47 protein-coding genes and 1 riboswitch (1 of these 48 cut by a window edge) are annotated in these 55442 nt (G+C 69.8%); of the genes, 12 read left to right on the plus strand and 35 right to left on the minus strand.

Translation table 11 applies throughout. The annotated features are described in order from the left end of the window. Window positions 1-233: 233 nt before the first annotated feature. From ABDJ40_RS21450 to ABDJ40_RS21475, 6 genes are all read right to left on the minus strand, one after another. Window positions 234-1286: an MvdC/MvdD family ATP grasp protein gene (locus ABDJ40_RS21450; RefSeq protein WP_347612731.1), complete on the minus strand. Its 1053-nt coding sequence runs from the start codon at window positions 1284-1286 to the stop codon at window positions 234-236. A gap of 39 nt (window positions 1287-1325) precedes the next feature. Next, window positions 1326-2324, minus strand: a complete 999-nt coding sequence (locus ABDJ40_RS21455; RefSeq protein ID WP_347612733.1) for an MvdC/MvdD family ATP grasp protein — start codon at window positions 2322-2324, stop codon at window positions 1326-1328. Window positions 2325-2437: 113 nt separating this feature from the next. After that, entirely contained in the window at window positions 2438-2695 is a 258-nt protein-coding gene (locus ABDJ40_RS21460; protein WP_347612734.1) for a microviridin/marinostatin family tricyclic proteinase inhibitor, read from the minus strand. A gap of 244 nt (window positions 2696-2939) precedes the next feature. Beyond that, on the minus strand, window positions 2940-4328 hold the full coding sequence (locus tag ABDJ40_RS21465) for an efflux transporter outer membrane subunit (RefSeq protein ID WP_347612735.1): 1389 nt from the start codon (window positions 4326-4328) through the stop codon (window positions 2940-2942). A 10-nt stretch (window positions 4329-4338) separates the two neighbouring features. Further along, a complete protein-coding gene (locus tag ABDJ40_RS21470; protein WP_347612737.1) occupies window positions 4339-7497 on the minus strand; it encodes an efflux RND transporter permease subunit in 3159 nt (1052 codons plus the stop codon). Between the two features lie 15 nt (window positions 7498-7512). Beyond that, the gene (locus tag ABDJ40_RS21475; RefSeq protein WP_488473454.1) at window positions 7513-8775 is read right to left on the minus strand and encodes an efflux RND transporter periplasmic adaptor subunit; all 1263 of its coding nucleotides are present in this window, start codon (window positions 8773-8775) and stop codon (window positions 7513-7515) included. Window positions 8776-9034: 259 nt separating this feature from the next. On the opposite strand from ABDJ40_RS21475, the gene ABDJ40_RS21480 reads away from it, so the two are divergent. Then, on the plus strand, window positions 9035-9775 hold the full coding sequence (locus ABDJ40_RS21480) for a TetR family transcriptional regulator (RefSeq protein ID WP_347612738.1): 741 nt from the start codon (window positions 9035-9037) through the stop codon (window positions 9773-9775). A gap of 136 nt (window positions 9776-9911) precedes the next feature. Continuing rightward, a complete protein-coding gene (locus ABDJ40_RS21485) occupies window positions 9912-12374 on the plus strand; it encodes a YgiQ family radical SAM protein (RefSeq protein ID WP_347612740.1) in 2463 nt (820 codons plus the stop codon). A 47-nt stretch (window positions 12375-12421) separates the two neighbouring features. Here ABDJ40_RS21485 and ABDJ40_RS21490 read toward each other — a convergent pair whose 3' ends face one another. Beyond that, window positions 12422-12913: a hypothetical protein gene (locus ABDJ40_RS21490; protein WP_347612742.1), complete on the minus strand. Its 492-nt coding sequence runs from the start codon at window positions 12911-12913 to the stop codon at window positions 12422-12424. After that, on the minus strand, window positions 12906-13310 hold the full coding sequence (locus tag ABDJ40_RS21495; RefSeq protein WP_269630398.1) for a phage holin family protein: 405 nt from the start codon (window positions 13308-13310) through the stop codon (window positions 12906-12908). Before ABDJ40_RS21495 ends, ABDJ40_RS21490 begins: the two co-directional genes overlap by 8 nt. Before the next feature lie 406 nt (window positions 13311-13716). Here ABDJ40_RS21495 and ABDJ40_RS21500 point away from each other — a divergent pair, with 406 nt between their 5' ends. Beyond that, window positions 13717-15966, plus strand: a complete 2250-nt coding sequence (locus ABDJ40_RS21500) for a putative bifunctional diguanylate cyclase/phosphodiesterase (protein WP_347612744.1) — start codon at window positions 13717-13719, stop codon at window positions 15964-15966. 63 nt (window positions 15967-16029) lie between these two features. Here the strand turns inward: ABDJ40_RS21500 and ABDJ40_RS21505 are convergent, their stop codons facing one another. The 3 genes from ABDJ40_RS21505 to ABDJ40_RS21515 form a co-directional block, all read right to left on the minus strand. Next, on the minus strand, window positions 16030-16329 hold the full coding sequence (locus ABDJ40_RS21505) for an ElaB/YgaM/YqjD family protein (RefSeq protein WP_269630402.1): 300 nt from the start codon (window positions 16327-16329) through the stop codon (window positions 16030-16032). Window positions 16330-16429: 100 nt separating this feature from the next. Beyond that, the gene (locus ABDJ40_RS21510) at window positions 16430-17143 is read right to left on the minus strand and encodes a response regulator (protein ID WP_347612745.1); all 714 of its coding nucleotides are present in this window, start codon (window positions 17141-17143) and stop codon (window positions 16430-16432) included. Further along, window positions 17140-18660, minus strand: a complete 1521-nt coding sequence (locus ABDJ40_RS21515) for an ATP-binding protein (RefSeq protein WP_347612747.1) — start codon at window positions 18658-18660, stop codon at window positions 17140-17142. Before ABDJ40_RS21515 ends, ABDJ40_RS21510 begins: the two co-directional genes overlap by 4 nt. A 118-nt stretch (window positions 18661-18778) precedes the next feature. Here ABDJ40_RS21515 and ABDJ40_RS21520 point away from each other — a divergent pair, with 118 nt between their 5' ends. Both ABDJ40_RS21520 and ABDJ40_RS21525 read left to right on the plus strand, forming a co-directional pair. Continuing rightward, window positions 18779-19249 carry a hypothetical protein gene (locus ABDJ40_RS21520; RefSeq protein WP_347612749.1) on the plus strand — a complete coding sequence of 157 codons (471 nt, stop codon included), beginning with the start codon at window positions 18779-18781 and terminating at the stop codon, window positions 19247-19249. 52 nt (window positions 19250-19301) lie between these two features. Further along, entirely contained in the window at window positions 19302-20555 is a 1254-nt protein-coding gene (locus ABDJ40_RS21525; protein WP_347612750.1) for a cytochrome-c peroxidase, read from the plus strand. 26 nt (window positions 20556-20581) lie between these two features. Here the strand turns inward: ABDJ40_RS21525 and ABDJ40_RS21530 are convergent, their stop codons facing one another. From ABDJ40_RS21530 to ABDJ40_RS21545, 4 genes are all read right to left on the minus strand, one after another. Continuing rightward, entirely contained in the window at window positions 20582-21880 is a 1299-nt protein-coding gene (locus tag ABDJ40_RS21530; RefSeq protein ID WP_347612751.1) for a GNAT family N-acetyltransferase, read from the minus strand. Window positions 21881-22250: 370 nt separating this feature from the next. Continuing rightward, window positions 22251-23366, minus strand: a complete 1116-nt coding sequence (ald, locus tag ABDJ40_RS21535; protein WP_347612752.1) for an alanine dehydrogenase — start codon at window positions 23364-23366, stop codon at window positions 22251-22253. Between the two features lie 157 nt (window positions 23367-23523). Next, entirely contained in the window at window positions 23524-23769 is a 246-nt protein-coding gene (locus tag ABDJ40_RS21540) for a hypothetical protein (protein ID WP_347612753.1), read from the minus strand. A 9-nt stretch (window positions 23770-23778) separates the two neighbouring features. Continuing rightward, complete coding sequence (locus ABDJ40_RS21545; protein WP_347612755.1) at window positions 23779-25290, minus strand: C25 family cysteine peptidase; 1512 nt, start codon at window positions 25288-25290, stop codon at window positions 23779-23781. Between the two features lie 238 nt (window positions 25291-25528). On the opposite strand from ABDJ40_RS21545, the gene ABDJ40_RS21550 reads away from it, so the two are divergent. Beyond that, on the plus strand, window positions 25529-26053 hold the full coding sequence (locus ABDJ40_RS21550) for a hypothetical protein (protein ID WP_347612757.1): 525 nt from the start codon (window positions 25529-25531) through the stop codon (window positions 26051-26053). Between the two features lie 27 nt (window positions 26054-26080). On the opposite strand, the gene ABDJ40_RS21555 is transcribed toward ABDJ40_RS21550, so the two are convergent. From ABDJ40_RS21555 to ABDJ40_RS21605, 11 genes are all read right to left on the minus strand, one after another. After that, window positions 26081-26860, minus strand: coding sequence for a substrate-binding periplasmic protein (locus ABDJ40_RS21555; RefSeq protein ID WP_347612759.1), 780 nt, complete (start codon window positions 26858-26860; stop codon window positions 26081-26083). 117 nt (window positions 26861-26977) lie between these two features. Beyond that, window positions 26978-27889 carry a hydroxymethylglutaryl-CoA lyase gene (locus ABDJ40_RS21560; RefSeq protein WP_347612761.1) on the minus strand — a complete coding sequence of 304 codons (912 nt, stop codon included), beginning with the start codon at window positions 27887-27889 and terminating at the stop codon, window positions 26978-26980. 19 nt (window positions 27890-27908) lie between these two features. Further along, the gene (locus tag ABDJ40_RS21565; RefSeq protein WP_347612764.1) at window positions 27909-29909 is read right to left on the minus strand and encodes an acetyl-CoA carboxylase biotin carboxylase subunit; all 2001 of its coding nucleotides are present in this window, start codon (window positions 29907-29909) and stop codon (window positions 27909-27911) included. A 297-nt stretch (window positions 29910-30206) separates the two neighbouring features. Continuing rightward, window positions 30207-31307, minus strand: a complete 1101-nt coding sequence (bioB, locus tag ABDJ40_RS21570) for a biotin synthase BioB (protein WP_269630416.1) — start codon at window positions 31305-31307, stop codon at window positions 30207-30209. A gap of 2 nt (window positions 31308-31309) precedes the next feature. Beyond that, complete coding sequence (gene bioD / locus ABDJ40_RS21575; RefSeq protein ID WP_347612765.1) at window positions 31310-32032, minus strand: dethiobiotin synthase; 723 nt, start codon at window positions 32030-32032, stop codon at window positions 31310-31312. Then, a complete protein-coding gene (locus tag ABDJ40_RS21580) occupies window positions 32029-33258 on the minus strand; it encodes an 8-amino-7-oxononanoate synthase (RefSeq protein ID WP_347612767.1) in 1230 nt (409 codons plus the stop codon). Before ABDJ40_RS21580 ends, bioD begins: the two co-directional genes overlap by 4 nt. Next, window positions 33248-34576: an adenosylmethionine--8-amino-7-oxononanoate transaminase gene (gene bioA, locus ABDJ40_RS21585; protein WP_347612769.1), complete on the minus strand. Its 1329-nt coding sequence runs from the start codon at window positions 34574-34576 to the stop codon at window positions 33248-33250. Before bioA ends, ABDJ40_RS21580 begins: the two co-directional genes overlap by 11 nt. Before the next feature lie 115 nt (window positions 34577-34691). Beyond that, window positions 34692-35474, minus strand: a complete 783-nt coding sequence (locus ABDJ40_RS21590) for an enoyl-CoA hydratase/isomerase family protein (protein WP_347612771.1) — start codon at window positions 35472-35474, stop codon at window positions 34692-34694. Between the two features lie 12 nt (window positions 35475-35486). After that, complete coding sequence (gene vapC / locus ABDJ40_RS21595) at window positions 35487-35888, minus strand: type II toxin-antitoxin system VapC family toxin (protein ID WP_347612773.1); 402 nt, start codon at window positions 35886-35888, stop codon at window positions 35487-35489. Next, on the minus strand, window positions 35875-36129 hold the full coding sequence (locus ABDJ40_RS21600) for a type II toxin-antitoxin system VapB family antitoxin (protein WP_347612774.1): 255 nt from the start codon (window positions 36127-36129) through the stop codon (window positions 35875-35877). Before ABDJ40_RS21600 ends, vapC begins: the two co-directional genes overlap by 14 nt. 39 nt (window positions 36130-36168) lie before the next feature. Next, window positions 36169-37776 carry a carboxyl transferase domain-containing protein gene (locus tag ABDJ40_RS21605; RefSeq protein ID WP_347612776.1) on the minus strand — a complete coding sequence of 536 codons (1608 nt, stop codon included), beginning with the start codon at window positions 37774-37776 and terminating at the stop codon, window positions 36169-36171. Between the two features lie 174 nt (window positions 37777-37950). On the opposite strand from ABDJ40_RS21605, the gene ABDJ40_RS21610 reads away from it, so the two are divergent. Next, a complete protein-coding gene (locus ABDJ40_RS21610; protein WP_347612777.1) occupies window positions 37951-38694 on the plus strand; it encodes a TetR/AcrR family transcriptional regulator in 744 nt (247 codons plus the stop codon). 66 nt (window positions 38695-38760) lie between these two features. Here ABDJ40_RS21610 and ABDJ40_RS21615 read toward each other — a convergent pair whose 3' ends face one another. Beyond that, window positions 38761-39354 (minus strand): chalcone isomerase family protein, encoded by a 594-nt coding sequence (locus tag ABDJ40_RS21615; RefSeq protein WP_347612779.1) that lies wholly within the window; start codon window positions 39352-39354, stop codon window positions 38761-38763. A 265-nt stretch (window positions 39355-39619) separates the two neighbouring features. Between ABDJ40_RS21615 and ABDJ40_RS21620 the strand changes: the two genes are divergently transcribed. Next, the gene (locus tag ABDJ40_RS21620) at window positions 39620-40624 is read left to right on the plus strand and encodes a SphA family protein (RefSeq protein ID WP_347612780.1); all 1005 of its coding nucleotides are present in this window, start codon (window positions 39620-39622) and stop codon (window positions 40622-40624) included. A 103-nt stretch (window positions 40625-40727) separates the two neighbouring features. Here the strand turns inward: ABDJ40_RS21620 and ABDJ40_RS21625 are convergent, their stop codons facing one another. Together ABDJ40_RS21625 and ABDJ40_RS21630 are read right to left on the minus strand one after the other, a co-directional pair. Beyond that, window positions 40728-43580, minus strand: a complete 2853-nt coding sequence (locus tag ABDJ40_RS21625) for a TonB-dependent receptor domain-containing protein (RefSeq protein WP_347612781.1) — start codon at window positions 43578-43580, stop codon at window positions 40728-40730. A gap of 243 nt (window positions 43581-43823) precedes the next feature. Beyond that, window positions 43824-44021 carry a heavy-metal-associated domain-containing protein gene (locus tag ABDJ40_RS21630; RefSeq protein ID WP_183105683.1) on the minus strand — a complete coding sequence of 66 codons (198 nt, stop codon included), beginning with the start codon at window positions 44019-44021 and terminating at the stop codon, window positions 43824-43826. A gap of 146 nt (window positions 44022-44167) precedes the next feature. On the opposite strand from ABDJ40_RS21630, the gene ABDJ40_RS21635 reads away from it, so the two are divergent. Both ABDJ40_RS21635 and cueR read left to right on the plus strand, forming a co-directional pair. Then, window positions 44168-46585 (plus strand): heavy metal translocating P-type ATPase, encoded by a 2418-nt coding sequence (locus ABDJ40_RS21635; protein ID WP_347612783.1) that lies wholly within the window; start codon window positions 44168-44170, stop codon window positions 46583-46585. Next, window positions 46582-46995 carry a Cu(I)-responsive transcriptional regulator gene (gene cueR / locus ABDJ40_RS21640; RefSeq protein ID WP_347612785.1) on the plus strand — a complete coding sequence of 138 codons (414 nt, stop codon included), beginning with the start codon at window positions 46582-46584 and terminating at the stop codon, window positions 46993-46995. Before ABDJ40_RS21635 ends, cueR begins: the two co-directional genes overlap by 4 nt. A 13-nt stretch (window positions 46996-47008) precedes the next feature. On the opposite strand, the gene ABDJ40_RS21645 is transcribed toward cueR, so the two are convergent. From ABDJ40_RS21645 to ABDJ40_RS21665, 5 genes are all read right to left on the minus strand, one after another. Next, the gene (locus tag ABDJ40_RS21645; protein ID WP_347612787.1) at window positions 47009-48022 is read right to left on the minus strand and encodes a hypothetical protein; all 1014 of its coding nucleotides are present in this window, start codon (window positions 48020-48022) and stop codon (window positions 47009-47011) included. A gap of 28 nt (window positions 48023-48050) precedes the next feature. Then, a complete protein-coding gene (locus ABDJ40_RS21650; RefSeq protein ID WP_347612788.1) occupies window positions 48051-50018 on the minus strand; it encodes a GspE/PulE family protein in 1968 nt (655 codons plus the stop codon). 156 nt (window positions 50019-50174) lie between these two features. Beyond that, complete coding sequence (locus ABDJ40_RS21655) at window positions 50175-51041, minus strand: pirin family protein (RefSeq protein ID WP_347612834.1); 867 nt, start codon at window positions 51039-51041, stop codon at window positions 50175-50177. Between the two features lie 42 nt (window positions 51042-51083). Then, window positions 51084-51503, minus strand: coding sequence for a DoxX family protein (locus tag ABDJ40_RS21660; RefSeq protein ID WP_347612790.1), 420 nt, complete (start codon window positions 51501-51503; stop codon window positions 51084-51086). Between the two features lie 99 nt (window positions 51504-51602). Next, window positions 51603-52235, minus strand: coding sequence for an FMN-dependent NADH-azoreductase (locus ABDJ40_RS21665; protein WP_347612791.1), 633 nt, complete (start codon window positions 52233-52235; stop codon window positions 51603-51605). Between the two features lie 121 nt (window positions 52236-52356). On the opposite strand from ABDJ40_RS21665, the gene ABDJ40_RS21670 reads away from it, so the two are divergent. Then, window positions 52357-53283, plus strand: coding sequence for a LysR family transcriptional regulator (locus ABDJ40_RS21670; RefSeq protein ID WP_347612792.1), 927 nt, complete (start codon window positions 52357-52359; stop codon window positions 53281-53283). An 18-nt stretch (window positions 53284-53301) separates the two neighbouring features. Here ABDJ40_RS21670 and ABDJ40_RS21675 read toward each other — a convergent pair whose 3' ends face one another. Next, window positions 53302-54042: an energy transducer TonB gene (locus ABDJ40_RS21675; RefSeq protein WP_347612794.1), complete on the minus strand. Its 741-nt coding sequence runs from the start codon at window positions 54040-54042 to the stop codon at window positions 53302-53304. Between the two features lie 211 nt (window positions 54043-54253). Further along, a riboswitch (TPP riboswitch) is annotated at window positions 54254-54383 on the plus strand. A 155-nt stretch (window positions 54384-54538) separates the two neighbouring features. On the opposite strand from ABDJ40_RS21675, the gene thiC reads away from it, so the two are divergent. Next, window positions 54539-55442: the start of a phosphomethylpyrimidine synthase ThiC gene (thiC, locus tag ABDJ40_RS21680; RefSeq protein WP_347612796.1), read on the plus strand. 986 nt of this gene lie beyond the right edge of the window; 904 of the gene's 1890 nt are visible here — the first part of the coding sequence; the start codon lies at window positions 54539-54541; its stop codon lies off the right edge, out of view.

The raw sequence follows: 55442 nt of genomic DNA on the forward strand, positions 1-55442 counted from the left end.
GCACTCTTTGACTATGCGGCAGCGTCGCTTGGCCCCATTTCCTGCGCATCGGCCTCGCAAGAACGAGGACGGCCCGGCGAAGCCGGATCCGCGGCTGTCGTGCGGGGCGAGTGCCGGCTTTGCTGAGCACTCTTTGTGATTGCGCTTCTGAAAAAGCCCACCGGCTTGCACCGGCGGGCTTTCTTGTTTGTGGGCCCTGTTAGGGCCCGTGGCCGGCCCTGCGGCCGGACGGCTCAGGCCGCCTGGGCCGCCAGCTCCTGCGGCTTGCCGCGGGCAAAGAAGTCAGGGGCCAGCAGGCCCGGTGCGCCGCGGCGGGGCGCATTGCCGATCAGCACGTCGGCCAGGGCATCGGCGATGGGCAGGCCGGGGTGCTGCTCCAGCCACATGAACTCGCCGGCCGGGTTGAGTTCAAGGAAGACATGGCGGCCGTCAGGGGTCAGGATGAGGTCGATCGCGCCGTAGTTGAGGCCGAAGGCGTCCATCAGGGCCAGCAGCTTGGCCTGGATGTCCGCCGGCAGGGTGTGGTGCTGCCAGTCCTGCAGCATGCGCCGACCCTCGCGACGCCAGTCGGTCCGTGCACGCTCGTTGGCCTGGGAGTCGATGGCCGCAGCAAAGACCTGCTCGCCCACGATGGTCACCCGCAGCTCCAGCGCCTTGGGCACCAGGGCCTGGAAGGTCATCGGTCCATGACGGAGGGCATCCAGGTGGTCCAGGTCCTCGGGCTGGATGCGGTTGGTGAACATCACCTTTTCCTGCCCCTGCTCATAGATGGCGAAGGAACTGAGCATCTTGCCCACGATGCCTTGCGGATGTACCGCGAAGAACTCGCGCACGGCCTGCGGATCGTTGGTGGAGAGGCTGTCCGGGATCTCCAGGCCCAGGTGGGCCGCCGTCTTGAGCTGCAGCTGCTTGTGATCGGCGCGGCGCACTTTCTCGTAGCCGTCCAGCTGGAAGCAGTCCAGGCTGTGCAGCAGGCCCAGAACCTGGGCCCGGCTCTCCTTCTGGGCGGCCTCGCGGTAGGCGCCAGGCACGGTGTCCGGGATGCCGCCGCCGATGCGCAGGCGACGGTAGTAGCAGGACTGGAGCTCGGCCATGTCCAGCTGTCCCAGGGGCGTCTTGAGCAGCAGGGTCTGCTGGCGGCTGTCGGCATGCAGGCTCAGCTGCACGGACGAGGGGAAGAGGTCAGTCTCGAAGCACCAGGCCGTGGCACCGCGGGCCATCAGGGCACGGGTGATCAGGGGGGTGCAGTGGTGGTCGCGGGAGTGGGTGACGATCAGGACATTCATGGGATCAGGGCATCAAGCTCAAAGTTTCCGGCTCAGGGATCAGGCAGCCGGCGCGGCAGCAACAGGGGGCGGGACATCAGCCAGCAGGGCTGCGGCCAGCGCATCGGCAATGGGCAGGCCCAGCTCGCGCTGGAGCATGCCCCACTCGCCGCAGGCATTGACTTCCAGGAAGACCCAGTCGTCATCCGGGGTGTGGATGAAGTCCGCTGCACCGTAGCGCAAGCCGAGACGGCGCATCAGGGCGAGGAACGGCCGGGCCACCGCTGCCGGGAGTTGGGCCAGCTGCCAGGACAGGCCCGCCTGCGGGCGCCAGTCGTCCACCCGCCCTGCCCCGGCCTGCGGACGGATGGCGCCGCAGAACAGCTGCTCGTCGACTGCGATGACCCGCAGCTCCTCGGCCTTGGGTATGCGCTCCTGGAACAGCGGCGGGCACAGGGCAAGGCCTTGATCGTCCTGCAGATCGGCGGCCTCAATGACCGTGGTGTAGAGATTGCCGCCACCGCCGCTCATGCCCGGCGCCAGCACCGTCTGCATCTTCATCACCACGCCCTGCGTCTGGCGGGCATGGAAAGCGCGGACGGCCTCGGGGTCGTTGCTGCAGAGCGTGTCCGGCACGCGCAGGCCGGCCTCGCGGGCCAGGCGCAGCTGCCGCAGCTTGGCCGCGGCGCGCTCCACCTGCGGGAGACCGTTGATCCAGCGGGCCTGCTCCAGCCGGTCCCACAAGGCACGCAGGACATGGCGGCATTCCTGGACGCAGGAGGCCCGGAAACGTTCATCGACGGCATCGGAAAGGGCCGGCGGCTGGAGCTGGCGCAGCCAGACGGCCTGCACGGCGTCCAGGGCGTGCGTGCGCCCCTGCAGGCGCAGGAAGCCGGCGTCCACGCCGCCCTCCAGGCTCAGGCCCAACTGCCAGTCCAGCGGGAAGCGGTCGCTGTCCACACGCAGAGGCTCGGCGCCACGGCGGCGCAGGGCCTCGGCCACCCAGTCCACGGTCGTGTGGTCGGCGGCGTGGGTCAGCAGGAGTACAAGGGGCGACACATCGAATCCAGGCGGGCAAGCAATGCCGCCCCGCTCACCCGGATTCAAACGAGGGCGAAGGGGGCGGACAGGAAAGGCAGGCGCCGGCCCCGGGGCACGGCGCCCGGGGAGGATCAGACCTCGTTGCCGAGGTGATCGTCGCCGTCGGAGGGGTACTTCAGGGTGACGACGATGTCATCCTTGAGCGGGCTGGTGCTGGTGGCAGCGGCCGAGACCGTCTCGGGCAAATGGTCATCCCCGTCGGAGGGGTACTTCAGGGTGTGCTCGGGCTGGTCCAGGGTCTTGGAGGTGGCAGAAGCGCCACCACCGCTGACGGCGTCCAGTTCCTGGGCTTCCAGGAAGCGGGCGAAGAAAGGCAGTTTTTCGGACATGGTTCATTCCTCCATCGGTTGCTGAAATCAGCGGCCGGCACCGGACCTCCCGATCCGTGCGTGACAGCCGCTGCGCATCATAGGAGCGATGCCTGCCATGGATAACCGTTATTCCTCAGTGCCAACCCCGAATTGACACGAATACCGCCCAGGGATTGTGTCGGCATGAAAAAGGGCAGGCCGATGGGCCTGCCCTTGTCATGGTCCTGACACGCCCGGCCAGCGCCGGGACGCACAGGCCGCCTCAGCGCTGTGCGCGCAGCTCGGCTGCAGCACCGCCGCCCAGCACCTTGTAGAGCTGAACGCCGGACTGCAGCGCCGCCAGGCGCACCTGCAGCGCGGCCTGCTGCGCGGCGAAGCTGCCGCGCTGGGCATCCAGCAACTCCAGGCTGCTGGAGGCGCCGTTGGCAAAGCGCAGCTCGACCAGGCGCAGGCGCTCGGCCTCTGCCGCGGCCTGCGCCTCCTGGGCACGCAACTGCTCGGTCAGCGTGCTGCGGGCGGCCAGCGTATCGGCCACCTCGCGGAAGGCCTGCTGGATGGACTTCTCGTACTGCGCCACCGCGATCTCGCGGGCGGCCTGTGTGGCCTTGAGGTTGGCGCTGTTGCGGCCAGCATCGAAGATCGGCATCAACGCCTGGCTGGCAAAGCTCCAGGCCGTGTTCTTGAACAGGCTTGAGAGCTCCGAGCTGGCGCTGCCGACGCTGGTGCTCAGCGTGATGCTGGGGAAGAAGGCCGCGCGGGCCGCGCCCACATTGGCCTCAGCGGCCACGAGCAGGGCCTCCGACTGCCGCACATCAGGACGCTCCAGCAGCACACTGGACTTCACGCCCGCGGCCAGTGGCGCCAGGGCCTGGGTGGCCAGCGGCGCAGCGGCCGGAAGATCCTGCGGCAGAGGCTGGCCCAGCAGCAGCACCAGGGCGTTCTCATCCTGGGCGCGCTGGCGCTGGGCCTGGGCCTGAGCGGCACGGGCCGCTTCCAGCGCCGAGATCGCACCCTGCAGTTCCAGGCTGGAGGCTGCGCCCTGGTCGAAGCGCAGGCGGGTCAGGCGGTGGCTGTCCTCGCGGCTGGCCAGGGTCTTGCGGGCGTAGTCCAGCAGCGCGTCGTCGACCTGCAGCGCATAGTGGGCCGAGGCCACGCCGGCGACGAGGCTCAGCTGGGCGGCACGGGCGCCGTCCTCGCTGGCCAGGTAGCGGGCCTGGGCGGCGTCGCTCTGGTTGCGCAGCTTGCCCCAGAGGTCCAGCTCATAGGCCGTCACCTGCAGGCCGGCCTGGTAGCTGGCGGTGATGGTGTCGTCCTTGGCATTGGGCTGGCGGTTGCTGATGAGGCCGGCGGCCACGGTGGGCCAGCGGTTGGCATCGCTGACGCGGGCCAGGGCCGCAGCCTGGTCCACGCTGCGCAGCGCGACGCGCAGGTCGCGGTTGTTGCGCAGGGCGATGTCCACCAGGGCCTGCAGGCGCGCATCGGCGTAGAAGTCGCGCCAGGCCGGCAGGGTCAGGTCTTGCCCGGCGGGCTGGCCCGCCTGCTCGGCCACCGGCAGCGCCGGCCGTTCATGCTTGGGGGCCAGGTTCATGCAGGCCGACAGCGCGGCCAGGGCCACGACGCTGAGGCCGAGGCGCAGTCGAGAAGCAATCATTCTTGTCATATCAGTGGCCCTCCGCAGCGTGGCCGATTCCATGGGCATGGTGCGCATCGAAAGCCTTCTGACGCTCGCTCGGCTTGAACAGCTTGCGCACCACCAGGAAGAACACCGGCACGAAAAGCACCGCGAGCACCGTGGCCGAGATCATCCCGGACATCACGCCCGTGCCGATGGCCCGCTGGCTGGCGGAACCGGCGCCGCTGGCGAACACCAGGGGCAGCACGCCCAGGATGAAGGCCATGGAGGTCATGATGATGGGACGGAAGCGCAGGTGGCAGGCCTCCAGGATCGCCTCCACCAGGGTGCGGCCTTCGGCCTGCAGGTCCTTGGCGAACTCGATGATCAGGATGGCGTTCTTCGCCGACAGGCCGATGATGGTGATCAGGCCCACCTTGAAGAACACGTCGTTGGGCATGCCCCGCATCGTGGCCCCCAGTAGCGCGCCGAACAGGCCCAGGGGCACCACCAGCAGCACGGCAAAGGGAATGGACCAGCTCTCGTACAGCGCGGCCAGGCACAGGAACACGGCCAGCAGCGAGAACAGCAGCAGCACGGTGGCTTGCGAGCCAGAGATCTTCTCCTCGCGCGACAGCCCGGTCCATTCGTAGCCGATGCCCGGCGGCAGCTGGGCCACCATCTTCTCCAGCTCGGCCATGGCGGCGCCGGTCGAGGCACCGGGCGCGGCATCACCGGCCAGGCGCATCGCGGGGTAGCCGTTGTAGCGCACGGCCTGCATCTGGCCCGTGATCCACTTGGTCGTCGCGAAGCTCGAGAGCGGCACGCTCTGGCCCTTGTTGTTCACCACGTTCAGGCGCAGCAGGTCCTCGGGCTGCATGCGGGCGCCGGCCTCGGCCTGCACCACGACACGCTGCAGGCGGCCGTTGCTGGGGAAGTCGTTCACATAGGCCGAGCCCAACTGGGTACCGATGACGGTGCCCAGGTTGTCGAAGCTCACGCCCAGGGCGTTGGCCTTGTCGCGGTCGATGTCCAGCTGCAGCTGGGGCGCGTCTTCCAGGCCGTCCGGACGCATGCCGGTGATGACCTTGCTCTGGCTGGCCATGCCCATCAGCTGGTTGCGGGCGTTCAGCAGGGCCTCGTGGCCCAGGCCGCCGCGGTCCTGCAGGCGCAGGGCGAAGCCGGTGGCCGTGCCCAGCTCGGGGATGGGCGGGGGCGAGAGCGGGAAGATGAAGGCGTCGCGCACGGCCATGAAGGCGCCGAAGGCGCGGCCGGCCAGGGCCTGCGCACTGTGCTGCGCGCCCTTGCGCTCCTCCCAGGGCTTGAGCGGCACGAACACCAGCGCGGCGTTCTGGCCCTGGCCCGAGAAGGAGAAGCCGATCACGCCCACGGTGTTCTGCACCTCGGGCTGCTTGAGCATGAAGTCCTCGACCTGCTTGACGGCGGCCTCGGTGCGGTTGGCCGTGGCGCCCGGCGGCAGCTGCACGTTGACGATCAGGTAGCCCTGGTCTTCATTGGGCAGGAAGGAGGTGGGCATGCGCACATAGAGCAGGCCCACCACGGCGATCACCGCCACGTAGACGAAGAGCATGCGGCCGCTGCGCTTGAGCAGCTTGCCCACCCAGCCTTCGTAGCCCTTGGCCGTGGCCGAGAAGCCGCGGTTGAACCAGCCGAAGAAGCCGCTCTTGGAATGCGCCTCGCCCTGCTTGACGGGGCGCAGCAGCGTCGCGCACAGCGCGGGGGTGAGGCTCAGCGCCATGAAGGCCGACAGCAGCATGGACGCCACCATCGCCAGCGAGAACTGACGGTAGATGTTGCCCACCGAGCCGGCGAAGAAGGCCATGGGCACGAAGACAGAGACCAGCACCACGGTGATGCCGATGATGGCGCCAGAGATCTGGCTCATCGCCTTCTTGGTGGCCTCCAGGGGCGAGCGCCCCTCCTCGTTCATGATGCGCTCGACGTTCTCGACCACCACGATGGCGTCGTCCACCAGAATGCCGATGGCCAGCACCATGCCGAACAGCGTCAGCACGTTGATCGAGAAGCCCATCCACAACATGATGGCAAAGGTGCCCAGCAGAGCGATCGGCACCACGATGGTGGGGATGAGGGTGTAGCGCCAGTTCTGCAGGAACAGGAACATCACCAGGAACACGAGGATGATGGCCTCGACCAGGGTCTCGACGACCTGCTCGATGGAGATCTTCACGAACTTCGAGGAGTCGTAGGGGATCTCGTAGACCACGCCTTCGGGGAAGAAGCGCTGCAGCTCGACCATGCGGTCCTTGACGGCCTGCGCGGACGCGAGCGCATTGCCGCTGGGCGAGAGCTGGATGCCGATGCCGGTGCTGGGCTTGCCGTTCAGGCGCGAGTAGGAGCCGTAGCCCTGCCCGCCCAGTTCCACGCGGGCGACGTCCTTCAGGCGCACGGTGGAGCCATCCGGATTGGCGCGCAGCACGATGGACTTGAACTGCTCCACCGACTCCAGCTGACCCTTGACCACCACGGTGGCCGACATGGTCTGCGTGCTCAGGTTGGGCAGCTCACCGATCGAGCCGGCGGGCACCAGCGCGTTCTGCGCGCGGATGGCCACATTCACTTCAGCCGGGCTGATGTTGAAGGACTGCAGCTTGGCCGGATCCAGCCAGATGCGCATCGCGCGCTCGGTGCCGAAGAGCTGGGCCTGGCCGATGCCGGGCAGGCGCTGCAGTTCGGGAATGATGGCGCGCGAGGCGTAGTCGCCCAGCGCGATGGGGTCCATGCTGCCGTTCTTGCTGGACAGGGTCACGAACAGCAGGAAGTTGTTGCGCGCCTTGTCCACGCGCACCCCCTGCTGCACCACCGAGGCCGGCAGGCGCGGCGCGGCACGCGAGATGCGGTTCTGCACCTCGACCTGGGCCAGGTCGATATTGGTGCCGGGCTCGAAGGTCACGGTGATGGCGCCCGTGCCGTTGGCCTGCGAGACGGACTCGATGTAGGCCAGGTTGGGCGAGCCGTTGAGCTCCTGCTCCAGCACGGAGATGACGCTCTCGTCCAGGGTCTGGGCGGAGGCGCCGGGATAGGCGGCGCTGACCACCAGGGAGGGCGGCGCCACCGTGGGGTACTGCGCCACCGGCAGCTTGGTGATGGACACGGCGCCGAACACCAGGATGAACAGTGCGATCACCCAGGCAAAGATCGGCCGGTCGATGAAGAAGCGTGACATGCCTTCTCCTTGGGATCAGTGGGCCGCGGCGGACGCCGAGGAAGCGGGCGCGGACGCCGGGGCGGGAGCAGCAGGCGCGGACGCCGCGCTGGCCGACCACGGCACCGGCGACACCGGCGCGCCCGGCACGAACATCTTCTGGAAGCCGTCGACGATGACCTGCTCACCCGGCTTCAGGCCGTCCAGCACCACCCAGTGGCTGCCCTGGGCGCCGCCCAGCTTGACCATGCGAGGCTCGGGCTTGTTGCCGGCGCCGACCACCAGGACGGTGTCGCCCTGCGTGCCGCGCTTGACGCCCTGCTGGGGCACCAGCATGCCGGCCGGCATCTCACCCTGGGCCAGGCGCACGCGCACGTACTGGCCGGGCAGGAGCTGGCCGTCGTCATTGGGCATCTCGGCGCGCAGCAGGACCTGGCCGGAGCCGGGGTCCACGCTCAGGTCAGTGAACAGCAGCTTGCCGGCCTTGGCCGATTCATGGCCGTCGTCCGTCACGGCGCGGACCTGGGCGGCCGCGCCGTCCTTGCCGGCGGCGCGCAGCTGGCCCGAGGCCAGGGCGCGGCGCAGGCCCTGCACTTCGTTGGCGCTCTGGGTGAAGTTGACGTAGACCTTGTCGGTCTGCTGGATCAGGGCCAGCTGGGTCGCCTCGACGGCGCTGACCAGGGCGCCCTCGGTCACCAGGGCGCGGCCGATGCGGCCGGAGATGGGCGCGCGCACGCTGGCGTACTCCAGGTTCAGGCGGGCGGTCTGCACGGCGGCCTTGGCGGCGGCCACGTCAGCCTCGGCGGCCTTGGCGGCGGCCACGGACGCCAGGTATTCCTGCTGGCTGATGGCCTTGGCCTCCACGAGTGGCTTGTTGCGCTCGGCCTGGGCCGCGGCCTGACTGACATTGGCCTGGGCCTTGGCCAGCTGGGCATTGGCGCTGTCCAGCGCGGCCTGGTAGGGCGCGGCATCGATCTGGAACAGGGGCTGCCCTTCCTTCACCAGGCTGCCTTCGGTGAACAGGCGCTTCTGCACCACGCCGTTGACGCGGGCACGGACCTGCGCCGTGCGCAGGGCTTCCACCCGGCCCGGCAGTTCCACCTGCAGGGTCACGGCCTGAGGCTCCACCTTGATCACGCCGACCTGGGGCGGCGGCATGCCGCCCGGGCCGCCCTGGGCGCCGGCCTGGCCGCCCCCGCAGCCCACCAGGGCCGCGGCCAGGGCCACTGCCAGCGGCATCAGGTACAGGGCACGCGCCCGGGGGGAAATCGAAAAATTCGAGGCCGTCACGGCGGCCATCTTGTTCTGGGACATCACGAGCAGTCCTTTCTGAGGCAATCACGGCCTCCAGTGTCGGAGGCTGCAAACACAAAACTGTCAGGAGTGCTGCCGGGAGCCTGGCACAGGCACGGCAGCAGGCCGGAGCGCAGCATCTTGCTGCAGATCAAGCCTTCCGATCACGACGAAAAAGCCATGGCCATTTCGACAGCAGTGTGGCGCAGTATACATACATTCGTGTGTGTATGTTTCATGACGTGTGATCTACAATCCGCACATCATGGTCCGCAAAACCAAGCAAGAAGCCCTCGAAACCCGCCACCGCCTACTGGACGCAGCGGAGCAGCTTTTCCATGAGCGCGGCGTTTCCCGCACCTCCTTGCAGGACATCGCCAGCGCAGCCGGCGTCACCCGCGGCGCCGTCTACTGGCATTTCCAGGACAAGGTGGAGCTCTTCACCGCCATGATGGACCGGGCCACCATGCCCCTGGAGGAAGGCCTGCTGCCTCAGGAAGCAGCCAGCCAGCCCATCACCCTCACCGACTTGCGCTGGGGCCTGCTCAACGTCTTCCACAGCTGCAGCCACAGCGAGCGCACCCGCCGCGTCTTCGAGATCGCCATGAAGAAGGTGGAGTTCAGCGGCGAGATGCAGGCCCTGCAAGCCCGCAAGCTGGCCAACCACCGCGCCTGGCGCAGCCAGAACGAGGATTGTTTCCGCGCCGCGCAGGCCACCGGCCAGCTGCCGCCGGGGCTGGACGTCTCGGCCGCCGCCATTGCCCTCGTCGCCCTGGTGGACGGCCTGATCCACCAGTGGATCATGGACCCCGCCGCCTTCGACCTCATGGCCATGGGCGAGGCCGCCATCGACCGCTTCATGGACAGCCTGGGCCAGAGCGGCACCCGGCTGCTGCCTCCCGTCACGGCCGAGGAACGCACCCGCCTGGGCACCCAGGCCATCTGCCGCCCCACGCAGGACGGCCTGCACATCGCGCCACCCGGCGCCGAAAAAGCCGTCCGCTGAGCCAGATTCACGCCAGCAATCTCCGGCAGCACATGGGGCCATGCCCCGGATCCCACCTTGACCCGCGACAATAGCGGGTTGCCCGCGAGGGCTGTTCCCTGCCCGCTCCTCGCCAGCCTCTCCAAGAACGCATCCGATGTCCGCCCACGCCACCCTCACCCCACCGAAGCCCGCCAAGCCGCTCAGCGGCTACAAGCCCTTCTGGGCCAAGCGCTTCGGACCGGCCCCCTTCCTGCCCATGAGCCGGCAGGAGATGGAGCAGCTCGGCTGGGATTCCTGCGACATCATCATCGTCACCGGCGACGCCTATGTGGACCACCCCAGCTTCGGCATGGCGGTGATCGGGCGCACCCTGGAGGCCCAGGGCTTTCGCGTGGGCATCATCGCCCAGCCCGAGTGGAACTCGGCCGAGCCCTTCAAGGCCCTGGGCAAGCCCAATCTGTTCTTCGGCGTGGCGGCCGGGAACATGGATTCCATGATCAACCACTACACCGCGGACCGGAAGATCCGCAGTGACGACGCCTACACCCCCGGCGGCGAAGCCGGCAAGCGGCCCGACCGCGCCAGCCTGGTCTACACCCAGCGCTGCCGCGAGGCCTACAAGGACGTGCCCGTGGTGATCGGCGGCATCGAGGCCTCACTGCGCCGCATCGCCCACTACGACTACTGGCAGGACAAGGTCCGCCGCTCGGTGCTGGTCGACTCCAAGGCCGACCTGCTGGTCTACGGCAATGCCGAGCGCGCCATCGTCGAGATCGCCCACCGCCTGGCGCGGCGTCAGCCCATCGAGTCCATCACCGATGTGCGCGGCACCGCCTTCATGCGCCACCCGGACGATCCGGCCCTCGCCGGCTGGTACGAGCTGGACTCCACGACGGTGGACGCCCCCGGCCGCATCGACGAGATTCTCAACCCTTACGCCACGACCGAGGAAACAGCCGAGGCCAAGGGCGCGAGCTGTGCCAAGAGCGAAGGCACAGCCGACGCGGCAGTCCCGGCCGTCCAGCCCATCCAGATCGTGCGCCGCACCGTCTCGCGCGATGACGGCCGTGCCGTCACCACGCCTCGCGAGCGCACCGTGATCCGCCTGCCCGCCTTCGAGCAGGTCAAGAGCGACCCGGTGCTCTACGCCCATGCCAACCGCGTGCTGCACCTGGAGACCAACCCGGGCAACGCCCGCGCACTCGTGCAGCGCCACGGCGAGCGCGATGTCTGGCTGAACCCGCCGCCCCTGCCCCTCTCGACGCCCGAGATGGACCTGGTCTTCGACCTGCCCTACGCCCGCAGCCCGCACCCGCGCTACGCCGACGAGAACGGCAGCCACGACCACGGCACCAAGATCCCGGCCTGGGAGATGATCCGCTTCAGCGTGAACATCATGCGCGGCTGCTTCGGCGGCTGCACCTTCTGCTCCATCACCGAGCACGAGGGCCGCATCATCCAGAGCCGCTCGGAGGACTCCGTGATCCGCGAGATCGAGGAGATGCGCGACAAGGTCAAGGGCTTCACCGGCATCGTCTCCGACCTCGGCGGCCCGACGGCCAATATGTACCGCATCGGCTGCAAGTCGCCCGAGATCGAGGCGGCCTGCCGCAAGCCCAGCTGCGTCTACCCCGGCATCTGCCAGAACCTCAACACCAACCACGACCCGCTGATCAAGATGTACCGCCGGGCCCGCGCACTGCCTGGCGTCAAGAAGATCCTGATCGGGTCCGGCCTGCGGTACGACCTGGCCATCCAGAGCCCCGAGTACATCCAGGAGCTGGTCACGCACCATGTGGGCGGCTACCTGAAGATCGCGCCGGAGCACACCGAGTCCGGCCCGCTGTCCAAGATGATGAAGCCGGGCATCGGCACCTACGACCGCTTCAAGCAGCTCTTCGAGGCCGCCAGCGAGGCCGCGGGCAAGAAGCAGTTCCTGATCCCCTACTTCATCGCCGCCCACCCGGGCACCTCCGACGAAGACATGATGAACCTGGCCGTCTGGCTCAAGCGCAACGGCTTCCGCGCCGACCAGGTCCAGACCTTCTATCCCAGCCCCATGGCCACCGCGACGGCCATGTACCACTCCAGCAAGAACCCGCTGAAGAAGGTGACCCGGGACAGCGAGGCCGTGGACATCGTGCGCGGCGAGCGCCGCCGCCGCCTGCACAAGGCCTTCCTGCGCTACCACGACCCCAACAACTGGCCCCTGCTGCGCGAGGCGCTCAAGGAGATGGGCCGGGCCGACCTCATCGGCAATGGCAAGCACCACCTGATCCCGACCTTCCAGCCGGCAACCGATGGCAGCTACCAGAGCGCGCGGCGCAAGAACTCCACGCCGACCTGCGGCAAGACCTCGGTGACCAAGCCCCTGGCCAAGGCAGCGAGCCCGCACGGGGCCTCGCCGCGCGGCGCCGCCACCTCGGCCCCTCGCAAAGGCCAGATCCTGACCCAGCACACGGGCCTGCCGCCGCGGGTGACCGGCGCCGCCAAGCCCGGCGTGAGTCGCACGACGGGCGTCAAGCCTGCAGCAGCGCCAGGCACCCGGCCCGGCGCCAAGCCGGCCGGCCGGCCCAGCATGCCATCAGCCCGCCCCGCAGGCAAGAAGCCGCGCTGAGACGCTGCATCCCCGAGCCCGGTGATCGCGTCGCGATGAGGGCCGGCTCAGGCCCCAGGCGCTTGGTTTGGCGCTTGGTTTGGCGCTTGGTTTGGCGATTGATTTGACGCTGCGTTCGCCGCCGCCGACGGTGACTCGGCAGGCGCCACATCGTGCCCGCCCGTGGGGTCCGCAGCAGGGTCCGCGGCGGGTCCGGCATCGCTTCCTCCACTACGGCCCGGCGTCCCCGCGCCCCAGGCCTGCCACAGCCCGTAGGCCGTGCGCCCCAGCCTCAGCCAGGGCAGCCAGCGGCGCCAGCGCCTCTGCGCGGACCGGGCCCCCAGACCTGCGAGCAGGCCCAGGCCCATCGCGCTCCAGCGGCCAGCAGGCGCCTGCGTCCAGGAGCGCCAGCGTTGCCACAGACCCAGGCCCAGATCACCGACCGCCAGGGCCGGACGCAGCCGTGCCGCATCGGCGGCCAGCTCGGCACGCAGCTCGGCCTGGCGCAGGCGCAGCTCGAGCTGGCGCTGCTTCAGGGCCAGCCGACGGGCCTCAAACATCGGGGCCTCCACGCAGCAGGGCGCGGTCACGCTGGAGCTCGGCCAGGCTCTGCTCGAACAGGCTGCTGGGTGCCGAGAGCCTGGCCAGGGCCCAGCGCCAGGCAGCCCAGGCGCCAAGCCCATAGAGCAGGGCCAGCCCCAGGGCCATCAGCCACTGCCAGGGCGCCGGCAGCACCCACACCAGGGCCAGGCTCAGCAGCCCCAGGGCCACCGCGCCCAGCACCAGGCACATCAGCAGGCCGGCGAGCCCGGAGAACAGGCGCAGCTTCTCCGCTTCCCACTCCGTGCCCAGCAGGGCCAGTCGCAGCTGCAGACTCTCCAGCACACGGTCCAGGCTGCGGCGCAGCTGGCTCTCGAGGCCGGTGGCAGGGTTCTCGGGTGGGGCGTCCTGGGACATGCGGGCGGCGGGCGCAGGGAGCCCGCAGGATTGGCAACGATGTCATTGTGCGCCGCCCTCGGGCGGGCCCGCCCACAGTGTGGCGCGCAGGACGCAGGAGACCCCGCCGGAGGCACCGGACAAACCCTGAAGCCAGGTGCGCACAGGGGGGCGTCCCTGGGGCGATCCCCGAGGTCGATTCGCTTTGCAGCCCCCGTGCTTTGCGAGATAGTCCGGGCTATGTGGTCTGTCGACTCCTCGCCGAATGCGGCACAACTCCACGCGCCACGGATGCCGGAAGCGCGGCCTTCGCGTGTAAGCTCAGGCCAGCCGTCGCTGCAAGCTGCCCGACCAGGCTGCTCCACCCATTGCGGGATTCGGGGCTGGCAGCGCAGCGACATCGTTTCCGCCGTACAGGATCCGCTTCATGCCTGAGAACCACAGCCTGGCACCAGCAACCGGCGTCCCCGAGGACGACGATGACCTGCTCGAGTTTCTGGACGGTCCCGAACATCACGACGAACATGAGGCCGGCAATGACCTGCCCCCCTGGCGCATCCTGATCGTCGACGACGACGCCGACGTCCACAAGGCCACCGAGCTGGCCATGCAGGGACTGCGCGTCGAGGGGGTGCCCCTGAGCTTCCTGCATGCCGACTCGGCCGCCGCTGCGCGTGACATGCTGGCCCGCGAGCCCGACCTGGCCGTGGTGCTGCTGGACGTGGTGATGGAATCCGAGGATGCCGGCCTGCAGCTGGTGCGTTTCATCCGCGACGATCTCAAGCTGCGCGCCGTGCGCATCGTGCTGCGCACCGGCCAGCCGGGCTATGCCCCCGAGATCGAGACCGTCCAGTCCTACGACATCAACGACTACAAGACCAAGTCCGAGCTGACCCGCACCCGCCTCTACACGGTGCTGACGGCCGCGATCCGCTCCTACCGCCAGATCCGCGCGCTGGAGTCCAACCGCAAGGGCCTGGAGCTGATCGTCGAGGCCAGCACCGAGCTGAGCCGCCTGCACGGCATCAACCGTTTCGCCGAGGGCGTGGTCACCCAGCTCTGCGCCTTGCTGGGCATCCTGCCCGAGGGCCTGGTCTGCGCCCACATGAGCAGCGACGAGCGCCAGCCCGCGCGCGTCATCGGCGCCGCGGGCCAGTACAGCAGCCTGATCAACTCCCCGCTGAGCGCCGTGAAGGTCAGCCGCATCCGCGAGATGCTGGAGCGCTGCCTGCATGAAAAGCGCAGCCTCTACGAAGACGTCACCTGCCTGTACTTCGGGCTCAGCGAAGGCCGGGCCATGGCGGCCATGGTCGACGTCGGCCGCCCCCTGGAAGAACTGGACCAGCAGCTGCTGCGGGCCTTCTGCTCCAACATCGCCGTGGGCTTCGAGAACGTCGTGCTCTACGGCCAGCTGCTGGACCACGCCTACAACGACCAGCTGCTGCACTTGCCCAACCGCACCCGTTTCATCGAGGTGCTGGAGCAGAACCTCAAGGCTCCCGAGGGCGTGACCCTGGCCCTGATCGACCTCGACGACTTCGCCGAGATCAACGACGCCTTCGGCCACCGCTTTGGCGACCAGGTCCTGCAGGCCGTGGTGCAGCGCATGAGCGACCAGCTCGGCTTCAACACCTCCATGGCCCGCATCTCCTCCGACGCCTTCGGCCTGCTGGGTCCGGAGGGCATGGTCAATGGCGATCGCATCCGTGCGCTGTTCGTCGAGCCCTTCGTGGTCGCCGGCGAGCGGCTGCAGCTGTCGGCCACCACCGGCCTGGTGCGGCTGACCGATTCCGAATCCATCGGTTCCGAGCTGCTGCTGGACGCGCAGATCGCACTCAAGCGTGCCAAGGTGCAGCACCGCGGCTCCTCGCAGTACTTCTCCTCCGCGATGGGCGTCGACGCCCGCGAGCGCTTCAAGCTGCTCAAGGGCCTGCGTGCCAGTTTCGAGGAGCGCCGCCTCTTCGTGGTCTACCAGCCGCAGGTGGACCTGGCCACCGGCCGGCCCATTGCCGCCGAGGCCCTGCTGCGCTGGCGCACGGCCGAGGGTCAGTTCGTGCCCCCGGACCAGTTCATCCCGCTGGCCGAGCAATCGGGCCTGATCATCAGCATCGGCGACTTCGTGCTGCGCACCTCCTGCCACCAGGTGCGCCGCCTGATCGACCAGGGCCACCGCGACTTCCGCATCGCGGTGAACATCTCGCTGGCCCAGTTCCGCCATGCCAGCTTCATCGACACGCTGAAGGCCGCGCTGACCGACGCCGGCATCAAGGGCAGCAGCCTGGAGCTGGAGATCACCGAGTCCATGGCGATGGAGGACATCGCAACCGTGCTGCGCGTGCTGGCCGACATCCGCGAGACCGGCGCCTCGGTGGCCATCGACGACTTCGGCACCGGCTTCTCCTCGCTGAGCCAGCTGCGCCAGCTCCAGGTGGAGCGCCTCAAGATCGACCGCGCCTTCGTGCGCGAGGCCCAGCATTCCAGTGCCGGCAGCACCATCGCACAGATGGTGGTGAACCTGGGCTGCGGCCTCGGCATGCGGGTGATCGCCGAGGGCATCGAGACCGAGGAACAGCGCCAGCAACTGCTGGCACTGGGCTGCCACGAGGGTCAGGGCTGGCTCTTCGCCAAGCCCATGCTTTCGGACGACCTCGAGCGCTGGCTGCAGCAGCCGCACTGACATCGCCCGCCAGCCCTCCCCGGCCGTGAAGCGGCAGCGCCCTCGCGGCGCTGCCGTCCCCGTTCAGCGTCGCGCGATCAGCATGCCCAGCAGCAGGCCCACGCCGGCGGCCACGCCGATGACGTGCCAGGGCTTCTCGTGCACGTAGGCGTCGGCGGCCTTGGCCTTCTCGACGGCCGTGGCCTGCAGGTCCTGCAGGCCGCGCCGCGCGCGTTCCAGCGTAGCCTGCACCTTGGCGCGCAGCTCGGCGGAGCCGGCGCCCGTCTCGTTGACGGTGGCCCGCAGCAGGGACTCGGCCTCGGCAACCACCGCATGCAGATCCGCCATCAGGCGTTCCTTCTGGCCTTGACTCATTTCGCTCATCGTCGGCTCCTCATGAATCCCGTGGGACTGTGTTTGTACACCCGGTGCCAGGCTTGCGGTAGCCCGATGCCTCGGTGCCGGCAGGGCCTCTTGCTCTGGCTCAAGTCAGGTCCAGACGGTAGCCCACGCCATAGACCGCGCTGAGGGGCTCCTGCGGCGGGCTCAGCTGGGCCAGCTTGCGTCGGATGTTCTTCACGTGGCTGTCGATGACGCGGTCGCTGACGTCGCGGAAGTCCTCATGCAGCTGCTCCAGCAGCTGGGCCCGGCTGAAGACCCGCCCGGGCTGGCGCAGCAGCAGGCGCAGCAGGCGGAACTCCAGCGGCGTCAGGTGCAGGGCCTGCCCCTGCCAGAAGAGGCGCTGCCCGGCTTCGTCCACCGCATAGCCGCCGTCCAGTGCCTGCGGTCCCGCCGCAGCCAGGCCCGGCAGACGGCCCTGAGCGCGGCGCAGCAGGGCCTTGACCCGCGCCACCGCCTCGCGCGGGCTGAAGGGCTTGCAGAGATAGTCATCGGCCCCCAACTCCAGCCCCAGCAGGCGGTCCAGCTCGTCCACCCGCGCGCTGACCATCAGCACCGGCAGGGCCGAGAACTGGCGCAGTTCCCGGCACAGGCTGAGCCCGTCCAGGCCGGGCAGCATGAGGTCCAGCACCAGCAGGGCCGGCGGCGCCTGGCGCAGGAGGGTCAGGGCTTGCGCGCCGTCGCCGAGGATCTGGGTTGCGTAACCCGCGGCTTGCAGATAGTCCGCGAGCAGGGCCGCGATCTTGGCCTCGTCCTCGACGATGAGAATGCGCTGCGGATCCAGGCCCGGCGCGTTCATGCCCGCTCTCCGGCGCCGGCCACCAGGGGCAGGCTCAGGCATTGAGCCAGACCGCCCAGGGCCGAGGCTTCGGCATGGAGGCGGCCGCCGTGGCTCAGCGCCAGCGCCCGCGCGATGCTCAGGCCCAGGCCGCTGCCCCCGCTGGCGCGGCTGCGCGAGGCCTCGGCACGGAACAGGGGGTCGAAGAGCTGGCGCAGCTGCTGCGGCGGCAGGCCCGGCGCGCTGTCCTCAACCACGATCTGCACCTCCTCGCCACGCCGCCGCGCCCGCAGCAGCACGCGCCCCGGCGCATCGGTGTAGCGCAGGCTGTTCTCCAGCAGATTGCCCAGCAGCTGGGCGATGCGTTCGCCGTCCCAGCGTGCCGTGCCCAGCGAATCGTCGAGGTCCAGCTGCAGCTGCAGGCCCTTGGCCCGCAGGCGTTCCTCGACACGCTGGCCCGCCTGGCGCAGCAGGGCCGCCACGTCCACCGACTCGAACTGGCAGGGCAGGCGGCGCAGGTCGGACATGGCCAGCAGGTGAAAGTCCTCGATCAGCCGGTGCAACCGCTGCACCTCGTCCTGCAGCGAGGCCAGCGCCGCGGCGCTCCAGGGCCGCACGCCATCGGCCAGGGCCTCCAGCTCGCCGCGCAGGATGGCCAGCGGCGTGCGCAGCTCGTGCGAGAGCTGGGCGATCCAGCGCCGGCGCTCGGTCTCCGTCTGCTGGAGAGAGGCGGCCATGGCGTTGAGGTCCCGCATCAGGGCGCCGATCTCGTCGGCCCGGTCCTGCGGCACGCGCACCGCCAACTCGCCCAGCGCCATGCGGCGGGCCGCCTGCTGGGCCTGCTGCAGGGGGCGCAGCCAGCGCCGCGCCAGCAGCAGCGCAAGGCTCAGCGCGACCAGCAGGCTGAGGCCGGCGACGGCCGCGATGCCCAGGGTCTGGCGGCGCAGGAACTGGCCGTCGACGTCGTCGGAGACCTCGCTGCGGTCGGCCAGGAACAGGTAGGCCTGCGTCACCCCCTGGCGCTTCAAGGCGCGCCGCTGCCCGGCCTGCTGCAGCGCCTCGGGGCGCCCGGCCAGCCACTGCCCCTGGGCATCCAGCAGGACCAGGCGCTGGCCCAGCCGGGCGGGATCCCGCGGGGGGCGCGGGGGGCGGGGCGGTGGTGGCAGGGCCTGCGGCGGCCGCGGGCGGCGCAGCTGGGCGGGGGGCGCCTGGGTGTCGGGGGGCCCTGGCGGCCGGGCCTCTGGCGCTCGCGGGGCTGGGTCCTCACCCAGGGGATCGGCGTCCTGCTGGGGCGCCGTGTGCTCCAGCCACTGGTGCATGAAGGCCCGCAGCTCGCGGGGCGGGAGGCCGTCCAGCCGGCCGAGATCGGCCTCGGCCGCCACCATCAGGCGGTCCAGGACCAGGCCGTCCTGCACGCGCAGGTAGTCGCTGAAGCCGCGCCTCAGATTCCAGACCTGCAGGGTGGCCATGGCACCGACCGCCAGCAGCACGGTCAGCGCCATCAGCAGGGCCAGCTGGTGCACGAGTCGCAATCGCATGGCCTCATCTTAGGCGGGCGGCCCGGCCGAATTGTGGAGCCCGTCTCCACAGTTTCTCCATGCTCGCTGCCCAATCGGCGCGCAGGCTGGAGGCCTTGCACACCACGGAGGAACGACCATGTCCCCACGCCCTCTCCTGCACGCCTTGCAGGCGGCCCTGCTGCCCTTGCTGGCCTTGTGGCCCCTGCTTCAGGCCCAGGCCCAGACAGCGCCCGCCAGCCCGCCGTCCAGCCCGCGGGACGTACCGTCCGCGCATTGCGGCACGCTGCCGCATGCGCCGCATCCACCGCGACCGCCGCGGCTGACGGCGCAACAGCGCGAACGGCATCTGCAGAAGGCCCTGGGCCTGAACGCCGATCAGGCGCATCAGCTCGACGCCCTGCTGAGCCAGGCCCATGAGCAGCACCAGCCCCCCGACGAAGCCCGCCTGGCCCGCGTCCTGAATGCCGAACAGCTCAAGCGCCTGCGTGAGCTCCAGCCTCCGCCGCCCCCGGAGCCCCCTGCCCCGCCGCCGCTGCCGGAGGCCCCTGCCGGCCAGGGTTGCGACAAGCCGGCACGTCCCGCCCCGCCGACCCGCCCGGCGGGCTGAACGCCTGCACCGCGCCGGCCCCCAAGCTCCCTTACCTCGACAGGAGTCCCCCATGTCCAGCCTGCCCCTTGCCTTGCGCCCTCTCACCCTGGCCCTCGTCACCACCCTGCTTGCCGCCTGTGGCGGCGGCAGCCCGGGCACCGGGTCGAGCCCGGACAGCAGCGGCACCGCGGCCCGCGAGCAGGCCGAGGCCCTGCGCCGCCCGCCGCCCAGCCTCACCAGCGTGGGCGAGCGCCTGTTCAACGAGACCCGGCTCTCAGCCAGCGGTCAGCTGTCCTGCGCCGGCTGCCACGTGGCAGCCCAGGCCCATGCCGACAAGGCCGGCGGCTTCCTGCCCGTCGGCGGGCTGGCCATGGACCAGCAGGGACTGCGCAGCAGCCCCAGCCTGCGCTATCTCAATGGCACGCCGGCCTTCAGCATCGACGACCAGGGGCGTGCCCATGGCGGACTGTTCTGGGACGGCCGCGCCAATGACCGCGTGGCCCAGGCCCGCGGCCCGCTCTTTGCCGCCAAGGAGATGGCCAACGCTGACGTGGCCAGTTATGTGCGCCGGCTCCGCACGGCCGCGGCCTTCGCCGACCTCCTCGCCGCCAGCGGCCTGCCCGCTTCGGCCAGCGATGCCCAGCTGCTGGACGCCAGCCTGCAGGCCCTCGCCCGCTACCAGCAGCAGGACCCGGCCTTTGCTCCCTTCAGCAGCAAGTTCGACGCGGTGCAGAACGGACGGGCCCGCTTCAGCGAGCAGGAAGCGCGCGGCTTCGCAGCCTTCACCGATCCCCGCAAGGGCAATTGCGCAGCCTGCCACAGCGCCAGCCCACCCGCCAATGCGCCGGCCGGCGCCCGGGCGCTGTTCACCAACCATGCCTACTTCGCGCTGGGCGTGCCGCGCAATCGCAGCGCCGCCACCCAGGATCCGGCCTTCCACGACCTGGGACTGTGCGGACCGCAGCGCAGCGACCTCAGTGCGCAGGCCTCGCTCTGCGGCAAGTTCCGCGTCCCCAGCCTGCGCAATGTGGCCCTGACGGCGCCCTACTTCCACAACGCCCGCTTCCAGACGCTGGAGGAGGTGGTGGGCTTCTACGCGACGCGCGACCTGGACCCGGCGCGCTGGTACCCCGTCGTCAATGGGCAGGTGCAGCGCTTCGACGACCTGCCGGTGGTCTACCAGGCCAATGTGCACCGCGGCCCGCCCTTTGACCGGCGGCCAGGCCAGCTGCCGGCCCTGAGCCCGCAGGAGGTCAGCGACATCGTCAGCTTCCTGAAGACACTCAGCGACGGCTTCCAGGTCCCGGCAGGACCGCAGGGCTGACCCCTGGGGCCGGGCGGCGGGGCGGCTCAGCTGGCCTTGGTGACCTTCTCAGCCTTGGCTCCCCTGGCGGCATCCCGCCGCGCGCGCCAGCCCTTCAGGGCCTGGTGCCAGCCCTTGGCCCGCTCCAGCCACTCGCCAAACAGGCGCTCGGCCAGGCACAGGGCCGAGGTCCGCAGGCTGGCCTTGTACAGCAGCAAGTGGCCGCGGATCTCGACCCGGTTGGAGGACTGGTGGCTGTGCGAGGGCGAGCTGTAGCCGAGGTCGATGGCGCTGAAGCGCCCCTCGCTGCAAAGGTCCTCGATAGCCAGGTACAGGATGGACGTGCCGATCGAGAAGCGCAGCATGGCCGGATCAGTCAGCACATTGTGCAGATGCAGGGTCTCGCCGTACTGCGTGGCGATCAGTGCCGCCACCGGCACGCCGCCCGACTGCAGCACATAGCAGCGCAGCATTCCCAGGCGGGCCATGGCCGCGAACTTCTCACGCGAGATCAGCACCGCCTTGACCTCGGGCGGCGCCAGGCGCTCGATGGCCGCGGCCAGCTGATCCAGGGACCCGGGCTGGTCGATGCGCAGCAGCTCCAGGGGCGCGTGCTCGCGCAGCAGGCGGATCTGGCGCTTGAGGTTGTAGCGGTGCTTGCTGCCGAACTGGGCCAGGTAGGCGTTGAAGTCCCCGGGCAGCGGGATCTTGTGGCATTCGCGCCAGCCGTTGAGCACGCAGATGCCGAGGTCGCGCTGGCTGGCCGACAGCTGGTGCAGGCTCTGCTGGCTGAGGCTTTGCTGCGGCAGGGCCGGCAGGGACAGCGCCACCACGCGCGGACGCTCGGCCAGCAGGAAGCGCACCATGCACTCCAGCACGGCCGGCGATTCCTCGCCCAGCACGCCGCTGCCCATCACGGTGCCCACATGCAGGGAGCCCAGCTTCATCCGCCAGTACCGGACCTGCAGGCCCATGGCCAGGTCGCGGTAGCGGATCGGCGTGAGGGCCAGCAGGCGGCCGTCCGCGGCATCGCGCACGGTGAGGATCTCGACCTCCGCGCGGTCCTGGCTGGTGGCCCGGATGTACTGCAGGAACTCGGGGGACTGGTAGATGGGTTCCGGGCCGCTGCTGGCCGCCATCAGGGCCTGCCATTCGCGCAGGAAGACGGGGTCGTGCTCGCGCTCGGTTTCCCACTGGACGCGATAGGGCTGCAGCCGTGCGGCGTCGCTCGCGCCCGTCCGGCGAGGACCGGCCTGCGACGCCGCAGGCGCATCCGTGCGGCACGCCCAGGCGCCCACTTCCGCACTTGAGATGTCGACCTGCTTCAGCACCTTTGCCCCACCCATTGCCATCTTCCGCCCTGCAGCCTGGCTCTCGCGAGCCGGCCGCACCTCCCCTGTCCTTGAGCTATCGGCCTCGAAGGCCGGCACTGCCGTCGTCACCCAGAAACAAAGTGACACGTACTCGCAGTGGCGGCGATGATATGCGCGCCGACCTCGCCTTCAGACCCTGCCAACGGCCTGTCCCTCCATTCGAGGGGACCCCACGATGTGCAGGTCCGCACACTTGATGCGGGATTGCTTCAGGGTGGCTTACGAGGAGGCCTTCGAGGGACCTTAGCACCCTGGAGAGAGGCAAACTTTCAAAGAGCTTTCAGCCGCGGAAAAATGAAAAAAGCCGGGCGAGCCCGGCTTTCGTTCGAGGGCAGCAAGCTGCTCACGCAAGCAGTGCATCGGCCGCCACATAGTCGTAGCCCAGGTCGCGGGCCACGGCTTCGTAAGTGACCTGACCCTGGGCCACGTTGAGACCGGCCTTGAGGTGAGCGTTGTCCTTGAGGGCCTGGCGCCAGCCCTTGTCGGCCAGGGCCACGGCGTGGCCGATGGTGGCGTTGTTCAGCGCGAAGGTGGAGGTGCGGGCCACGGCACCGGGCATGTTGGCCACGCAGTAGTGCACCACGCCATCAACAAGGTAGGTGGGCTCGGCATGGGTGGTGGCATGCGAGGTCTCGAAGCAGCCGCCCTGGTCGATGGCCACATCGACCACGACGGCGCCCTTCTTCATGCGGGAGACCATGTCGCGAGTCACCAGCTTGGGGGCCGCGGCGCCGGGGATCAGCACGCCGCCGATGACGAGATCCGCCGCCAGCACGGACTCCTCCACACTCTGCGCATTGGAGTACAGCGTGGTGATGCGGTTGCCGAAGACCAGGTCCAGCTGGCGCAGGCGGTCCACGCTCTTGTCCAGCACGGTGACGCGGGCGCCCAGGCCCACGGCCATCTGCAGCGCATGCGTGCCGACCACGCCGGCGCCGATGACGGTGACATGCGCCGGGGCCACGCCGGGCACGCCGCCCAGCAGCACGCCCATGCCGCCCTTGCTCTTCTCCAGGTGGGCCGCGCCGGCCTGGATGGACATGCGCCCGGCGACCTCGCTCATCGGGGCCAACAGGGGCAGGCCGCCGCCAGGACCGGTGATGGTTTCGTAGGCAATGCAGATGGCACCGCTCTTGACCAGGGCCGCGGTCTGCTCGGGATCCGGCGCCAGGTGCAGGTAGGTGTAGAGGATCTGGCCGTCGCGCAGCATGGCGCATTCCTGCGGCTGCGGTTCCTTGACCTTGACGATCATGTCGCTCTGGGCGAAGACGGTCGCGGCGTCCGGGGCGATCTGCGCGCCGGCGGCGACGTACTGCTCGTCGCTCAGGCCGATGGCGGCGCCGGCCTGCGTCTGCACCAGCACGCGATGACCACGGCTGGTCAGCTCGCGCACGCTGGCCGGCGTCAGGCCGACGCGGTACTCATGGTTCTTGATTTCCTTCGGGCATCCGATCTGCATGGCTTGTCTCCTTGGTTGGCTTTGTGAGCCGTGATTCAGAAGCCATGGGTTTTACGACCGCCGCCCGCGCCCCCGCAAGCGCCATTCACCGATCTCGGCCCTTATTAGCCGCGCTTATGGCGCAGCGCAGCATGACCGACTCGCCCTCTGCGGGCCCTCAGGCCCGTGTCCAGGACTCGATCTGCAGCAGCCCGCTTTCCAGCTGGCGCGCCCGGACCTGCAGGCGCTGCCCGAGCAGCGGCTCCAGCACCTCGTCACGGAAGTCACTGCCGCCCAGGCGGCGGACAGGCAAGACCTGACCCTCATCCAGGCGCAGCACCAGCCCCTGGCGCTCGCTCTTGCTGCCCGCGGCGAGCAGGCGGCGTTCCAGCCGGCCGGTCCAGGTCTTCAGGGGCAGGCTCATGCGGCGCCCTCACAAGCCGCGGGCGTGCAGGCGGCGCACATGCAGCAGCTCGCCGTCCTGCTCCGTGGCCACCAGGGTGACGAGCTGGCCGTTGCTGCGCCGGCCCTTGAGCACATGGATGCTGCGCGCCGGCATCCGGGGGCCCTGCTTGGCCGCCTGCAGCACATAGCTGCGCCGGCGCACCTGGCGGAGATCCAGGCCGCTCTCCTTTGCCATGGCACGCAGCACCTTCTCGACCGGCGCGGCGGGCTCCTGCTGGCTGTCACGCAGCTGGGGCAGCGATCGGCCCAGGTTCAGGCCCTCACGCTCCAGCCGCTCGCGGCGCAGGCCCCGCACGCCGCGGTCCTGCACCTTGGCGAAGGCCGTCTTGAAGGCGCGGGTCTTGGCCAGGGCGTGGCTGGCAAAGCCCACCGGCTGAAGCGAGGGATCGCCCAGCAAGTAGAACTGCGCCAGGGTCTTGAGGTCCACCGGGTCAAGGTGGGTGCGCTCCCCCGCGAACTTCTGCCGCGCCTCCAGGGCGGCGCGGCCCAGCGAGGCGCCGGCCAGCACGCGCTGCAGGAAGTACTGGCAGATCAGGTCCGCGGAGCCGTTGCCCTCGCTCGGACCGTAGGCGATGGTGGTGCTGCCGAAGAAGCCGGAAGCGCCATCGGCCAGGTAGCTCAGTGCAATGCCCAGATGGCCTCCTGCGTCTTCGGGGTCGTAGAGTTGCGCGCCGTAGCAGCACTCGGCGGCAATCACCGTGCCCGCGCTGATGCGGTCGCGCAGCAGGCTGGCGCGGTGGGCCACCGGGTAGGCATCCCCCTGCTGGCCGAGGTACTCGGGGCTGGTGTCGCCGCCATGGCAGTTGATGAAATGAACCCTCGGCGCCAGCTCGGCCTTGCTCCAGCGCGGGCCCTGGGGCGGCGCGATCTTCAGTTGCTCGCCCTGCCCGAACAGGTTGCTGAGGCTCAGCCGCGTGGAGGCCTGCCACTCGGCGGCGCTCAGGCCGAAGTAGGCATGGAACTGCTCCCGCGGCAGGGGCTTGGCCCGCGCCGCGGCGCGGATCAGCTGCAGCAGCAGGTCCGGCTTGCTGGCGCCGGGGATGTCCGGCAGGCGGCCCACCACCCGGCTGGGCCCCTGGAAGCGCGCCGGGTCCGTGCTGTAGGGCGCCTCGCAGGCATAGGGCAGGTCGCTCGGCACGGTCTTGTCGGTGTCGCCATCATCGCCGGTGTAGGCCGGATTGAGCAGGGGCACCAGGGGCAGCACGTCCTGGGCGCCCAGCAGCAGGAAGTAGTGCGGCGCCAGCGTGCCGGCCAGGCCGTCGATGGCGGCCTTGAGGGCCTTCGCATCCGTGCGGGCCACGGGGGCCAGGCCATGCGCCTTCATCGCCGCCGTCTCGTCCACGCTCAGCACCTGGGTGTCGATGCCTCGGCGCCGGTCGGCCGTCACCAGGGTCTTGAGGGCCGCATCGATGCGTTCGAGGCCGGCCTTGCCGTACTTGCTCTTCAGCGCGGCGCCGTGACGAAGAATCAGCTTGTCCATTCGATGAACTCCTGGTGAGTCGAAGCGCGCATTGTTGCGGTCGCGCGCCTGTCAGGACAAGGGCCTCTCCCTAGTTCATCCGGCCGCCCCATCCGGCCGGTGGGCCGCCGCACGGCCACATGGCGCACGGCCACATGGCGCAGGGCCTGTCACCGGGACATCAAAGTCGCTGGGCATCATCCAGGCTCCGACGACCCGCCCCGCGCGGATTGCCCCCGACCTTCGCCCTGGAGCCCCCATGAGACTGCAAAAGACCGATCTGGCCCGCCAGATGCTGGGCAGCCCCCGCCGCGACCTGCCGGCCGGCCATCGCATGCTGCTCATCACCGTGGACGGTCGCCGTGACCTGCGCCAGCTGCGCGAGCTGGCCCGCAACATGGGCCTGGACGCCAGCGTCGTCGAAGACCTCTACGGTCGCGGCCTGATCGCGCCGATGGAGGCCGATCTGCAGGCACAGCAGGAGGCGCACCGCGCGGCCGAGCGCGAGCGCGCCCATCGCGAGGCCCTGGCCCGTCAGCAGGCCGCCACGCAGCAGGCGCGACAGCTCGCGCGGGCCAAGCTCTACGCCATGGACCTGGTGGCGCGCATGCTGGTCGGCCAGGACGGCGAGCTGCGGGCCCTGGCCCGCCACATCGACAGCGAGGACGGCCTGCAGCTGTGGATCGAGGCCGCCGCCCAGCAGATCCGCGAGCGCTCCAGCGACGAGCGCGCCGAGCGCTTCAAGGCGCGTGTGCAGGAGGAGATGGGATTGGCGCTGGCCTGAGGGTGCGCGCAGGCCAGGGCACGGTGCTCAACGTCGCGCTGCCCGGGCCTGTGCGGCACGGTCCTGCAGGGCCTTGAGCTCGCCCGAGCTGCGCAGCGTCTCGAAGGCCGCGGCAAAGCGCTGGAACAGCGTCTCGTTGACCTGGCGGTTGAAGGCGAAATAGCAGCCATAGCCCTTCTGCAGCACGTGAGCCACCATCAGCTGGCCCGCGTCCAGGCCCAGACGGGCCGCTTGGTGCTGGTAAGGCAGGGACAGGCCCGCGACCATGTCCAGGTGACCGGCGTAGAGCATGCGCGTGGAGGTCTCGCTGCCGGGGGTCTGGTAGATGCTGCGCTCCGGCATGCCGGCCTCGCGCACCATCTTGCCGGCGGGCGAGCCCTTGATCACGCCGATGCGCAGGGCCTGGGCGTCCGGCGCATGGGGGCTGAAGTCCACGCCGCTGCTGCGCAGCGTCATCACCACCAGATCGCAGTCGTCCAGCGGCCCGACCCAGCGGTACAGCGGCTCGCGGGCCGGCGTGCGCACAACGACGTAGAGAAAGCTGTTGGGCAAGTCCTCCACCGTCTTCAGGCCGCGGGCGAAGGGCTGGATGCTGCGCTGCACGCGCAGCCCGCTCTGCGCGGCCACGCGGTCCAGGACCTCGTTGGCCAGGCCGACAAAACGCCCGCGCTCGAGATAGGTGAAGGGCGGAACATCCTCGGTGATGCCCAGGAGATCACCGGCCCGCGCGGCCGGCATCGCGCCGGGCATCAGCGCCGCGGCTGACGCCAGCGCAGCGAGGCTCCGACGCCATGCAGGGACTTCCATCATTGCCTCCCGGACGTCCGCACGCGCCCACGGGGCCGCATTGGGCGTCAGCGGACGCCTGCGGTCAAGCGCGGGACTGCCCCAGTGGCAGGCCCGCGGCGCGGGGCGCCTCAGCCCTCAGCCCTGGCGCTTGGCCAGCAGCGCGCGCGCCACGCGCGAGACCGGCGGGCGGCCCAGCTGCTCGGAGATGTAGGCGCCAGCGTCGACCAGCTTGTCCAGATCGATGCCGGTCGAGATGCCCAGCCCGTTGAGCAGGAAGACCACGTCCTCGGTGGCCACATTGCCCGTGGCGCCCTTGGCATAAGGGCAGCCGCCCAGGCCTGCCACGCTGGCGTCGAACGTGTGGATGCCCATCTCCAGGCAGGCGTAGATGTTGGAGAGCGCCTGACCGTAGGTGTCGTGGAAATGGCCGCTGACCTCGTGCAGCGGGTAGTGCTTCAGCGCCCGCTCCATCGCGGCCTGCACGCGCCGGGGCGTGCCCACGCCGATGGTGTCGGCCACGCCGAGGTGGTCCACGCCGATGTCCTTCATCAGCTGCACGACGCGCTCGACCTGGTCCGGCGAGATCTCGCCCTCGTAGGGGCAGCCCAGCGCGCAGGACAGGGCGCCGCGCACCTTGAGGCCGGCGGCATGCGCGGCCTCCACCACCGGGGCGAAGCGCTCGATGCTCTCGGCCACGCTGCAGTTGATGTTCTTCTGGCTGAAGGCCTCGGAGGCCGCGCCGAAGACCACGATCTCGTCGGGCTTCGTGGGCAGCGCCGCTTCCAGGCCCTTCATGTTCGGCGTCAGCACGCTGTAGCGCACGCCGGGGTGGCGTTCGAGGGCGGCCATCACCGCCGTGTTGTCGCCCATCTGCGGCACCCACTTGGGGCTGACGAAGCTGGTGACCTCGATGTTCTTCAGGCCGGCGTCCTGCAGCATCGAGACCAGCCGGGCCTTGTGCTCGGTGGCGACGGGCTGCTTCTCGTTCTGCAGGCCGTCGCGGGGGCCCACATCGACGAGGGTGACACGGTGAGGCAGGGTGCTCATGAAGGACTCCTTTGCAGACTTACTCGGCGGCCTTGAGCTTCAGCAGCTCGGCGCCATCGCCCACCTGGTCGCCCACGGCGAACAGCAGCTCGGCGACCACGCCGTCGCGCGGAGCGGTGATGGTGTGCTCCATCTTCATGGCCTCCATCACGGCCAGGGGCTGGCCCTTGGTGACGGCATCACCGGGCTGGGCCAGGAAAGCCACCAGCTTGCCGGGCATGGGGGCCGTCAGGCGGCCGCCCTCGCCCTGCCCTTCACCGGCATGGGCGATCACGTCGACCTCGGTCAGCAGGGCCGAACCGGTGTCCGCGAAGACGGCGACCTGCTCGCCGCGCTTGTAGGTCTTCACGGTGACGCGCTGAAGGCCCAGGCCTTCGCCCAGCAGCAGCTCGTGCTGCTCGGTGCCGGTCGAGCGGACGGCAAAGGCGATGGACTCGCCTCCCACCGTCAGGGCCATGCCGCCCTGGTGATGACGGGACAGCAGCACCTCGTGATGCGCCTCCCCCTCGGCCAGGTCGAAGCGGCGGGCCGAAGCGCCGAAGAGGCGCCAGCCGTCGCGGCGGCTCCAGGGGTCGCTGCCCACGGTGGTGGCCTCCTCGGCCAGGGTGTGGGCCACGACGGCCGCGGCAGCCACGCGCAGGGGCAGGCCCGGCTGGCCGAAGAGGGCGGCCTTCTCGCGCTCGATCAGCGCGGTGTCCAGGTCCGCACGGGCGAAGGAGGCGGTGGCCGCGCAGCGACGCAGGAAGGCGACATTGGTCTGGAGGCCGACGATGTGGGTGTCACGCAGGCTGGCATCCAGGCGGGCCAGGGCCTGCTCGCGGGTCTCTCCCCAGACGATGAGCTTGGCCACCATGGAGTCGTAGAAGGGGCTGATCTCGTCGCCCTCGTCCACGCCCGAATCGATGCGGACATCACCACGCTGGAACTTCACATGGGAGGGCCAGCGGGCCACGCCCAGACGGCCGGTGGCAGGCAGGAAACCGGCCTCCGGGTTCTCGGCGCAGATGCGCGCCTCGATGGCGTGGCCGTGCATGCGCAGCTCATGCTGCTTGAGCGGCAAGGGCTCGCCCGCGGCCACGCGCAGCTGCCACTCGACCAGGTCTTGCCCGGTGATGGCCTCGGTGACGGGATGCTCCACCTGCAGGCGGGTGTTCATCTCCATGAAATAGAAGCGGCCGTCCTGTTCGGCGATGAACTCGACGGTACCGGCGCCCACATAGCCCACGGCCATGGCGGCGGCCACGGCGGCCTCGCCCATCTCGCGGCGGCGGGCCTCGCTCATGCCGGGGGCCGGCGCCTCTTCCAGCACCTTCTGGTGGCGGCGCTGCACGGAGCAGTCGCGCTCGAAGAGGTAGACGCACTGGCCGTGGGTGTCACCGAAGACCTGGATCTCGATGTGGCGCGGGCGCTGGACATAGCGCTCGATCAGCACGGCATCGTCGCCGAAGCTGTTGATGGCCTCGCGCTTGCAGGAGGCCAGGGCCGCGTCGAATTCCTCGGCCGCGTGCACCGCGCGCATGCCCTTGCCGCCGCCGCCGGCGCTGGCCTTGATCAGCACGGGGTAGCCGATGCGGTCGGCCTCCTTCTTCAGCAGGGCGGGGTCCTGGTCCGCACCGTGGTAACCGGGCACCAGGGGCACGCCGGCCTGCTCCATCAGGCGCTTGGACTCGGCCTTCAGACCCATGGCCTGGATGGCCGAGGCCGGCGGGCCGATGAACACGAGGCCCGCGGCCGCGCAGGCCTGGGCGAAGTCCTCGTTCTCGGACAGAAAGCCATAGCCCGGATGGATGGCCTCGGCGCCCGTAGCCTTCGCGGCCTCGATGATGCGCTGCCACTGCAGATAGGAGTCCTTGGGCGCAGGGCCGCCGATCAGCACCGCCTCGTCGCAGGCCTGCACATGGCGGGCGCGCGCATCGGCCTCGGAATAGACCGCCACGGTCTTGACGCCCAGCCGGCGTGCGGTGGCCGCGACGCGGCAGGCAATTTCGCCGCGATTGGCGATGAGGATCTTCTTGAACATGGCGGTGACTCCGGTTTTCTTTTGGTCAGCGGGCGGCCGGTAAGCCGCAGTGTGCATCTGAAGGGCTGGATGGCCTCTTGGATCCAAAGACTCAGTTCGAGTGGCAGAACAGCTTGCAAAGCGCTGACTTGAGTCCAGCGGCGCCCGAGGATCCGGCTTTGCCGGGCCTACGGTCAACCTTGCAGGCCGCGTCGCGCCCAAGGGCTCGACTCTTCGCTAGGCTGGACAGGACCACTGGACCTGTCCGGTCCGGGCTCAGCCCCCTCGAGGGGGCCGGCGAAGCCGGTAGGGCGAGGCTCAAGCCGCGGCGCTGCAGCCGCGCAGGGTGCCGACAGGTGCCGGCTCGGCGGCATTCAGGCGGATCTTGGCTTCCTTGCCGTGGCCTTCCGACAGCTCGGCTTCCGTGGCGCAGTGCATGCCCAGGCGGTCCAGCAGCGCGCGGTCCTTCTCGGCCTGCGGGTTGGAGGTGGTCAGGAGCTTGTCGCCGTAGAACATGCTGTTGGCGCCGGCCAGGAAGCACAGGGCCTGCAGGCTCTCCGGCATTTCCTCGCGGCCGGCCGAGAGGCGGACCATGGCGCGCGGCATGATGATGCGGGCCACGGCGATGGTGCGCACGAACTCGAAGGGATCGAGCTGGGCCGTGCCGGACAGCGGCGTGCCCTCGACCTGCACCAGGTTGTTGATGGGCACGGACTCCGGATACGGGTCCAGATTGGCCAGCTGCACCAGCAGGCCGGCGCGCTCGCGGCGGGTCTCGCCCAGGCCCACGATGCCGCCGGAGCAGACCTTCAGGCCCTGGGCGCGCACGCGCTCCAGGGTGTCCAGGCGGTCCTGGTAGGTGCGGGTGGTGATGATCTGGCCGTAGAACTCGGGCGAGGTGTCGAGGTTGTGGTTGTAGTAGTCCAGGCCCGCACTCTTCAGCTTCTCGGCCTGGCCATCCGCCAGCATGCCGGCAGTGAGGCAGGTCTCCAGGCCCAGGGCCTTGACCTCGGAGATCATCTCGCCGATGGCCTCGATGTGGCGCTCCTTGGGCGAGCGCCAGGCGGCGCCCATGCAGAAGCGGGTCGCGCCGTTGGCCTTGGCGGCGCGGGCGGCTTCCATCACCTCCTGCAGCGGGATCAGCTTCTCGGCCTTGAGGCCGGTGTCGAAGTGGGCCGACTGCGGGCAGTAGGCGCAGTCCTCCTCGCAGCCGCCGGTCTTGATGGACAGCAGCGTCGAGAGCTGGATCGCGTTGGCATCGAAGTGCTCGCGGTGCACCTGCTGGGCGCGGAAGAGCAGGTCGTTGAAGGGCAGCTCGAAGAGCGCCGCGACCTCGTTGACCGTCCAGGGCTTGGCGTTGCGGCGCTCGGCGTCGGTGGTGGGCGTCAGCGACTGGATCTGGTTGGTGGTCTGGGTCATGGTCAGGGTTCCTGGACTTGCCGCACAGCCTGCAGCAGGGCCGCTGGCGTCAGCGAGAAATGCGCGGCGACGGCCGCGGGAGAAGGATCGGGAAGGCGGGGCACGTGGCCCCAGCAGGGCGCCCCAAGGCGGGCGGCCAGCGCGGCGACATTGTCGACCACATGCGGCTGATGCGGATCCGCCGTGTTGGCCACCCAGCCGGCCAGGCGCAGGCCGCGGGCGCGGACGGCCTCGGCCGTCAGCAGCGCGTGGTTGATGCAGCCCAGGCGCAGGCCCACGACCAGCAGCACGGGCAGGGCGAGGTCCACGGCGAGGTCGGCGGTGTCATAGCCGTCGTTGAGGGGCACGCGGAAGCCGCCCACGCCTTCGACCAGGGCCAGCTCGCCGAGCCGGGCGCTGGCGCGGATGGCAGCCAGCAGCGGTTCGCGGTCCAGCGTCTTGCCTTCAAGACGTGCCGCGATGTGCGGCGCGCAGGGCTCACGGAACTGCACGGGACCCACCTGCGCGGGCGTCAGGCCCAGGCGCTGGGCGGCGTGCAGCTGCTGCACGTCCTCGTTGACCCACTGGCCTTGCGCGTCCTGCACCTGGCCCGCGGCCAGGGACTTCACCGGCACCACGCGCGCACCGGCCTCGGCCAGGGCGTGGGTGAGCCCCGCGGTGATGCAGGTCTTGCCGATCTCGGTGTCGGTGCCGGTGATGAACAGGCCCTGGAAGCGGACGCTCATGCCGCCGCCCTTTCCATGTCGGCCGCTGCAGTTTCGAGCGCGGCCAGCAGGCGATCGACGTCGGCCGCGGTATGCGTCGCGCACAGCGTGATGCGCAGGCGCGCCTCGCCCACGGCGACGGTCGGCGGACGGATGCCGGGCACCCGCAGGCCTTCGCGCTCCAGGCGCGCGGCCAGCTGCATCACCTCGGCATTGCCGCCCACGATCAGCGGGCGCACGGGTGTCTCGCTGGGCGCCAGACGCCAGGGCAGGCCGCGGTGGCGCTTGAGCAGGGCCTTGATGCCTTGGGCCAGCTGCTGCTGCAGGGCCTTCAGGTGCTCGCGGCGCGCCTGGCCGATCTCGCTCTCGATGAGGTCGAAGCTGGTCAGCAGCGCATGCTCCACGGCGGGCGGCGAAGCGGTCGAGAAGATGTAGTTGCGCGCCGCCTGCAGCAGGTACTCGGTGATGCTCTCGTGAGCGACGACGAAGGCGCCGGCCAGGCCCGCGGCCTTGCCCAGGGTGCCGACGAGGATCAGGCGCTCGCTGCGCAGGTCGAAGTGCTCCAGCGAGCCCCGGCCCTTCGCACCCAGCACGCCGAAGCCATGGGCGTCATCCACGATCAGCCAGGCGTCGAACGCCTCGGCCAGTGCCAGCAGCGCGGGCAGCGGGGCGATGTCGCCGTCCATGCTGAAGACGGCATCGGTGACGATCAGCTTGACCTTGGCCGTGCTGGCCGCCAGCAGGTCGCGCAGGCCGGCGACGTCGGCATGGCCGTAGCGCGTGGTCCTGGCGCGGGCCAGGCGCGTGCCGTCGATCAGGGAGGCGTGGTTGAGGCTCTCGGAGAAGATCTCTGCCTCGACGTCGCCCAGCGCCGTCACCACGGCCAGATTGGCCATGTAGCCGGTGCAGAAGCCCAGCGCGCGGGCGTGGGGGATGTGGGGCGAGAACCAGTCGGCCAGGGTGTCGGTCACGCGCTTGTGCGCGACCGAATGGCCGCTGACCAGGGGCGAGGCACCGCTGCCGCCGCCATAGAGCCGCGCGCCTTCGGCCAGAGCCTCGGCGATGCGCGGATGGGCGGCCAGGCCCAGGTAGTCATTGCTGCAGAACATCAGCAGCTCGCGGGCAATGCCATCGGCGCCGCGCACGGTCTGGTGCGGCGCGGTCGGGCTTTCCGCCTCGCGCAGGAAGCGGGTCAGGGACTGCGCTTCAATGGCGCGCAGCTTGGATTGCAGGTGATCAATCAGCATCGGAGTCAGGGAAGAGATCGGCCAGGGTGCGACGCACCGCCTCCGCCAGCCAGCGCGCCACCTGGGCGTCGATCAGGTAGGGCGGCATCAGGTAGACCGTGCGGCCAATGGGGCGGATCAGCAGTTCATGCCGCCGCGCGGCCAGGTGGAAGGCCTCGGCAAAGCCCGCAGGCGCCTCCTCCACGTCAAAGGCCAGAATCATGCCCTGCTGGCGCAGATGGGCCACGCGCGCATGCTTCGCCAGCGGGGCAAAGGCCTCGGCCAAATGCGAAGCCTGTTCTGCGTTGTGCTGGAGCTGGCCGGCATCGAAGCGGTCCAGCACGGCATTGGCCGCTGCACAGGCGAGTGCGTTGCCGGTGTAGGAGTGCGAATGCAGGAAGCCGCGGGTGACGTCCTCGGACCAGAAGGCGCGGTAGACGGCGTCGGTGGTGAGCACCAGCGACAAGGGCAGCGTGCCGGCGGTGATGCCCTTCGAGAGCAGGATGAAGTCGGGCCACTGGTCGTGCGCGGCCGGCTGCGTGTGCTGCCACGCAAAGAACTGCCCCGTACGCCCGCAGCCCACGGCGATCTCGTCGGCGATCAGGTGCACGCCGAATTCGCGGGTCATCGCGCGCACCTGGCGCAGGTAGTTCGGCGAATGCATCACCATGCCGGCCGCACCCTGTACCAGGGGCTCGAGGATCACGGCGGCGATGTGGCCATGGCGCTCGGCCAGCAGTGTGCGCAGCGCGGTCAGTGCTGCGGCCTCGTTGCCCAGGCGGCTGTCGGGCGAGTCCACGATGTGGGCGCGCATCAGCAGGGGGTCGTAGGCATCGCGGAAGATGGCGACGTCGGTCACGGCCAGCGCACCGATGGTCTCGCCGTGGTAGCCGTTCCTGAGGCACACGAACTCGCGCTTCTCGGCCTGGCCCAGGTTGCGCCAGCTGTGGAAGCTCTGCTTCAGCGCGATCTCCACCGCGCTGGCGCCGTCGCTGCCGAAGAAGACGTGGCCCAGCGCGGCGCCCGTGCGCGCGCTCAGACGCTCGGCCAGGCGGATGGCGGGCTCATGCGTGCAGCCGGCCAGCATCACATGCGGCAGGGTGTCCAGCTGCTGCTTGATGGCGGCGTTGATGCCGGCGTCCGCATGACCGAAGAGGTTGACCCACCAGGAGCTGTTGGCGTCGAAGTAGCGGTGGCCGTCGAAGTCGAAGAGCCAGGGCCCCTCGCCGCGGGCGATGGGCAGGGGCGGCACGCGTTCGGCGCGCGCCATCTGCGTGCAGGGGTGCCACACCGCGTCGAGGCTGCGGCGTTGCAGCAAATGTGTCTGGCTTGGGTTCATGCGCATCTTTCCATCCCGCGGCATTCCGCCCGCGCGCAGCCCGGAGATCCGGCTCCGCCGGGCTCTCGGGCTGGCCCCCTCGAGGGGGGGCGCGCAGCGCGTACGGGGCGGTCCATCAGCTCAGCCACGACGGCCTGGATTTGTTCAGGAAGCTCTGCACGCCTTCACGGCCCTCGGCGGACGCGCGGATGTCGGCAATGCGGCGCGCGGTGTCGTCGCGCAGCTGCGGCGTGATCTCGTGATGGGCGACGTCCTGGACCAGGCGCTTGCAGGCGCGCACGGCGGCCGGACCGTTGGCGCACAGCGCGTCGACCAGCGACTGCACCTTGTCGTCCAGCGTCTCGGGCGTGGCCAGCTCATGCACCAGACCCAGCCGGTGGGCCTCGGCGGCGCCGAAGCGCTCGGCGGTCACGAAGTAGCGGCGCGAGGCCTGCTCGCCCAGCGCACGCACGACGTACGGGCCGATGGTGGCCGGCAGCAGCCCCAGCTTGGCTTCGGACAGGCAGAAGCCCGCGCCCTCCACCGCCACGACCATGTCGCACACCGACACCAGGCCCACGCCGCCGGCGTAGACATCGCCCTGCACGCGGGCGATCACGGGCACGGGGCAGCTGTAGATCGTCCAGAGCATCTCGGCCAGGCGGCTGGCATCGGCGTGGTTCTCGTCCCAGCTGTAGCCGGCCATGGCCTTCATCCAGTTGAGATCGGCCCCGGCGCAGAAGGCCTTGCCCTCGGCGGCGAGCACGATGGCGCGCAGGGTCAGGTCTTGCCCCAGCGTGGCGAAGGCCTCGGTCAGCTCGGCGATGACGCCCTCGTTGAAGGCGTTGCGCACATCGGGGCGGTTGAGGGTGACGCGCGCCACGTGGCCCTCGCGTTCGATCTTGAGCGTGCTCGTCATGGGGTTCTCTCGTCAGTGCTTCCAGACCTTGAGGCCGCGGTGGACCTCCAGGGCGTCGAAGTCGCGGTCCTTGTGCAGCAGGGCGTAGTCGTTCTCGATGCAGAAGGTGGCCAGCAGGACGTCGATGGGGCTGCGCACCGTGTGGCCCTGGGCGCGCAGATTGCGGTAATGGTCGACAGCGGCCATGGCCAGCGCCTCGCCGCCGGTGGTCTCGACGGCCAGGCTCTGCATCAGCAGCGTGGCCTGGCGCAGTTCGCGCGGGTGGCGGAAGCCGCGCAGGACCTCGAACAGCACCAGGTCCGGCACCACGAGGCGCAGCTCGCCCTGCTCCAGCAGCGCGGCCAGCTGATCGACGGCCGGGTGCGAGGCCCCCGAGAAGAAGTCGATCCAGACGCTGGAATCAACGACGAGCACGGCGCTCCCCCGGAGCCGGTTCGTGGACGGACAGGGGCGCGGACTCGGGCGCGGCCGCCCAGTCGACGTCATCACCGCCTTCCCACTTGAGCTTGCCGCGCCACTTGAGCAGCTCGCGGTAGGCCGCCTGGCGCGCCAGCAGCTTCAGCCCGGCCTCGACCGCCTCCTTCTTGGTCTTGAAGGGGCCGGCCTGCAGCGCTTTCGCCATCAGCTCGTCATCGATTTCGATATTCGTGCGCATGATGTGTACGTTTTCCTGAAGGAGCACACATTGTATACATCACATGCGGAAGACACCGAACTTGGCGTCCGGGATGGGCGCGTTCAGCGAGGCGGAAAGACCCAGGGCCAGCACGCGGCGCGTATCGGCCGGATCGATCACGCCGTCGTCCCAGAGGCGGGCGCTGGCGTAGTAGGGATGGCCCTGATCCTCGTACTGCTGGCGGATGGGGGCCTTGAAGGCCTCTTCCTCGTCGGCACTCCACTGGCCGCCCTTGGCCTCGATGCCGTCGCGCTTGACAGTGGCCAGCACGCTGGCCGCCTGCTCGCCTCCCATCACCGAGATGCGGGCGTTGGGCCACATCCAGAGGAAGCGGGGCGAGTAGGCGCGGCCGCACATGCCGTAGTTCCCGGCGCCGAACGAGCCGCCGATGATCACGGTGAACTTCGGCACGTTGGCGCAGGCCACGGCCGTCACCATCTTGGCGCCGGCGCGGGCGATGCCCTCGTTCTCATACTTGCGGCCCACCATGAAGCCCGTGATGTTCTGCAGGAAGACCAGCGGGATCTTGCGCTGGCAGCACAGCTCGATGAAGTGGGCGCCCTTGTTGGCGCTCTCGGCGAAGAGGATGCCGTTGTTGGCCACGATGCCCACGGGCATGCCCTCGATGTGGGCGAAGCCGCAGACCAGGGTGTTGCCGTAGCGGGCCTTGAATTCATCGAAGGCGGAGCCGTCGACGATGCGAGCGATGACCTCGCGCACGTCGAAGGGCTTGCGGGTGTCCGTGGGGATCACGCCGTGCAGCTCGGCCGGGTCGAACAGCGGGGCCTGAGGCGCCTGCAGGCGCAGGGGCTGGGGCTTGGTGCGGTTCAGGCTGGCGACCACGTTGCGGGCCAGGGCCAGGGCATGGGTGTCGTTTTCGGCCAGGTGGTCGGCCACGCCGGAGAGGCGGGTGTGGACATCGCCGCCGCCCAGGTCCTCGGCACTCACCACCTCGCCGGTGGCGGCCTTCACCAGGGGCGGGCCGCCCAGGAAGATGGTGCCCTGGTTCTTGACGATGATGGTCTCGTCGCTCATGGCCGGCACATAGGCGCCGCCGGCGGTGCAGGAGCCCATCACCACGGCGATCTGCGGGATGCCCTGGGCCGAGAGATTGGCCTGGTTGTAGAAGATGCGGCCGAAGTGGTCGCGGTCCGGGAAGACCTCGTCCTGGTTGGGCAGGTTGGCGCCGCCGGAGTCCACCAGGTAGACGCAAGGCAGCTTGTTCTGCTCGGCGATCTCCTGGGCGCGCAAGTGCTTCTTGACGGTGACGGGGTAGTAGGTACCGCCCTTGACCGTGGCGTCATTGCAGACGATCACGCACTCCACGCCATTGACGCGGCCGATGCCGGCGATCATGCCGCCGCCGGGGGCGGCGTTGTCGTACATGTCCAGGCCAGCCAGCGGCGCGATCTCCAGGAAGGGCGTGCCGGGGTCCAGCAGCATCTCCACGCGGTCGCGCGGCAGCAGCTTGCCGCGGGCCGTGTGCTTGGCGCGGGCCGCCTCGCCGCCACCCTCGGCGATCTTGGCCAGGCGGGCGTTGAGGTCGGCGATCAGGGCCTGCATGGCCTCGGCATTGGCCTTGAATTCGGCCGAGCGCGCGTTGAGCTTGCTGTGCAGCACGGACATGGTGTCTCCTGGCGGGCGGGGTGCGGAGCCTGATCTGAGTCAAGCTCAATTCATCATGTGAAACCCATTGAATCGTGTTCACCGGGTTCGCGAAGCCCCGAGGATACGACAGAGGAATGACCCCCAGCAAGCAAGACTTGAGTTCAACTCAGAAATTCGGGGAGAATGGCCTGCATGAGCTCCACCGCCCACAGCGCCAGCCCCCTCGCCCCCGTGGCGCCGCCTGCCATGCAGCGCCGCGCGCCCGCCGGCGCCAAGGCCGAGCAGCGGGTGCGGGACATCCTGCGCGTGGGCCGGGAGGTCTTCGCCGCCAAGGGCTATGAGCGGGCCACCACCATCGAGATCGCCAAGCGCCTGGGCATCTCCGAAGCCACCGTCTTCACCTATTTCCGCGGCAAGCGCGAGCTGTGCATGCGGGTGATCGCCGACTGGTACGACGAGATCATCGAGGCCATCGAGCAGGGCCTGCCCCGCGAGGCGCCCATCCGCGAGCAGCTGGAGTTCGTGGTCCACACCCATCTGCGGCTGTTCCTGATCCAGGGCACGGGCCTGTGCGAGCTGGTGCTTTCCGAAGGCCGCAAGCGCGAGGCCGACATCACAGGCGGCAGCGAGTTCGGCGAGGCCTTCATCGAGCTGCAGCGCCGCTACACCGCGCCGCTGATGGAGCTGCTCTCGCGCGGCCAGCAGCGCGGGCAGGTGCGTCAGGACATCCCCCTGCGCATGCTGCGCTCCCTGGTCTTCGGGCCCATGGAGCACATGCTGTGGGAGGTGATCATCGCCGGGCGGCAGATCAATGTGGACCAGAGCGCGCGCGACCTCGTCGCCCTGCTGTGGCCCGCGCTGCAGGCGCCGGACGAGGAGCTGCTGCGCCTGCGCGGCCTGAAGGACACGCTGCTGCGCGCCCTGGATCAGGCCTGAGCGAGATCCGCTCGCCCCAATGAAAAAGGCGCCCGGGTGGGGCGCCTGTCGGTCGCGGCGGGTGGCTCAGCCTTCAAGCTTGCTCAGGCCCAGCAGGCCGTCGCGGGTGGAGTCGCGCACCTTGGGGCCGATCCACACCTTCATCATCATCGGAAAGAAGGCCTCGCCGGCGATCGGGTCACCCAGGCGCTTGCCGTTGAGCGAGAACTCGGTGCTCTTCTCCACCGGGTTGTAGTCGATCACCACGAGGTCGCCCTTGCTGACCTTGCTGCGCTGACCGAAGACGGCGCCCAGCTGCGAGGTGGCGATCACATTGGCCGAGAACTCCTCGGTCGTCACGTTCTGGCGGATGCGGTCCAGCATGGCATTGGCCAGGTCCTTGGCGGACACGGCGCGCAGCATGTAGAACTGGATGCGCTTGGGGCCCTTGACGCCGGTGGCGCCGTCCATGGTCGTCTGCTTGCTGGGCAGGTAGAAGGCCACGACGGTGGAACGCGTCGAGAGAATGCTGGACGCCGCCACGCCGTTGAGCACCAGGGTCTGGTTGCCCACGGCGGCGGTGGCCGGGAATTCGAAGCCTTCGAACTTGACATCGCTCGCCTGTGCGGCGCCAGCCAGCAGGAGCAGGCCCATCGCGAGGGGTCGCAGGAATTGCAGCATCTTGTCTCCTTGACATGCGGCAGCGCCACATCGGGAAGGTACTGCCAGGGCGCGGATTATGGAGAAGTGCGCCGCGACGCGCAGCAGGCCGGGGCGGCAAGATTGCGCAGGACGCCGCGATTCGGCAGTCCTCTCTAGCCGGATCGCTGTGCATTTCACGCCAAGGCTGGCAGCATCCGCCCCATTCCCCCGTGTTGCCGCTCGACGCCGATTCCCCCGGCGTCTGCGGCCGCATGCTTTCCAAACCCGGCTTTCAGGACCACCCATGAAGAAGTACACCCTGGCCCTCCTCGCTGCCCTGGCCCCCATGGGCTCTGCGCTGGCCACCGAAAACGGCCAGCTGCGCGCGCTGCTGGGCGCCCCCAGCTACGAGCTCGCCACGCCTCAGTTCCCCGGCTGGTACGGCCAGCTCTGGCTGCAGCACTACAGCGCCCGCCGCCTCAAGGGCGATGACGGCCAGGCCCTGCAGACACAGGCCGCCACCCCGCTGGGCACGCTGCCGGTGCAGATCCAGGGCGAGATCGAGGCCGATGTCTTCGTGGCCCGCGGCACCTGGGTCACCGAGAAGCTGGTGGCCGACGGCCGCCTGGGCTTCTCCGCCACCCTGCCCCTGGTGCGCCAGCGCAATGACATCCACCTGAGCGCCACCCTGCCTGCCGGCGTGCCGGCCGGTGCCGCCGCCGCCGTGCAGAACCTGCTGGACCAGCAGGGCGCCCAACGCTCCGGCAGCAAGAGCGGCCAGGGCGACCTGGACCTCGCCGGCTTCGTGGACTGGCAGCAGGACGACAGCCGGCTGGTCCTGGGCCTCAGCGTGGTCGCCCCCACCGGCGCCTACGACGCCCAGCGGGCCGTGAACCCCGGTGCCGGCAAGTTCTGGACGGTGCGCCCGCTGGTGCTGGCGTCCAAGGTCTGGGAGAACGGCCTGGAGCTGGGCCTGCGTGCCACCTATTCGGTCAACACCCGCAACACCGACACCGACGTGCGCTCCGGCCAGTACCTGCATGCCGACTACGCCGCCATGTACCGCGTCAACGACGCCTGGCGCCTGGGCCTGCAGGGCTATCTGGTCGAGCAGACCACGAACGACAACGGGCCCGGCGTGGCCGCCGGCGGCAACAAGGCCCGCGTGCGCGCCCTGGGCCCCATGCTGGCCTATGTGTCCGAAGACGGCGTGTGGTCGGCCGACGTGAAGGTGCTGAAGGAATTCGCCGTGCGCAACCGCCCCCAGGGCACGACCACCTGGGTGCGACTGAACCTGCGGCTGGACTGAACCCCGGGCGCGCGCCCCTGAGGCGCCGTGAACGAAAAAGGCCGGGCATCTGCCCGGCCTTTTGCTTGGGAGGGCCGCGAAACCGCGGCCGCCCTCAGCGGGATCAATAGAAGGTGTACTCGGCGCTCAGGCGCAGCATGCGGCCCTGCACGTCCTCGCGGTCCGGCGGAATGATGCCGCCGACACCGAAGCCGCGGTAGTCCACCGGCGGACGGGTGTCGAGCAGATTGCGGACGTTGGCACTCAGGCGCAGCGCCTTGATGGGGCTGTAGCTGATGTTGTAGTCCACGCGCGAGTAGGCGCCATAGCGGCACTGATCTTCAGACAGGCCCTTGGTCTTGGCGCAGTCCGCCACGGTCCAGGCGGCCGAGTTGAAGTCGCTGTTGAGGGCCGTGCTGTTCTGGTAGTGGAAGCTCAGCTGCTGAGCCACCTTGCCCAGGCTGTGCGACAGCGCCAGCTTGGACTTCCAGCGCGGGTAGCTGTAGCGGCCCGCCAGGTTGTCACCGTAGCCACCGTTCGTGCCCAGCAGCGGGCTCCAGTTCTTCAGCTGGATCAGGTAGGTCAGGTCCAGGTCCAGGCCCAGGGTGCCGATGTCGGTCGATCGCTGTGCCTTGAAGCCCAGGTCGATGCCCGAGGTCTTGGTGCGGAACAGGTTCTCGAAGCTCGCCACCACCGAGGACAGACGGCCGGCGGTCACGCCGTACTTGGCCTGTGCTGCGGCGTCGAAGATGGGATCGTTTGCCAGGCTGTCGCGGTTGACGATGCCGGGCGCCAGGGTGTCCTCGACGTTCAGCAGGTCATTGGTGGACTTGCGGCCGATTTCGTCCTTGCGCACGATGTGCCAGTAGTCGACGGTCACCGACACGTCCTTGGCCGGCGAGAAGGCCATGCCCAGGGTGCGGCTGACCGAGGTCTCGGGCTTCAGGTCCGGGTTGTGGGCCACGATGCTGGCCACGCCGCGCGAGCATTCGCCCACCACGTTGTCAGCCTTGGCGATCAGCAGCTGCTTGTTCGGATCGCTGTTGGGCAGCTTGGCGGCATCGGCCTTCAGGTCGCGGGCGTAGTCCGTGGCGGCCTTGCAGCGCTTCGGGTCGTTGACGCCGTTGGTGAAGGCGAACTTGGTCGAGGGGGCGCTCTCGGTCAGGTTCGGGGCGCGGAAGCCGCTCTCGATGGTGCCGCGGAACAGCAGGTCACGCGTCGGCTGGAAGCGGGCGCTCAGCTTGGGCGAGAAGTGCGCCGAGATGCCGGGGAACTTGTCCACGCGACCGGCAGCCTGCAGCTCCAGGGACTTGAACACCGGGATGTTCGCCTCACCGAAGAAGGCCGAGAAGCTGCGCGAGGCATTGGCGCTGACCGAGCCGTAGCCGACGATGTCGCCGTTCTGCAGGCCACCGGTCGGGGTGATCTTCATTTCCTCGCGGCGCACTTCGGCACCGGCGGCGAAGCCGATCGGGCCGGCCGGCAGGTTGCCGACTTCTCCCGACACGCGGGCGTCGGCGAAGTACTGCGTGATGCGGGCGTCGTAGCCGAACACCGGGAAGAGCTTGTCCAGCACTTCGGCGCTGTTCTGCTGGCCGATCTTGTAGCCGTTGGGCTTGTTGAAGAAATCGGCATCCAGCACCGGCTTGGTGTAGTCGCCGATGACTTCCTTGAAGCCCTTCACGCTGAAGGAGCCGCGCTGGTCCGAACGGGTCTTGCCACCCATGGCGCCGACGGCGGTCTCCCAGTCGTAGTTGCCCGTCGTGCCCTTCAGGCCGGCCAGCACGCGGTACTGGTCGGTGGTGGAACGCTTGCTGGCGTCGGAGTCGACGAAGCGATAACGGAACTCGGCCTCGGCACCCGTGTTGTTCAGCGGGTGGCCGGCGGGCAGGCCGCGGTCACGGTAGCTCAACAGGCCGTTGGTGCTGGGATCACCCCACACCGTGGCGCCCAGGCCCGAGCCATAGGCCGGGTGCGCGCTCTGGTAGCTGGTCTTGTTGCGGGCGAACACGGCCTCGGCGAAGGCCTGCAGGTCTGCGTTGAACTGGTACTTGCCGGAGACAATGCCCGTCACGCGGTCCGACGAGGGTTGGGCCTCGAAGCGCTCGTAGCGGTTGTACTGGCACAGGCCGTTGATGACGCTGGACTCGGCGCAGCCGGTCACCGGCACCAGGCCCAGCTTGCCGTTGGGCAGCTTGGACATCACATTGCCGGGATAGGAATAGCTCGAGGGCGTGCCGTAGCCGCTGGAGTACTTGCCGTAGGCCGGGTTCACATCGTCCAGCACCTCGTTCCACATCACCGTCTCGCGGGTGTAGACGTCGACGTTGGCCAGCACGTTGAAGCGGTCCTTGGCCAGGTCGCCATAGCCGGCGGTCAGGGTGACGGCCTTGTTGTCGAAGCGCTGGTTCTGCAGCGAGGTCTCGGACGTGACCTTGCCGATCAGGCCCTGGAAGTCGCGGCGGGTGATGATGTTGATCACACCGGCCACGGCGTCCGAACCGTACAGCGAGGAGCCGCCGCTGCGCAGGATTTCCACGCGCTCCACGGCTTCCACCGGCAGGGTGTCGATGTTGGTGAAGACCTGGTTGTAGTCGGCCAGCGGGTAGGAGGCCACGCGGCGGAAGTTCAGCAGGATCAGGGTGGACTGCTTGCCCAGGTTGCGCAGCGAGGCCGAGCTGGCGCCGCCGGCGAAGCTGTTGCTGCCACCGAGGTCGCTGAGGCTGCCGGTGCTGGCGGCGAGCTGACCGATCAGCTCACGGACGGTGCCGGCACCGCTCTTGGCGATGTCCTCACGACGCACCACTTGCACCGGAGACGAACCCTCGGCATCCACACGCTTGATGTGACTGCCGATGATTTCAACCCGTTCCAGCTGTTGCGGCTCGGCGGCGCTGGCTGCACCACAGCTCAGGCTGCTGGCGATGGCAATGCTGGTCAGGGCCAGCTTGCCCTGACGATCGATATAGCGAGACATGGGAAACCCTCTGTTCAACGAGCCCCTCACTGCGGCGAGGGGCGTTCTTGGTGTTGCGCCAACCGGAGCCGCAAAGGGCTCGCGCAGCTGAGCGAGGGGCAATTGTTTCACCAGCTTTACAAACAACGCATCACGACGACACAAAGAGCCGCATTTCGATGCGTGTTAGCTACAGGCAAACCCTGTTCTTCACTATCCGAACATCAAATCAAGGGCAAACCCTGATTCCTCAGGGCGGCGCGCTCAGCCCGCAGCCGGCGGGTAGCCCGCCTCGCTCAGCAGGGCGGCCAGGCGGGCGTCGTCCAGACGGCTCTGGACCTGCACCGTGCGGGCCTCGCGCTGGAACTCCAGGCGGACCTCGGGATCGGCGGCCTTCAGCGCCTCGGTGATGGCGGCCACGCAATGGCCGCAGCTCATGTCGGGAAGGTGGAAGCTGCTCATGAGGGGGTCCTCGCGGTTTCGATGACGGCCGCAGCTTAATCATTCCCATCATGGCAAGGTCAAGCCACTGGCGGCTTTCCTCACTGCCCGAACGGGCATGGTCGGCCGCTTGACCTTACCATCAGGTGAAGCTTGAGACTGCAGCCATGAACACATCCGCCACCCTGAGCCTGCCCGTCACGGGCATGAGCTGCGCGTCCTGCGTCAAACGTGTCGAGCGCCTGCTGGGCCAGGTGCCCGGCGTCAGCGCCGTCACGGTCAATCTGGCCACCGAACAGGCCGACCTGAGCGGCCAGCCCAGTCTGCAGGACCTGGCCCAGGCCCTGCGCAAGGGGGGCTACGGCCTGCGCGAGAGGCAATGGCAGCTGCACATCACGGGCATGACCTGCGCGTCCTGCGTCGGCCGCATCGAGAAGGTGCTGCGCAAGCTGCCTGGGGTGCTGGAGGCCAGCGTCAACCTGGCGACCGAGACCGCCAGCGTGCGTGCCCTGTCCAACACCGACAGCGACGCCCTCATCGCCGCCATCACCCAGGCCGGCTATGGGGCCCGCCTGCTGGACGACGGCAGCGAGCCGGCGGGCGAGGAGCCGCAAAGCCTCTGGCAGTCCCTGCAGGAGGGGCGGCTGGGCCTGGTCCTCGCCGTGCTGCTGAGCCTGCCCCTGGTCCTGCCCATGGTGGGCATGCTCTGGGGCGCACACTGGATGCTCAATGGCTGGATCCAGCTGGTCCTGGCCACGCCAGTGCAGTTCCTGATGGGCGCGCGCTTCTATCGCAAGGGCTGGGCCGCACTGAAGGCCGGCAGCGGCACCATGGACTTGCTGGTTGCCCTGGGCACCAGCGCGGCCTACGGACTCTCGGTCTACGAGCTGCTGCGCCACGGCCCCATGAGCATGTCGCTGTACTTCGAATCCGCTGCCGTGGTCATCACGCTCGTGCTGCTGGGCAAGCACCTGGAGGCCCGCGCCAAGCACCGCACCACCGAGGCCATCCGCGCCCTGCGCCAGCTGCGCCCCGAGACCGCCCGCAAGCGCCGCGCCGACGGCAGCGAGCAGGAGCTGCCCGTGGCTGCCCTGATGCTGGGCGACCGCGTGGTGGTGCGGCCGGGCGAGCGCATCCCGGTCGACGGCACCGTGCTGGAAGGCGCCAGTCATGTGGACGAGTCCCTGATCACGGGCGAGAGCCTGCCCGTGCCGAGGGGCGTGGGCGAGGCCGTCATCGGCGGCGCCGTCAATGGCGAGGGCCTGCTGCTGCTGGAGGTGCGTGCGCTGGGTGCGGAGTCCACGCTGTCGCGCATCGTGCGTCTGGTTGAATCGGCGCAGGCGGGCAAGGCGCCCATCCAGCGTCTGGTCGACCAGGTCAGCGCCGTCTTCGTGCCGGTGGTGGTGGCTATAGCCGTCCTGACCCTGCTGGCCTGGGGCTTCAGCACCGGCGACTGGGAACGCGCCCTGCTGCACGCCGTGGCGGTGCTGGTCATCGCCTGCCCCTGCGCCCTGGGCCTGGCGACGCCTGCCGCGCTGATGGCCGGCACCGGCGTGGCGGCACGCCGCGGCCTGCTGATCAAGGACGCCGAGGCCCTGGAGCTGGCACGCAAGCTGCAGGTCGTCGCCTTCGACAAGACCGGCACGCTCACCGAAGGTCACCCCAGGCTGCTGGACCTGCAGGCCAGCCCCCTCATCGACGACACCGGCCTGCTGCGCCTGGCGGCCATCCTGCAGCAGGGCAGCGAGCACCCGCTGGCCAAGGCGGTGCTGGCCTCGTGGCAGGCACGCCCGGAAGGCGGGGGTCAGGTCTTGCCAAAGCCCACCGATTTCCGTGCCGTGGCCGGCCGCGGGCTGGAGGCCATGCTCGAGAACGAGCGCTTGATGCTCGGCAGCAGCCGCTACATGCAGGAGCTGGGCGTGGACCTCGGCGCCCTGCAGGACCGCGCGCAGGCCCTGCAGTCGCAGGGGCGGACCCTCTCCTGGCTGGCTCGCCGCACGGAGGCGGCTGCGGCGCCCGAGCTGCTGGGCCTGCTGGCCTTCGGCGACCCGATCAAGCCGAGCTCCCGCGAGGCCATCGCGCAGCTGCGCCGGCTGGGGGTGCGCACCGTGCTGCTGAGCGGAGACAACCGCGGTGCCGCCGAAGCCGTGGGACGCGAGCTGGGCCTGGACGAAGTGCACGCCGAGGTGCTGCCTGAGCACAAGGCCCAGCAGGTGACCGCGCTCAAGGCCGGTGGCCAGTGCGTGGCCATGGTGGGCGACGGCATCAACGACGCGCCGGCGCTGGCCGCCGCCGACGTGGGTCTGGCCATGGGCAGTGGCACCGACGTCGCCATGCACGCCGCCGGCATCACCCTGATGCGCTCGGATCCGCGCCTGGTGGCCGAGGCCATTGCCCTGTCGCGGCGCACCGTGGCCAAGATCCGACAGAACCTCTTCTGGGCCTTTGCCTACAACGTCGTGGGCATCCCTCTGGCGGCCCTGGGCCTGCTCAGCCCCGTGATCGCGGGCGCGGCCATGGCGCTGTCCAGTGTCACCGTGATCAGCAATGCGCTGCTGCTGCAGCGCTGGAGGCCGCACGAATGAACGGACTGCTCAACATCGGCGAGGCAGCGGCCCGCTCCGGCGTGTCTGCCAAGATGCTGCGCCATTACGAGAGCCTGGGGCTGCTGGGCGAGGTCTCGCGCACCGACGCCGGCTACCGCCAGTACAGTGAGCGCGAAGTCCACATCCTGCGCTTCATCCGCCGCGGGCGGGACCTCGGCTTCTCCATGGCCGAGATCGCCGAGCTGCTGAAGCTCTGGCAGGACCGGCGCCGTGCCAGCAGCCAGGTCAAGAAGATCGCGCAGGCCCACATCGCCGACCTGGACCGCCGACTGGAGGAGATGCAGGCCATGCGCCAGACCCTGCTGCAGCTGACCCAGTGCTGCCACGGGGACGCGCGCCCCGACTGCCCCATCCTGGACGGCCTGGCGGGAGGGCCGGCCGCCGAGTGAGGCGGCCGCTGACTCAGGCCGCCAGCGCCGCCAGCAGGGTGTTCTTGAGATCCTGCCGTCCCAGGCGCGCCGGACGCGAGCCGTCGGGCACGCCGATGTCGAAGCGGAACTCCTCGTCCACCAGCTCGATCCAGCGGCGCAGGCCGTAGCGCTCCCGCAGGCTGGCGGCGAAGTCGGCCATGCCGGACGCGTCGGCTGGAATGCCGGAGACCAGCGCATTCCAGCCCGGATCTGCGGCGGCGAGCAGCTCACGCGCCTGGTCCAGGTTGGCCAGGCAATCGCAGGCCAGGCCGGCCTGACCCAGCAGGCGGGCGCTCTCGACGCGGCTGGGCTCATGCGGATCCAGGACCAGCACCCGCAGGGCCAGGTCCAGGCGGCGGCGCGGCAGGCGTTCGTCCTCGACGCTCTCGGGCTCGGCGGCGAGATGTCCCAGGTGCAGTGTCAGGTCCACCGTGCCGGCGTGCTGACCTTCGCGCCGCTCCAGGGCCCAGCCTCTCGCCCGGGCGAGCAGGCGCAGCAGCTGCCAGTGGAGCTCGTCCTCGCTGGCCGCCTGGCCCACGCCCGACAGGCGCAGCACCTGGCGCGACTCGTCGAGGGCCGCCACGCTGAGGCGCACATCGCGCCCGCCCGACAGGGCATGGCCCAGCATCAGGTCCAGGGCGTGCTGCAGAAGGCCGGCATCCAGCGACTGGACCAGGGCGGGCCCTGCCTGCAGCTCGGCCTGCAGCCCGGCCTTCTGCCAGGCTGGCCGCCACTGCTGCAGGGCCTGGGCGGCCGCGGCCTGCAGGTCCACGGGCTCGGCCGCTGCCGGCCGGGTGCCCCGCAAGGCATGGACCAGGGCCTGCATCTCCAGGCCCAGCTGCTCCAGCTCGGTGCCTGCCTGCAGGACGAGCCCCGGATCACCGGCCGCGGCCTGGAGCCGCAGGGCATGGCGGGCCAGCCATTCGCCCAGGCTGCTCAGCAGGAAGGCTGGCACTTCGAGGCTCAGGGGGCCGGCCAGGAGGGCGGAGGCGGGGGACGGCTTCATCGGTGGCTCCTTCAAGTCACGGGGGGATTCACTGGTTGCTGGCGGCCAGCACCTCGGGGAGGTCCGTCAGGCCGGCCAGCACCTTCTCGATGCCGTCCTGGCGCAGGGTGCGCATGCCCGACTGCAGGGCCAGCTGGAACATCTCGGCGGCCGGGGCGCGGCGCCGCACCAGGATGCGCAGCGCGTCGTCGGCCACCAGCAGCTCGTGGATGCCCAGGCGCCCGCGGTAGCCCGTGCCGCCGCAGGCATCGCAGCCATGGTGGCGGTACTGCATCAGCTGGCCGCCAACGCCGAAGCGATCGCGCCAATGGGCCAGCAGGGCATCGGGAGACAGGCCCGGCGGGGGCGTCTGCAGGTAGAGCTGGGCCAGGGAGTGCGCGGCCCGCTCGTCCAGGGGCTCCACCACGCGGCAGTCGCGGCACAGGCGGCGCACCAGGCGCTGGGCCAGCACGGCCAGCAGCGAGTCCGAGAACATGAAAGGGTCCAGGCCGATCTCCAGCAGCCGCGTCACACTCTCGGGCGCCGAGTTGGTGTGCAGGGTGGACATCACCAGGTGCCCGGTCAGCGAGGCCTCGATGGCGATGCGCGCGGTCTCCTCGTCGCGCATCTCGCCGATCATGATCACGTCCGGATCGGCCCGCAGAAAGGTGCGCATGGCCGCCGCGAAGGTCCAGCCGATGCGGGCATTGACCTGCACCTGGCGCAGGCCCTCCTGGGTGATCTCGATGGGGTCCTCGGCCGTCCAGATCTTGCGCTTGTCCTCGTTGAGCTCGCGCATCACCGAGTGCAGGGTGGTGGTCTTGCCGCAGCCCGTGGGGCCGCAGATCAGCAGCAGGCCGTAGGACTTGCTCATCACCCGCCGCAGCCCCTCCAGATTGCTCAGGGAGAGCCCGATCTCGTCCAGCGGCAGCGGCTTCATGCCGCCCAGCAGGCGCAGCACCACGTCCTCCAGGCCGGTGTTGGTGGGCACCGTCACCAGGCGCAGCTCGACGGGCGGACCGCCGAAGCGGCTGAAGTCGATCTTGCCGTCCTGAGGGCGGCGGTGCTCGGAGATGTCCAGGTCCGCCATGATCTTCAGGCGGGCGACCAGGGCGAAGCGCACGCGGCTGGGCAGCTCCAGATAGCGCAGCAGGTCGCCGTCGATGCGCAGGCGGATGCGCACGGGGCGCGGCGCATCGGAGGCTTCGATGTGGATGTCCGAGGCGCCCAGCTCGATGGCATCGGCGATGAGGCGGTTGACCAGGCGCACCAGGGTGTTGTCCGACTCGGCCACCACGCCCACCTCGGCATCGCCCGAGACGCTGTCCGCCTCCGCCAGCTGCTGGGCCAGCTCGCGGATGGTGGCGGCCTGGGCGGCCGGCGCGATGGCCCTGTCCGGCATCTCGCCCGATGACTTGGCGATGCCGGCCAGGTCCTGCTGGTAGGCACGGGCAATGGCGGGGAGCAGGGTGCCCGGCCGCGCCAGCACCGGCTTCACATGCAGCTCGGAGACGAAGCGCAGCACCTCCAGCAGGTGCTGGTCCCAGGGGTCCGCCACGGCGACCACCAGCACATCGGCCCGCACCATCAGCGGGCAGACCGACTCTCGCAGCGCGATCATGCGCGGGATCTGGGCCAGGGCATCGGGCTCGGGCCGCACGCAGCCCAGGTCCACGGTGGGCACGCCCTGCCAGGCGGCCAGCATCTGGCGCAGCTGTGCCGGGGTCAGCACGCCATCCTTGACCAGCTGCTCGCCGAGGGGCACATGGGGCACGGCGCCCAGCTGCCGGCCCAGCGCCCGCTGCAGCTGCGGGCGGCTCAGCAGACCGGCCTCGATCAAGGCCTCGCCCAGGCGCGCGGCCCGGGCCACGGGGCCACCCTGCATCTGCTGCCAGAGCTGGTCCAGATCGGTGTGGACCGGTGCGCCGGTCCGGGCGCCGCCGGGCGAGGCGGCATGGGCCAGGGCGTCCAGCGCGGCGGGGACGGTGTCGTGCTCGTACTGCAAATTCGTGCTCATGCAACAAAGTGTGAACGCACGGGCGCACGTCGCACAATGTGCAAATTGCGCCGGCGCCACGACTCGCTGCGCCAGCCTCGCAGTTCTTGAGCAATATCAATCGAGGCGGGCCGATCCCGCCTCGCGGTACCCAGCCCCGCTGCCCGGGGCGGGCCCTCAGGCCAGGCGGCCGCTCTGGAAGTCGCGCACCGCCTGCATCAGCTCCGCCTCCGTGTTCATCACGAAGGGGCCGTACTGCGCGATGGGCTCGCCCAGGGGCCGGCCGGCGATCAGCAACAGCCGCGCGCCCTCCTCGCCCGCCTGCAGACGCACGCCGTCGCTGCCCGGCGTGTTGGCCAGGATGGCCATGCGCTGCTGCGGCACGGTGCAGCCGCTGTCGAAGCGCGCGCCACCGCGGTAGACGTAGACAAACGCGTTGTGGCTGTCCGGCAGGGCGTGCTCGAAGCGGGCGCCGGGCGGCAGGTGCACGTCCAGATAGACGGGCTCGGTGTGCTCGCGCTGGACCGCGCCCGCCACGCCGCGGTGCTCGCCGGCGATGACGCGCACCACCACGCCCTCGCCTTCCCACTGCGGGATCTCGCTGCTCGGGATGTCGCGGTACCAGGGCTCGCAGAGCTTGCTGCGGCCCGGCAGGTTGAGCCACAGCTGGAAGCCCTCCATGCGGCCCGCTTCCTGCTCCGGCAGCTCGGAATGGATCACCCCGCGACCCGCCGTCATCCACTGCACGCCGCCGCTCTGCAGCAGGCCCTCGTGGCCGGCTGAATCGCGATGGCGCATGCGGCCTTCGAGCATGTAGGTGATGGTCTCGAAGCCGCGGTGCGGGTGGTCGGGGAAGCCGGCGATGTAGTCGTCGGCCTGATCGGAACCGAAGGCGTCCAGCATCAGGAAGGGGTCCAGGCGCTGCTGCAGGGTGTGGGTCAGCACCCGGGTCAGCTTGACGCCCGCGCCATCGCTGGTGGGCTGGCCGGTGACCAGGCGTTCCACCTGGCGCGGCTGGTTCACGGTCTGCTGCAGGGTTTGCAGGCTGGCTTGCATGAGGACTCTCCTTTCGATGCGGGCCGCGGCTCAGGGGCTGCGGCGCCGGGGCCAGTGGGCCCAGCCAACGGCAAGGAGGCAGCTGATCATCAGCACGCTGAACTCCATGCCGCCCTCTCCCGGGCCAACGACGTACCAGCCCAGGGGGTAGTGAAACACCACGATCCCGGTCAGCAGCACCACCACGTGGGCTGCGCAGGCCGGCACCACCAGGCGGCCCGCCAGCATCAGCAGGCTCGCGGCCGTCTGGGTCAGCAGCACCGCCCAGGCCAGGGCCCCGCCGAAGGGGAAGCCCAGCGAGGACAGGTACTCGCCGAAACGCGGAATGTTCTCCGCGTGAAAGTAACCGTGCAGCGGGTGCATCAGGATGGTGAGCGCCACCGCCCATCGCACCAGCGTCACGCTGGCCTGAGCCTGTGTGGGCTCGCTTCGGATCCAGGTTGCCAGCATCTTGCGCTCCTCCTCGCGGACCTCGGGGCCCCGTTGAAATGCGCGCGATGGTGACATGCCCCGGGTCAGCAGACCGCCTCCGCAGGCCAGGACTTACCCTCAGGCAGGCTGGGCCTCCGCCTGGAACAGGGCGGCGATCTGCTCACGGGCGCCAGCCAGGCCGCGGGCCTCGGCGTCCGGGCCCATGGCCAGGCCCTCGGCATAGATGAAGTGCAGGTCCGTCATGCCCAGAAAGCCCAGCACGGTCTTCAGGTAGGGAACCATGGTGTCGGCCGGCTGGTCGCGGTAGATGCCGCCGCGGGTCAGCACGATGTAGACCTTCTTGCCCGACAGCAGGCCCTCGGGGCCGTTGGCGGTGTAGCGGAAGGTGACGCCGGCCTTGGCGATGGCGTCGATCCAGTGCTTCAGCTGCGTGGGGATGCCGAAGTTGATCATGGGCACGGCCAGCACCAGCACGTCCTGGGCCTTGACCTGCTCGATCAGGGCCATGTCCTGGGCCACGCGGGCGGCCTGGGCCTCGCTGCGCTGCTCGGCCGGGGTGAACAGGGCCTGGAGGGTGGCTTCGTCGAGCTCGGGCAGGGACTGCTGGCCCAGGTCCAGCACGTCCAGCTGGGCGGCGGGCTGGCGTTCGCGCAGGGCGGCGACCAGCTCATTGGCCAGGCGGGTGGAGTGGGAGCCCTGGCCGTTGTCTTGCAGGCGGCGGGCGCTGGTGTTGATTTGCAGAATGTTCATACCGGGCTCCTTGGTCGCCGCGGCGCGGCGTGTTGATGGCATGGCTGAACTTTATTGATCGCACCGCAGCACCAGAAGACCAGCAAATGGATAAGATTGTTCCACCAAAGGAACAATCCCCATGAGCCTGGAAGCCGACGACCTGCTGCTCTTCGCCCGCGTGATGGAGGCCGGCAGCTTCAGCCGGGCGGCGGAGCGCCTGCATCTGCCCAAGTCCACGGTGTCGCGCCGCATGGCTGCACTGGAAGAGCGCCTGGGGGAGAAGCTGCTGCAGCGCTCCACCCGGCGGCTGGCGCTCACCGAGTTCGGCCAGGGCGTGCTGGAGCATGCGCGGGTGGTGGCCTCGGAGGTCGACGGCGCGCTGGCGCTGGCCCTGCACCGCCAGCAACGGCCGCGCGGGCGGCTCAAGGTGTCCATGCCCGGGGACTTCGCCCAGCAGGCCCTGCCCGACATGCTCGCCCGCTTCGTGCGCGACAACCCCGAGGTGCAGCTGGAGCTGGACCTCTCACCCCGCCGCGTGGACCTGATCGCCGAGGGCTTCGACCTGGCCATCCGCATGGGCGCGCTGCCCGAAGACTCGCAGCTGGCCGCGCGGCGCCTGGCCCTCATCGGCACCGGGCTCTATGCCTCGCCGGGCTACCTGGCGCTGCATGGCGAGCCGCAGCTGCCCGAGGCGCTCAGCAGCATGCACGGGCTGATGATCCTCAGCCGCCATGGCGACGCCCAGCCCTGGAAGCTGCGCCGAGGCGAGGAGCCGACGCGGGAGCACTGGGAAGGCCTGCCGCAGCTCAAGACCCTGGTCAACGCGCCCGACATGCTGCTGCGCATGGCCTGCGCCGACGTGGGCATCACCGCCGTGGGCTCGCATTTTGCGCAGCCCTTCGTGGACCGGGGCGAACTGGTGCGGGTACTGCCCGACTGGGAGCTGCCGCCGGTGCCCTGCTGGGCCGTCTTCCCGGAGCGCCGCCTGATGCCGCTGCGCACCCGGGCCTTCCTGGACGCCATGGTGGAGGTGCTCAGCCGCTGCCCCAAGGCGGTGGCCGGCTGAGGCGCCGGCCGGGCCGGTTCAGTCCAGCTTGAAGCCGATCTCCACCGTGGCTTCGCGCTGCTTGGGGATGGGCGCGAACTTCCATTGCTGGACCGCCGCGATGGCGCTGGAGGCCAGGCGCTTGTTGGCGTTGCCCAGGCTCTCGACCTTGGTGGTCGTGCCATCCGGCTTGACCTGGAAGCGCACCATCACCGAGCCACTGCGGATGTTGCTGGCCAGCTGGCGGGGGATGTCGGGGTCGACCTTCTGGATCAGGCGCAGGGCCACCTCTTCCTCCGGCTCGGGCGCCGGCGCGGCGCGGGTGGGCTCGGTGGCCGGCGGTGCAGGCGGCGTGGCCGGGGCTGCGGCCACCAGCTCGGGCTTGGGCGCCGGAGCCTCGGGCTCACGGCCGGCAGCGAGCTGCTGTTCCTGGCTGGCCGCCGGGGCGGGCACGGAGGCTGCCGCCTGCGCGGTCGGCGCCGCGGCGGCAGGCGTCGGGGCTGGCGCCGTGGCGACGGCGGGCTTGGGTGCCGGCGCCTTGGCGGCCGGCGCCGGCTTGGGCGCCGGGGCCGGCGCCTCAGGCTTGGCGGAATGCGTGGCGTGGAACTTGATCCATTGCAGGACCTTGTCGGCGTCCCGCTTGGCACGGTCGGAATCGCTGATGCCCGAGGCGGACCCCGCCTTGCCGGCCGGCTCGGCCGTCTGGGCAGACGCAGGAACGCTGAACAGCAACTGGCAGGCCAGCGCCAACGCGGTGGCGGAATACAGCTTGGTGGACATGCTCATTGCAACCCTAAGACCCCTGGCACGGCGTCGTGCCATCCCACGAACGGCGGCACCTCTGTGGGTGCGTCCGCTGTTCTGATTCAACAAAGCAGGCGGTCTCTAGCGCCTATGACTTTCGGTAACAAGTGTCTCGCACCGGTCTGCAAGCGGCACTGCGGGATTCCCCCGAGCCGGCGTGCAGATCGCACGCTTGCTTCTATACTCGCGGCTTGCTCCGGGGAGCCCTGATGCGCCAAGGCGATGGCTTTGGCGTCGGGCTGAGACGTGGTGGAAGCCATGGACCCGCTGAACTTGATCCGGTTCGTACCGGCGTAAGAAGAGCCTGCCAGCCCGTGCTTCCTGCCGGGGCTGCGGGCCCTGGACCCAGGGCCGCCATCCACCCTCGATGGCGTACCGCGGCATCCATGGCCCCACCCCCTGAACGCCTCGCTGGCGCCCTCGCGCCCCGACCCGTCCTGCTCGGCCTCCGGACCTCACCTGGAGACCGTGCATGAACAGCATCACCGACCCCGGCCTGGACGCCGACAGCCCCCTGGCTCAATCCCTGAGCCAGTCCCTGCAACTCACGCGCGAGCCCCTGCCGGCCTCGCGCAAGATCCACCTGCCAGGCCAGCTCCATCCGGACCTGCGCGTGCCGCTGCGCGAGATCGCGCTGACCAATGGCGAGCGCATCAGCGTCTACGACCCCTCCGGCCCCTACACCGATCCCGGCGCTGCCATCGACGTCAAGAAAGGCCTGCCCACGCCGCGCGCAGCCTGGGTCGAGGCCCGCGGAGACACGCAGGCCTATGAGGGCCGCCCCCTCCAGCTGATCGACGACGGCCTGCGCGACCAGGAACAGCAGCTGCGCCTGCGCGAGCTCAGCGCCGGGCTGCAGCGTCAGCCGCGCCGGGCCAAGGCGGGCGCCAATGTCAGCCAGATGCACTACGCGCGCCGCGGCCTCATCACGCCCGAGATGGAATTCGTGGCCATCCGCGAGAACCAGCGCCTCGAATGGATGCGCGAGTACGAGGCTGACGCCGAGCGCCAGCAGCGCCTGGCCGGCAACCCCTTCGGGGCCAGCATTCCGGACGTCATCACGCCGGAATTCGTGCGCGACGAGATCGCCCGCGGCCGCGCCATCATCCCCGCCAACATCAACCACCCGGAGCTGGAGCCGATGATCATCGGCCGCAACTTCCTGGTGAAGGTCAACGCCAACATCGGCAACTCGGCGGTCAGCTCCTCCATCGAGGAAGAGGTCGAGAAGCTGGTCTGGGCCACGCGCTGGGGCGCGGACACGGTCATGGACCTCAGCACCGGCCGCAACATCCACACCACCCGCGACTGGATCATCCGCAACAGCCCCGTGCCCATCGGCACCGTGCCGATCTACCAGGCGCTGGAGAAGGTCG

The sequence above is a fragment of the Roseateles flavus genome (assembly GCF_039872765.1).
Classification (GTDB): domain Bacteria; phylum Pseudomonadota; class Gammaproteobacteria; order Burkholderiales; family Burkholderiaceae_C; genus Roseateles_B; species Roseateles_B flavus.

Excerpts from the sequence above, each read along its gene's own strand:
- ABDJ40_RS21450 (WP_347612731.1), bottom strand. The coding sequence starts at position 1,286 with ATGAATGTCCTGATCGTCACCCACTCCCGCGACCACCACTGCACCCCC.
- ABDJ40_RS21460 (WP_347612734.1), bottom strand. The coding sequence starts at position 2,695 with ATGTCCGAAAAACTGCCTTTCTTCGCCCGCTTCCTGGAAGCCCAGGAA.
- ABDJ40_RS21465 (WP_347612735.1), bottom strand. The coding sequence starts at position 4,328 with ATGATTGCTTCTCGACTGCGCCTCGGCCTCAGCGTCGTGGCCCTGGCC.
- ABDJ40_RS21470 (WP_347612737.1), bottom strand. The coding sequence starts at position 7,497 with ATGTCACGCTTCTTCATCGACCGGCCGATCTTTGCCTGGGTGATCGCA.
- ABDJ40_RS21475 (WP_488473454.1), bottom strand. The coding sequence starts at position 8,775 with ATGGCCGCCGTGACGGCCTCGAATTTTTCGATTTCCCCCCGGGCGCGT.
- ABDJ40_RS21480 (WP_347612738.1), top strand. The coding sequence starts at position 9,035 with ATGGTCCGCAAAACCAAGCAAGAAGCCCTCGAAACCCGCCACCGCCTA.
- ABDJ40_RS21485 (WP_347612740.1), top strand. The coding sequence starts at position 9,912 with ATGTCCGCCCACGCCACCCTCACCCCACCGAAGCCCGCCAAGCCGCTC.
- ABDJ40_RS21490 (WP_347612742.1), bottom strand. The coding sequence starts at position 12,913 with ATGTTTGAGGCCCGTCGGCTGGCCCTGAAGCAGCGCCAGCTCGAGCTG.
- ABDJ40_RS21495 (WP_269630398.1), bottom strand. The coding sequence starts at position 13,310 with ATGTCCCAGGACGCCCCACCCGAGAACCCTGCCACCGGCCTCGAGAGC.
- ABDJ40_RS21500 (WP_347612744.1), top strand. The coding sequence starts at position 13,717 with ATGCCTGAGAACCACAGCCTGGCACCAGCAACCGGCGTCCCCGAGGAC.
- ABDJ40_RS21505 (WP_269630402.1), bottom strand. The coding sequence starts at position 16,329 with ATGAGCGAAATGAGTCAAGGCCAGAAGGAACGCCTGATGGCGGATCTG.
- ABDJ40_RS21510 (WP_347612745.1), bottom strand. The coding sequence starts at position 17,143 with ATGAACGCGCCGGGCCTGGATCCGCAGCGCATTCTCATCGTCGAGGAC.
- ABDJ40_RS21515 (WP_347612747.1), bottom strand. The coding sequence starts at position 18,660 with ATGCGATTGCGACTCGTGCACCAGCTGGCCCTGCTGATGGCGCTGACC.
- ABDJ40_RS21520 (WP_347612749.1), top strand. The coding sequence starts at position 18,779 with ATGTCCCCACGCCCTCTCCTGCACGCCTTGCAGGCGGCCCTGCTGCCC.
- ABDJ40_RS21525 (WP_347612750.1), top strand. The coding sequence starts at position 19,302 with ATGTCCAGCCTGCCCCTTGCCTTGCGCCCTCTCACCCTGGCCCTCGTC.
- ABDJ40_RS21530 (WP_347612751.1), bottom strand. The coding sequence starts at position 21,880 with ATGGGTGGGGCAAAGGTGCTGAAGCAGGTCGACATCTCAAGTGCGGAA.
- ald (WP_347612752.1), bottom strand. The coding sequence starts at position 23,366 with ATGCAGATCGGATGCCCGAAGGAAATCAAGAACCATGAGTACCGCGTC.
- ABDJ40_RS21540 (WP_347612753.1), bottom strand. The coding sequence starts at position 23,769 with ATGAGCCTGCCCCTGAAGACCTGGACCGGCCGGCTGGAACGCCGCCTG.
- ABDJ40_RS21545 (WP_347612755.1), bottom strand. The coding sequence starts at position 25,290 with ATGGACAAGCTGATTCTTCGTCACGGCGCCGCGCTGAAGAGCAAGTAC.
- ABDJ40_RS21550 (WP_347612757.1), top strand. The coding sequence starts at position 25,529 with ATGAGACTGCAAAAGACCGATCTGGCCCGCCAGATGCTGGGCAGCCCC.
- ABDJ40_RS21555 (WP_347612759.1), bottom strand. The coding sequence starts at position 26,860 with ATGGAAGTCCCTGCATGGCGTCGGAGCCTCGCTGCGCTGGCGTCAGCC.
- ABDJ40_RS21560 (WP_347612761.1), bottom strand. The coding sequence starts at position 27,889 with ATGAGCACCCTGCCTCACCGTGTCACCCTCGTCGATGTGGGCCCCCGC.
- ABDJ40_RS21565 (WP_347612764.1), bottom strand. The coding sequence starts at position 29,909 with ATGTTCAAGAAGATCCTCATCGCCAATCGCGGCGAAATTGCCTGCCGC.
- bioB (WP_269630416.1), bottom strand. The coding sequence starts at position 31,307 with ATGACCCAGACCACCAACCAGATCCAGTCGCTGACGCCCACCACCGAC.
- bioD (WP_347612765.1), bottom strand. The coding sequence starts at position 32,032 with ATGAGCGTCCGCTTCCAGGGCCTGTTCATCACCGGCACCGACACCGAG.
- ABDJ40_RS21580 (WP_347612767.1), bottom strand. The coding sequence starts at position 33,258 with ATGCTGATTGATCACCTGCAATCCAAGCTGCGCGCCATTGAAGCGCAG.
- bioA (WP_347612769.1), bottom strand. The coding sequence starts at position 34,576 with ATGAACCCAAGCCAGACACATTTGCTGCAACGCCGCAGCCTCGACGCG.
- ABDJ40_RS21590 (WP_347612771.1), bottom strand. The coding sequence starts at position 35,474 with ATGACGAGCACGCTCAAGATCGAACGCGAGGGCCACGTGGCGCGCGTC.
- ABDJ40_RS21600 (WP_347612774.1), bottom strand. The coding sequence starts at position 36,129 with ATGCGCACGAATATCGAAATCGATGACGAGCTGATGGCGAAAGCGCTG.
- ABDJ40_RS21605 (WP_347612776.1), bottom strand. The coding sequence starts at position 37,776 with ATGTCCGTGCTGCACAGCAAGCTCAACGCGCGCTCGGCCGAATTCAAG.
- ABDJ40_RS21610 (WP_347612777.1), top strand. The coding sequence starts at position 37,951 with ATGAGCTCCACCGCCCACAGCGCCAGCCCCCTCGCCCCCGTGGCGCCG.
- ABDJ40_RS21615 (WP_347612779.1), bottom strand. The coding sequence starts at position 39,354 with ATGCTGCAATTCCTGCGACCCCTCGCGATGGGCCTGCTCCTGCTGGCT.
- ABDJ40_RS21620 (WP_347612780.1), top strand. The coding sequence starts at position 39,620 with ATGAAGAAGTACACCCTGGCCCTCCTCGCTGCCCTGGCCCCCATGGGC.
- ABDJ40_RS21625 (WP_347612781.1), bottom strand. The coding sequence starts at position 43,580 with ATGTCTCGCTATATCGATCGTCAGGGCAAGCTGGCCCTGACCAGCATT.
- ABDJ40_RS21630 (WP_183105683.1), bottom strand. The coding sequence starts at position 44,021 with ATGAGCAGCTTCCACCTTCCCGACATGAGCTGCGGCCATTGCGTGGCC.
- ABDJ40_RS21635 (WP_347612783.1), top strand. The coding sequence starts at position 44,168 with ATGAACACATCCGCCACCCTGAGCCTGCCCGTCACGGGCATGAGCTGC.
- cueR (WP_347612785.1), top strand. The coding sequence starts at position 46,582 with ATGAACGGACTGCTCAACATCGGCGAGGCAGCGGCCCGCTCCGGCGTG.
- ABDJ40_RS21645 (WP_347612787.1), bottom strand. The coding sequence starts at position 48,022 with ATGAAGCCGTCCCCCGCCTCCGCCCTCCTGGCCGGCCCCCTGAGCCTC.
- ABDJ40_RS21650 (WP_347612788.1), bottom strand. The coding sequence starts at position 50,018 with ATGAGCACGAATTTGCAGTACGAGCACGACACCGTCCCCGCCGCGCTG.
- ABDJ40_RS21660 (WP_347612790.1), bottom strand. The coding sequence starts at position 51,503 with ATGCTGGCAACCTGGATCCGAAGCGAGCCCACACAGGCTCAGGCCAGC.
- ABDJ40_RS21665 (WP_347612791.1), bottom strand. The coding sequence starts at position 52,235 with ATGAACATTCTGCAAATCAACACCAGCGCCCGCCGCCTGCAAGACAAC.
- ABDJ40_RS21670 (WP_347612792.1), top strand. The coding sequence starts at position 52,357 with ATGAGCCTGGAAGCCGACGACCTGCTGCTCTTCGCCCGCGTGATGGAG.
- ABDJ40_RS21675 (WP_347612794.1), bottom strand. The coding sequence starts at position 54,042 with ATGTCCACCAAGCTGTATTCCGCCACCGCGTTGGCGCTGGCCTGCCAG.